The organism is [Flexibacter] sp. ATCC 35208, from assembly GCF_001975825.1.
Taxonomy (GTDB): Bacteria; Bacteroidota; Bacteroidia; order Chitinophagales; family Chitinophagaceae; genus Chitinophaga.
In genome coordinates this window covers 33,141-90,811 of sequence record NZ_MTKN01000021.1, presented here as the reverse complement: position 1 = coordinate 90,811, position 57,671 = coordinate 33,141, and the positions used below count along the sequence as shown (strand labels likewise).

Below are 57,671 nucleotides of genomic sequence, written 5' to 3'. Positions count from 1 at the left end.
AATTTCAATTAGGCCTAAATCTGGTGGTAAAAAAGATGTTTCGTGATATTCTATATGATAGCCCCAATCATACTTTTTGAACCATGTAGGAAGTTTCTCTTTAGTTCCTCCGAATAAGATGATTCGTTTTGTTGCCAATTCCAGATAATGGGCCTTCCCTAAAAGGGATAAGGCTGTTCGACCTCCGGGATGGATAGATGAATCGCCTTGAATTTGTAACGCATAGATAGCACCTTCATAGTTGGCTTGCTCGCCTGTACGGATAAAAGCTCCATTGCCGATGGGCAATAACCATCTGCTCTTTTTGTAACGCTGCTGCAAATCATGGCTATATCCCTTTTTAACAAGCCAGGCGGATTGAAGAATAACGCCTGATGGCTGCAAAGATGCTAGTTGGTTTATTTTTCTCTCTATTTCCGTACTCATAGTACTAATATAGCGTATTTTTTAAACTGAGGGTTTATTATTTATTAAATTTTAGTACTTATAGTACGATAATTCGTATTTTTTTAAACCAGCCCCCAAGGCCTCATTTTTTACCAGTTCCGAAATTTCCCCCTACATTTGTACCGTATGTTGAAGCGACTTATTTGTACTGCCATCTTCATATTATCAGTACAATTACTTTGGGGCCAGAACTATCAATACCATACATTCAGGAATATTGCTATCGGGCCTGAAGCTACCACTATTAACGCTTTCGCCCAGGATAGTCTCGGCCTCATGTGGCTGGGTACCAACAATGGCCTCTATAGCTATGACGGCTTTTCTGTACAATCTCACCTTGGTAAGGATACCTCCCATAAAACATTTGTCTACGACATCATCGTCGTCAATAAGGAATTGATGTGCCTGGCCATGGAAAATGGCATCTTCTTTTATAACTACCAAAAAGATGAATATGAACCAGTGCCCGTACAATTCCCAACCGATGTACGCACCCTGCTGCTTGAAAATGATAATCTGTGGATCGGCTCTTTCAAAGGACTGTTTAAATACAACTTCACCCATAAAAAACTGGAAAGTGTCGGCTATAAAGGGTTATCCAACCACACCATTTATTCACTGACCCGTACCAGTGACGGAGACATTTTGATCGGCACTTATAATGGCCTGTATTGCCTTTCGGCAGATAAATCACAGGTCCGCCAGATCCCCTTAGCCGACCTTCATAAACGCAGCAACCTTTTTGTCAACGCTTTATTTGAAGACACGGTGCGTAACCTGATCTGGGTAGGTACAGAAGGGGGCATCTATTATTACGATCTGATTAAAAACCTCGCCGTCAAACTACCCATCCTCCAGGACCATTCTGTAAAGTCATTGATGACTGACAACAGGAATAACCTGCTGATAGGTACCGACGCCGGGTTTTACATATACGACCCCGCCTCTGAGCAATTGGAGCATATTGTACATGACGCCCGCAACAAAGGCTCTATCGTCAATAACATTATCTGGAGCCTGTTTGCCGACAAAGAAGCCAACATTTGGCTGGGTACCGACTACGGCATCTCCCTGTTACAAAACCACAACAGCCTGCAGGTTATCCCCATCTTTGATATCACTCATGAAAAGGATGGGAACCGGTTTTATAATATCTATAAAGATCACTACGGCGATTACTGGCTGGGGGGTACAAATGGTATTATCCGTAGCACCTCTCCGGGAGGCCATGAGATATCATCTGCATGGTATAAGATGGGAGATAAGTCCCTGCCTATTTCGCACAACCGCATCAGGGATATCTTTGAAGATACAAACAACAACGTGTGGGTAGCTACAGATGGTGGTATCAATCGATACGATCGGCACACAAAAGCATTCGTCAATTATAATATTATCGATAGCTCTCAGTCACGTAATGCTAACTGGGCCTATAATATTCAGGAAGACGACCAGCAAAGGTTATGGATCGCCACCTACCTGGGAGGGATTTTTGTGGTGGATAGGTCCCTGCTCACTGCAGCTCCTATTATAGCCATGCACAACTTCGCTGCTCACAATGGACTGGCCGGCAACTCCGTGAACCAGCTTACAAAAGATCCGCAGGGAAATATCTGGGCATTAATTTATAACAGGGCCGTGCATAAGATTAACCCACACACCAATCAGGTAGAAACCCTGATGGATGGATCAAAACATCCCTCTTATATGTTCGCAGATGATGCGGGTGTAATCTGGATCGGTTGCCCCGGCAATATCGTCAGAATAAAAGATGGCCAGCAAAAGATTATCCCATTTAAAGCTGACCAGATATTAAGCATGGAACAGGTAGATGCCAATATCTGGATCTCCACCAGTGAAGGTATCTGGATGATGGACAGAAATACCACCACGGTACAGCGATTCAACAGTGGGCAATCTGCCTTTACTTCCATGTATTATGATAAGGACCAGCATGCCGTCTACCTGGGAGGAGCTGATGAATTAGGGATCGCGGCATCGGTTATACAACCTGCCACTGGTGCCGGCAATCAGCTGTATCTCACCGCCATGTATATCAATGGTAAACTATCCGGATCTATAAGATATAAGAACGATATCCGTCTGAGTCATGAGCAGAACAACCTTGCTTTCGCCGTTTCTGACCTCAGTTATTCAGATCCTGAAGGCACCCGGTATGTATACAGGATCACGCAAATAGATGATGACTGGAATACATTGCCACTCAATAATAACCTGATCACCTACACCAATCTCAGTTACGGGCATTATACCCTGCTGGTGAGTAAACTCGATGCATATGGAAAACCATTTGCCAATCCGTTAAAGCTATCGATCACCATTATTCCACCATGGTACTATACCAATCTGGCGAAAGCGATTTATTTTTTGATCGTGGTCGGACTCGTGCTCTGGGCAATCAACTTCTTCAGGGTAAGGCATAATCTCAAGATCGAGCGTATAGAAAAACAAAAAACGGTAGAGCTGACCAATCTGAAACTCAACTTTTTCACCGATATCTCTCATGAGCTAAAAACGCCCCTCAGTCTGATCCTTGCACCTGTAAGCCAGATGCTGGCAGAAAGCAGAAGTCCGCTGAAAAAGAAGCAACTCGAAGGGATACAGCAAAATGCGCTGAAGCTGAACGCTTTAATTCACAGGGTACTGAACTTCAACAGGGCTGATAGCAGTGCGCTTTCCGCCTTGGTATTGTCAAAGCTGGAACTGGTGACTTTCGCCAGAAAGCTGTATGACTCTTTTAGCAACCAGCAGATATCTTTTACTTTCACCTGCAACAGGGAAGAGATTTATATGGATACTGATGTGATCAGAACAGAGGCGATCATCACTAACCTGCTATCCAATGCCTGTCGGTATACGCCTGAAGGAGGGGCTATCCATCTGGATATCACCCGGCAAAACAATGTAGTGGCAATAAAAGTAACCGATACTGGCATTGGTATTCCAGTTGCTGATCTGCCATATGTATTTGAGCGATTTTTCAAATCTTCCATTACGGCGAGGAATAAGGAAGGTTCTGGTATAGGGCTTTACCTGGTGAGGAACTATGCGGAACAACTAGGCGGGTATGTCACGATAGCCTCTGTAGAAGGAGAAGGGACTACGGTGACAGTCAGTTTGCCTATTTCTGAAAGAGTGGCTGTTCCCATTATGGGGGAACATAAGAACCAGCACACCCCTTCAGGAGAACAGAGCAACCTTTCAGGGGAACATAACACCCATTCAAAAAACCAGCACACCCTTTCAGGAGAACAGGGCAACTTTTCAGGGGAACATAACACCCATTCAAAAAACCAGCACAACCCTTCAGGAGAACAGAGCAACTTTTCAGGGGAACATAACATCCATTCAAAAAACCAGCACCCCCTTTCAGGAGAACATAACAACCTTCCAGGGGAATATAACATCCATTCAAAAAACCAGCACACCCCTTCAGGAGAACAGAGCAACCTTTCAGGGGAACATAACATCCATTCAAAAAACCAGCACACCCCTTCAGGAGAACAGAGCGACCTTTCAGGTGAACATAACACCCATTCAAAAAACCAGCACACCCTTTCAGGAGAACAGCACACCCTGCCAGAACAACCAGGAAAGCATCCCTCCCCCCAAAAAAAGATCCTCATCGTAGACGACAACCATGAAATAACAGATTTCCTACACCATGCCCTCGCCCCCCAATACCAAATCAAAATCGCCCACGACGGCAAAAAAGGAGAATCCCTCAGCCTCGAATGGCAGCCAGACCTCATCATCGTTGATGTCATGATGCCTGTGATGGACGGCCTTGAAATGAGCAGACGACTCAAAAAACAAGTCATGACCGCCACCATACCTATTATATTATTAACTGCAAAAGACGACCGGCAAACCGAACTAAACAGCATCGACCTTGGCGCCGATGCCTTTATGTCCAAACCTTTTGATATATCTATCCTGCTCTCAAGAATGGAGCAACTACTCAAACGCCGGGAAGACATGGAGCACCAACTCCGTATTTCCTCCCTCACTGACCCAAAAGAAAACAAGACCCTATCCAGAGATGAGCAGTTCCTCTCCGATATCACCCAGATCATAGAGGAAAAAATGGACGATCCCCAGTTCAATGTTCAGGTACTCAGTGAACTGAGCTTTACCAGTTCTAAACAACTGTACCGCAAAATAAAGCAACTTACCAGCCTCACCCCGGTTGAATACATCCGCTCCATCAGGATGAAAAAAGCCGCCGTTCTCTTACAACAGAACAAATTCACCGTGGCAGAGGTCATGTATATGGTCGGATTTTCTGAAGCCTCCTATTTCTCCAAATGTTTCCAGTCAGAATTCGGAGTTACACCTTCTCAATATATTAAAAATAACATATAATCAATATATGTGTCCGTTGTCTAAATTTTATCCTATTATGTCCGATATCAGCCGCACTTAAAAACGAATCTTAAATAGTTTCGAACCGTACGAAAAACTGATACGGTTATTTATGTCCCTAAAGGCAATTCCACTCCTTTGCATGTGCTTGTATTTTACGGCCACGTTTGCTCAACAGACTATCTACGTTGATAAATCTGGTGTGATGCGCTGGTCGGATAGTAAAAAAGAGGCCTCCTTTTATGGAGTGAACTATACCCTCCCTTTTGCACATGCCTATCGCCAGGTCAAAGATCACAAAGCAGCTATTGACAAAGACGTATACCATTTTTCCCGCCTTGGATTCAATGCTTACAGAATACATATATGGGATGTAGAAATTACCGATTCCATCGGAAGGTTACAACAAAATGAACACCTTGATCTCCTCGATTACCTGATTTCCAGGGTACAGCAACGGGGAATCAGGGTGTTAATCACCTGTATGACCAATTTTGGGAATGGCTACCCGGAAAGGAATGAGCCAACAGGTGGGTTTTCCTATTTATATGACAAATGTGATGTGCATAAGAATCCCAAAGCTATTGCTGCCCAGGAAACCTATATCAAACAATTGCTCACACACGTCAATCCTTATACAGGAAAGGCTTACAAAGAGGATCCTGCCATCGTAGGCTTTGAAATCAATAATGAGCCTTGCCATGCAGGAGACCCTTTAGATACTAAAAAGTACATTGGCACTATGGTCGCGGCCATCAGATCGACAGGGAATAAGAAACCAATATTCTACAATGTAAGCCATAACCGGGAGCATGTTTCTGCTTACTATGATTCTGATATTCAAGGCACTACCTACCAGTGGTATCCTATTGGCCTGGTTGCCGGACATACGCGAAAGGGGAATTTTCTGCCTTATGTAGATCAGTACAACATCCCTTTCTCCAACGAAAAAGGATTTGCCACAAAAGCCAAAGCTATCTATGAATTCGATCCGGCAGATATCACCTATAGTTATATGTACCCGGCTATGACGCGGACATTCCGTTCACAGGGTTTTCAGTGGATCACCCAGTTTGCTTATGATCCCATCGATATCGCTGCTTATAATACAGAATACCAGACACATTATTTAAACCTGGCCTATACACCCCGGAAAGCGCTGAGTATGAAAATAGCAGCAGCAGTGGCGAAAGAGGTAAAACGGGGAGAACAATTTCCTGCCTATCCGGCAGATACTGTTTTCGGTAATTTCCGGGTCAGTTATCAGGAAGACCTTAGTCTGCTCAATAATCCACAACAATATTTTTATTCTAACAATACCACCGTTCAACCAATAGCACCTTCACAACTCACCACCATCGCAGGTTATGGCAACTCACCTGTAGTAAAGTATGAAGGCACGGGTGCTTATTTCCTGGATAAACTGGAAAACGGAGTATGGAGATTAGAGTTGATGCCTGATGCGATACAGGTGGCAGATCCCTTTGCACGCCCTGCACCCAATAAGGAGGTCGTAACCATTGCATGGAACAAATGGCCTATGCAATTGCAATTGCCTGATCTGGGTACCCATTTTATTGTCAGGAACCTCCACTCAGAAAGAGATACCATCGCCGAAAAAGGTGCTTTTAACATCACTCCTGGTGTTTATTTACTGATGAAGGAAGATACCCGGCGATGGTCTGCTGCCACTGAATGGGAGCATATTAAATTGGGTGAATTTGTAGCGCCACCAGCGCAGTTAAAACAGTTCGAAGTTGTCCATACACCTTTGGCTGCGGCGGATAGTGGGCAAAACATATCTATAACAGCAGATATAGCAGGACCTTCATTTCCCGACTCTGTGATATTGCAAACAGATCATGTTTCTTTCTGGTCTGATCACAATCCTTATATCCGTTTAGAAAGAAGACATGGATATACCTATCAGGGAACTATTCCTGCCACCATGGTAAGAAGTGAAAATTTAAAATACACCATCACTGTATATAGTAACGGTAATAGCTATACATTTCCTCAAAAAGAAGCGGGTGCTCCGCTTGACTGGAATTTTACTGTGACGCAGTATTTTGAAACAGCCATTACAGATGCGAACATCCTTGATGGAGAAATGGAATATTATTCCCTGTCTGAAAGATCCTTCATACAGGCTGCACCTTACAAAGAACAACCGTACGCCGCCACTGTACAGCAATATACAATGCATGTAAAAGATGACAATGCGCGCTTCTTTTGGAGAAAGAATATTAATAGCAACCAACAATTACAAGCTACAAAATTCTTGTGTTTATTCATTCCTGCAACTACATTAACAGCATTAAATATTGGCTTTATTACTACAGACGGGTACACCTATTCACAACAAATTTCATTAAACAATGACCAGCATATTTATAAGATACCTATTGCAGCTTTAGCACAGGATAGTACAGCTTTATTGCCTCGTCCATACCCGGCATTCATGAATCAGTATTTCATACCAAAAACCAACATTGACTTTAATATTTATAAAATTGAAACACTAAACATTTCCACATCAGACAAGGTGCCAGACAACGCTTCCATAGACATTGGAGCCATCTGGCTTGAATAAACAGATCGTATAAAATTTTTAATTCCACAATATGAAGAAATCAATTTTCCGCAAATTTCTATTCTGCCTGTGCATGGCGGTTAGCTTTCTGGGAGTGCATGCTCAGGGGCAAAGTCGTATCGTAAAAGGTACTGTGACCGATGAAGGCGGGAAAGCACTTGAAAGAGTGTCCGTACTTGTAAGCGGTACAACCACCAGCACCCTGACCGATGCTTCCGGAGCGTTTACCGTGCAACTGCCTTCAGGAAAAGATGTACTGGAATTTACCTATGTAGGTGCGGCTAAAAAAGTCGTAAAAGTGGCAGGTGACACCGTACAGGTTGTAATGTCTTTCGAAGACAAAAAACTGGAAGAAATAGTCGTGATCGGCTATGGCACCAAAACTAAAAAAGATATGACAGGTTCCGCTGTCAGCATCAGTACCAAAGACTTTAACCCGGGATTAGTCGGTTCTTCTGAACAGCTGATCAGTGGTAAAGCTTCAGGTGTGCAGATCATGACCAATAGTGGTTCTCCCACCGCTGGTAGTACCATCCGCATACGTGGTGGCGCCTCTTTAAGTGCCAGCAATGCACCGCTGATCGTATTGGATGGTGTGCCACTGGAAACAGGTGGTATCAGCGGGAATTCTGACAACTTTTTAAGTATGATCAACCCCAATGATATTGAAAGCATTACCGTACTAAAAGATGCTGCATCTACAGCCATCTACGGTTCCAGGGCTTCAAACGGGGTATTGATGATCACGACTAAAAAAGGCAAAGGCGATCAGCTGAAACTCAACTTCTCTTCTGTAGTTACCCTACAGCAAAGAAAGAATGTAGCTGATATGATGTCGCCATCACAGTTCAGAGATGTGATCAATACACAAGGTACCGATGCTCAAAAAGCCCTCTTAGGCAGTAGTAATACCGACTGGCAGAAAGAGGTTTTTAAGAATGCAATGGGTACGGACAATAACCTGGGTGTAACCGGAAAGATAGCGAAAGCAGTGCCTTTCCGTGCTTCTGTTGGCTACTACAACCAGAACGGTAACCTGCAGACGGATAATACACAACGTTTCACAGGTTCACTGGTCATCACACCCAGCCTCTTCGACAAACATTTAAACCTGACCTTCAACCTGAAAGGTGCTGCGAACAATAACAGGTTTGCCAATACAGATGCCATCTGGTCTTCTGTCGCATTCAATCCTACACAACCTGTATATTCCGGTAATTCTACTTTTGGTGGTTTTTATGAAAGCCTTGATAACAGCGGCGTACCTGCTACCGGTGCCAACAGGAACCCTGTAGGATTATTGGAACAGGAAAAACGCAAAAGTGATGTGTACAGAAGTATCGGCAACTTTGATGCGGATTATAGATTCCATTTCCTGCCTGATCTGAAAGCGCATGTCACCTTAGGTTACGACTATAGTAAGGGTGAAGGCTCTGTATATATACCAGCTGCTTCTGCAGATGGCTATAGCGTGGGGGGATCTAATAACACGTATTCCCAGACAATGAAGAACAAATTGTTCACAGGGTACCTGAATTACGCGAAGAACATTAATAACACGCACCGCTTTGATGCAACTGCCGGTTATGATTACCAGCATTGGAGCGCCAAAAGCCCTGCTATCACTTATTATAATGAAAAAGGTGAATTGCAGTCTACCGCCAAAGCATCCGATGAGCGACATGTACTGCTGTCTTATTATGGAAGAGTGAACTACACGTTATTATCCAAATATATGATCACAGGAACCGTCAGAAGAGATGGTACCTCCCGCTTCAGCCCTGAAAACAGATGGGGTACTTTCCCTTCTGTAGCAGTGGCCTGGAATGTAACAGACGAGAATTTTCTGAAATACAATAAGGTACTTAATAACTTAAAATTAAGGGCCAGTTATGGTGTAACAGGACAACAGGATGGCATCGGCAACTATAGCTACCTATCCGTGTATCAAAAGGGAAACAGTTACGCAAACTATCGCTTTGGGGATGAATATTTGTATGTATACAGACCATCTGTCTATGTATACGATCTGAAATGGGAAACAACAAAGGCATTCAACTATGGCCTGGACTTTGGTTTTTTAAACAACAGGATCTCCGGTTCAATTGAATATTACAACCGCAAAACCTACGATCTGTTGGCCGATGTATCTGTGGCAGCTGGTACCAACTTTGACCAGACAGCTACTACCAACGTGGGTAATATTGAAAGCCATGGTTTTGAATTTCAGCTGAATACTACGCCGATCAGTAAGCGTGATTTCAAACTGGATGTGAATTTCAATGCCACCAACCAGTACACAAAAGTGACCAATATTTCCCTGGTAAAGGGTTCAAATACAGTGGGCACTTATACTGGTACTGCTGTGGGTGGAAGAGGGATTCAGATACTTACAGCCGGTTACCAACCCAATATGTTCTATGTATACAAACAGGTATACGATGCATCAGGCAAACCGCTGGAAGGTGTATATGCTGATCTGAACAAAGATGGTGTGATCAACGAAAGTGACCTGTACCGCTATCATTCTCCTGCAGCCACCTGGTTGCTCGGCTTCAACACACAAGCTACTTATAAGAAATGGTCCGGTGGCTTTACCCTGCGCGCAAACATCGGCAACTATGTATACAACAATACGAAGATGAGTCTGAGCGCCTGGGAAACTGTACAGTATGTAGATGCGGCCCTGAACAACCTGCATAAAGATTATCTGAAAACAGGCTTCAAGACCCGCCAATATTACTCAGACTATTATGTAGAGAATGCCTCTTTCCTGAGAATGGATAATCTATCTGTCGCTTATAACTTTGGAAAAGTAGCAAAGCACGTGAATATGCGTATCGGCGCTATTGCGCAGAATGTATTCACCATCACCAAATACACCGGACAGGATCCTGAGGTGACCAATGGATTTGAAAGCGCATTCTATCCTCGTCCACGTACTTATTCCATCAACATTAACCTTGAGTTCTAAGTTTATGAAAAAGATATTATCCTGCATATTAATGATCACCATGCTGGCCGCCTGTACAAAGGATTTGAACCAGGTACCCAGTGTGGAAGAAACATCTGAATCTGTATACACTTCTCTTGCTAATTATAAATCCGTACTGGCCAAACTCTACTCAGCCTTTGCTGTAGCGGGTATTGAAAAAGGTGATGGCAATGCGGATATGGCAAGTAGCACTGCATCATGGGGATACCTGAGGGTATATTTCAACCTGCAGGAAGTACCCACTGACGAAGTGGTGTATACCTGGGCCGGTGGCGATAACCTCACGAATATACAATACATGACATGGGGCGCTTCTGACACCTGGGTGAGTGCGATGTATTATCGCATCTATTATACCGTTGCCCTCTGCAATGAGTTCCTGAGAAATGCGACAGATGCAAAGATCGCTTCCTTCTCCGAATCCGATCAGACCACGCTGAAAGTGTTCAGGGCCGAAGCCCGTTTTCTGCGTGCACTGGCCTATACTCATGCCATGGACCTGTACGGCAATGTGCCCTTTGTAACTGAAAATGATGAAGTAGGCGCTTTCACCCCGCCACGTATCAAAAGAGCAGACCTGTTTGATTATATCCAGTCTGAGTTGAAAGATATAGAAGAAGTATTGCCTGCTCCTTTGCAAAATGAATATGGCAGAGTAAGCAGAGCTGCTGCATGGACATTGCTGGCCAGGAACTACCTGAATGCCACTGTATACACAGGTACAGCTGATTATACCAACTGTGTGACTTATTGTAACAAGGTGATCACCGGTGGTTATTCTTTGGAGTCAACCTATAAAAAACTGTTCAATGGCGATAATGACAAACGTACAGCAAATGAGATCATCTTCCCTATAGAAGCAGATGCCACCAATACTACTACCTGGGGTTCCACTACCTACCTGGTGAATGGTCCTATCGTAGGCACCATGAAAGCCGCTGACTATGGCGTAGTGTCAGGATGGGCCAGCATTCGCACGCTCAGGGAGTTTGTAAACTCTTTCCCTGATACAACAGGCCAGACAGATATCCGTGGTGATTTCTGGACAGATGGACAAACCCTGAATGTAGATGATCCATCTTCTTCCAGCCAGGGACTCTCTATCGTTAAATTCACGAACCTGAATGATGATGGTAGTTATACCACAGATGGTGGATTGGTAAATACTGATTTCCCTATGTTCCGTTTGGCAGATGTATACCTGATGTATGCAGAAGCTGTACTGAGGGGAGGCACCGGTGGCTCTGTTGGCGAAGCAGTGAATTATGTGAACCAGATCCGCGAACGTGCTTACCTGAATACGTCAGGTGATATTAACGCGTCTACCTTAACGCTCGATTTCATTCTGGCAGAACGTGGCCGTGAACTTTTCTGGGAATGTAGCCGTCGTACAGACCTGATCCGCTATGGTAAGTTTACAGGTGGCGATTATTTATGGCAATGGAAAGGTGGTTCTGTGAACGGACAATCCGTAGATACAAAATATAACCTGTATCCGATTCCATCAACTGATCTGGCTTCAAATCCTAATCTGATCCAAAATTCAGGTTACTAATCTCAAATACACGTTCCATGAAAAAAATAATTTGCTATATACTAAGCATATTCCTTTTCGCCAGTTGTAAAAAGGAAGGAGCAGAGGCAGTATTAACGGGTTTTGAAGATGCGACCCTGACTGCTACGGCTACACAGTTAGCATTGTCACAGTCTGCAAAAGATAGTGTAGTGTTACAGCTGATGTGGGATGCCGGTACCTTAAGCGTCTCTAATGGCTATGCAGTAGAAGAATCATTGATCACAACGACTGTGCAGTATGCACTGGATGCCAATTTTAGCAGCATCAAAAAAGAAGTAGCAGTGACCAGTTCTTCTCTCTCTTACACCACAGCTACTTTGAATACTTTAGTACTTGGATTTGGCCTCACGGCTGGTGAAAGTGGTACAGTGTACGTGCGTGTAAAATCTACCCTCACTGCAAATACATCTTCCAATTACAGCAATGTAGTAACGCTCAGCATTACGCCTTACGAATCAGGGAACGATGCCGCTTATTTATACATGGCGAGCACCGATCTCACCTCTTTTCCCTGGAAACTCTGTGCCCGGAATAAAGACGGGAAATATGACGGCTTTGTAAAAGTAGACCAGTGGTACAATTTCCTGCTTACGAATGAAGAAAGCAACAGTGCTTCCGTGATATACGGTGGTTATCCTGCAAATGATAACCAGTATGTATTATATGCCGGCAGCGATCGTTGGAACTGCTGGACGGCAAATGGCGGATACCTTTATATCACAGCCAATACAAATGCACTTACGTGGAGTGAAACAGTGATCAACTCTCTCAGTGTAGTAGGCGACTTTAATAGTTGGAGTACCACTGCCACACCCATGACGTACGATGCTACCAACAAGATATGGACAGCCAGCATCACCACCACTGCTGCAGAACAATGGGGTATCAAAGTGCTGATCAATCAAAGCTGGAGCTGGTTCTTTGGTACCAGTGAGGAAGCAGGTGTATGTACATTATATACCGCAGATGCAAATGGATTTCCGTATACAAAAGTAGGTACCTACACATTGAAACTGGATCTGAGCGATCCAAAAAACTTTAAATATTCTGTAGAATGAGGAACTTCAAGATACTGGTAGCAATGTTGTTATTGTTCGCATGTGGTAAGGACAATGGTGCTACAACAACGACCACAGATACTTCGGGATTTGCCAAAGGCGCAGATATAAGCTGGCTTACAGAAATGGAAGCATCCGGCAAGAAATTCTACAATGCCGGGGGTACAGAAATGGATGGTATCAGATTATTGCAAACGCTGGGTGTAAATGCAGTACGGCTAAGGGTGTGGGTCAATCCTACAGATGGCTGGTGTAATAAGAATGATCTGCTGGTAAAAGCATATCGTGCACATAGCCTGGGTCTGCGTATCCTGATCGATTTTCACTATAGTGACAGCTGGGCGGACCCCAGTCAGCAAACCAAACCTGCAGCATGGTCCGGCATGAGTGTTGATGAACTGAAAACAGCCGTGGCTGATCATACTACAGAAGTGCTGACCCTGTTAAAAGAAAAAGGGATCACACCTGAATGGGTACAGGTAGGTAATGAAACAGGCAATGGCATGCTGTGGGAAGAGGGAAAAGCATCCACGAATATGGCCAATTATGCTGCCTTGACCAATGCAGGATATGATGCTGTCAAAGCAGTGTTTCCTGCTGCCAAAGTAATTGTACACCTACAAAATGGCAATGATAATTCTTTGTTCAGATGGCTGTTTGACGGATTGAAATCGAACGGTGCAAAATGGGATGTGATCGGTATGTCATTGTATCCCACCAAAGATAATTGGGAAGCATTGAACACCGCTTGTTATGCGAACATGCAGGATATGATATCCCGATATGGTTCTGATGTAATGATCTGCGAAGTGGGCATGGATCAGGAACAGGCAGCCACCGCCAAAAGTTTCCTGACTGATCTGATTGCAAAATCAAAGTCTATTTCCAATAACAAAGTTTTGGGTGTATTTTACTGGGAACCTGAGGCGTATGGCGCCTGGAAGAACTACACAATGGGCGCATTCGACGACTCAGGGAAACCCACTGAAGCACTGGATGCATTTAAATAAACAGACGATATGATGATGATAAGATGGTGCCTGCTATTTGTGCTGATCTCAAATTGCTTACAGGCACAGGACCGGCAGGAATATTTGCTGCAAAAGAACTGGCAGTTTATCCAAAGCGATCCATCGGGCGCAATGGAACCAAACTTCAATGATAAAGACTGGAAAACTGTTTCCGTACCACATGACTGGGCAATATATGGTCCTTTTGATCGTAATAATGACCTGCAGAAGGTAGCGGTGAAACAGAATGGTGAAACCGTTGCCAGCACGAAAACTGGTAGAACAGGGGGCCTGCCTTATACAGGTATTGGTTGGTATCGTAACCATTTTGATGTACCTGCAGGAGCAACCGTATCGCTGTTATTTGATGGTGCAATGAGCGAAGCAAAAGTATACGTGAACGGTAAAGAAGCTTGTTTCTGGCCCAATGGATACAACTCATTTTCAGTAGATGTGACCCCTTATTTAACAGCTGATGGTCAGCATAACCTGTTAGCCGTTCGTTTAGAAAATAAGCCACAATCTTCCAGGTGGTATCCTGGTGCAGGGTTGTATAGGAATGTACATGTGATAGTTACACAAAAAGCACATGTACCTGTATGGGGTACGTATGTGACTACTCCTTATGTATCCGATGCATATGCTGCTGTGAATCTAAAAACAAACATCGATAATACAGGAGATGCAGATATCAAAGTCATCACAGAAATACTGAATGCAAAAGGAGAGAAGGTTGCAGTAAAAGAGAACATACAAAAGGTCACGCATGGCAAACCGTTTGAACAGAATTTCATCGTGAATCAGCCGGCATTATGGTCTCCCGAAACACCTAATCTGTATACGGCAAAGTCTGTGATCTATATGAACGGCGTGCAGATAGATACTTACACCACCCGCTTTGGTATACGTGATATCCGCTTTGTAGCAGATAAAGGATTCTATTTAAACGGCAAGCTGCGCAAGTTTCAGGGAGTATGTAATCACCATGATCTTGGGCCACTGGGTGCTGCAATCAATGTAGCTGCATTGCGTTATCAACTGACGCTTTTAAAAGAAATGGGTTGTGATGCTATCCGGACTTCGCACAATATGCCTGCACCTGAACTGGTTGACTTGTGTAATGAAATGGGTTTTATGATGATGATAGAACCATTTGACGAATGGGATATTGCTAAATGTGAAAACGGGTATCATCGCTTTTTTGCAGAATGGGCAGAGAAAGACATGGTGAATATGTTACGCCATTATCGCAATGATCCTTGTGTGGTCATGTGGAGTATCGGTAACGAAGTACCTACGCAATGTAGCCCTGATGGATACAAAGTAGCTTCTTTCCTGCAGGACATCTGTCACCGTGAAGACCCTACCAGACCTGTTACCTGTGGTATGGATCAGGTAAGCTGTGTGTTAAGCAATGGTTTTGCATCTATGATCGATATTCCGGGATTCAATTACAGGGTGAACAGGTATAAAGAAGCTTATGGTAAGCTGCCACAAAATCTGGTGTTAGGTACAGAGACTTCTTCTACGGTAAGTTCGAGGGGAGTATACCAGTTCCCTGTAGTAAGAAAGGGCGATGCGGTGTATAAAGATCACCAGTCATCATCTTACGACTTTGAGTATTGCTCCTGGTCCAATTTGCCTGATGAAGATCTGGCGATGGCGGAAGATAATGAGTGGTCTATTGGCCAGTTTGTATGGACGGGTTTTGACTATTTAGGGGAGCCTTCACCTTACGATGTGGATGGCTGGCCAAATCATAGTTCCATGTTCGGCATCATCGATCTGGCAGGTATTCCCAAAGATCGTTATTACCTGTACAGGAGTGTCTGGAATAAAAAAGCGGCTACATTACATGTACTTCCGCATTGGACCTGGCCGGGTCGGGAAGGGCAGGTAACGCCTGTATTTGCTTATACTAATTACCCTTCAGCCGAGTTATTCATCAATGGCACCAGCTATGGCAAACGGTTCAAAAATGATTCTACTAAACAAAACCGTTACCGCTTAATGTGGATGAATGCAGTGTACGAAAAGGGTGAAATAAAGGTAGTGGCCTATGATGAAAATGGAAAAGCTGCGGAAGAAAAGATCGTCCGTACTGCGGGTAAGCCACATCATATAGTACTGGAAGCCAATAGAGATACAATAGCTGCCGATGGGAACGACCTGGCTTATATACGTGTAAAAATAGTAGATAAGGATGGAAACCTTTGTCCGGCAGATCAGCGGTTGATCACCTTCACCGTTTCTGGTGCAGGTAGTTATAAAGCAGCTGCCAATGGAGATCCTACTTCGCTTGACTTATTTCATCTTCCTCAGATGCATGCATTTAACGGAGAGTTGACCACCATTGTTCAGTCAAAAGAACAGGCAGGAGAGATCATTGTGCAAGCAAAAGCTAAAGGGCTAAGTCCAGGAAAGATATTGCTCAAAAGCGGTTTTTGATCAATCATACAGAAAGGCGCTGGTATTACCGGCGCCTTTCTGTATTTATTTTAATATGTAAATCGTTTGTTTTAATCCCATTTATCCCCCGTTTGCTCCTTGTATAAAAACTTCATCAAATATTTAACCTCCAAATTGACGGAACCCGGAAAATCTCGTTATTTTTAAAATATTGACCGAGGGACAAAAGCTTTATAGACCCAAAACCAGGCATTGATTGAATAGTAATCAACTTATGGAACTTTAAAAGTTTGTTAAACGAATGACATTCACCTATTCATTACATAAAATACACCATCCGGACAGCTTCGGTTTTTCACCGGATGCCTATAGCCGCTTTAAATTTGGAGATGATGTAGTAGCAAGGGATTTTGGTATAGCCCTCGCCGAAGGGTATATCAGGAATCACCTGCATTATGTGCCGCCGGAAAAACAACTGGTTGTTATTTCCAGTCCATATGCATTCATTCCTACGGCTACATTTGCGATGAAGAACCACTTCGTATTCCGCCTGAACCGGTGGCTGGCCGAAGAAGGTTATCCCGTAGTACAGGAGGCCAAGGTGCACCGCACCATCACCTACAAGGAAGATTACGGAGAGCTGAATGCCTCAGAAAGGCTTAAACTGATTGGCAACGATTCTTTTCATGTCGATAAGGCGTTCCTGGAAGGAAAAACCGTAATTTTCCTGGATGATATCCGAATCACAGGCAGTCATGAAAGGATGATCCTGCGTATGGTGGACGAATATGAGCTGAAGAACGATATTTGCATGCTATACTTTGCAGAGCTGGCCAATCATTCAATTCATCCGAATATCGAAAATTATTTAAATTATCACTGTGTGAAGTCTATCTTCGATCTTGAAAAGATTATACAAGGGGATAGTTTCCAGATCAATACGAGGATTGTAAAGTATATCCTGAATTACGATTACGATTCATTTTGTATCTTTTTACAGAATCAAACGGAAAACTTTGTCAATTTGCTATATAACATGGCCCTGGGCAACGGGTATCACACCATCGACGCTTACGCCCGTAACCTCGGCTTCATCAATACATACATATATCCGACAAATAATATAAAAGCTTAGAAAAATGGCAATTAACCTTCAAAAAGGACAGAGAGAGGCAATCAATGCGCCTAAGTTCACAATCGGGCTTGGTTGGGATACCAATAGCTCTTCCACGGGCTCCGGTTTCGACCTGGATGCATCAGTTTTCATTCTCGGAGATAATAAAAAGATCTTATCAGATGCGCATTTTGTATTCTATAACAACAAAAAATCACCAGATAATGCTGTAGAACATTCCGGCGATAACCTGACTGGTGAAGGTGCTGGCGATGATGAGCAGATCCATGTAGACCTGTCTAAAATCGATCCGAATGTATCCGAACTTTGTGTGGTAGTGACCATTCATGAAGCAGAGCAAAGGCGCCAGAACTTTGGCCAGGTAAGAAACAGCTATGTTCGCATCGTTGATTCTTCCACCAATCAGGTACTGCTCAAGTACGAGCTGGAAGAAGACTTCTCTATCGAAACTGCCGTTGAGTTTGGCCGTATCTACAAGAGAAACAACGAATGGAAATTTGAAGCTGTAGGTGCCGGTATGAAAGGCGGTTTACAGGATTATCTAAATAAATACAACTAATCGACATGGCTATCAACTTACAGAAAGGACAACGCATCTCCCTCGAAAAGAGCAATGGCACCAAACTGGAAAAAGTATGTGTGGGTATCAACTGGGGCGCTATTGAAAAGAAAGGATTATTCGGACTCGGCAAAACCAAAGAGGCCGTGGACCTGGATGGTAGCTGCGTATTATATAACGAAAACAAACAAGCCCTGGAAGTTGTCTATTTTGGTAACTTGCAATCCAAGGATAGGGCGGTAAGACATAGCGGTGACGACCTCACCGGCGATGTAAATGGTAACGACGGACTGGATAACGAAGTGATCACACTGGATTTCTCCATCCTCAATCCTAACGTCACCTATGTAGCTTTTGTACTCAACAGCTTCAGAGGGCAGGATTTCGGTACCATTCCATTTGCATCCATCCGCATTTACGAAGGTACTCCAAGCAGAGTTACTGAAGTATTTGCCAAGTACGACATTGCACACGATGCCGCCTTTGCCGGACACGTATCCATGGTCATGGGAGTATTCTACAAGAAGAATGGTGAATGGAAATTCAATGCCATCGGAGAAGCTACCAAAGACAGAAAACTGCAGGAAACTGTTGATACAGTAACCCGCCAATACTTATAAGACTAAAAAATTTGCTAATGGATATCAATGCAAATACAACAACTGATGTAGTCATTGCCAGCCCTCACATAGACAGGGAAGGCAATGTAGACCTCACCGTCGTTTCTTCAGACGAAAGTAAGAAGTACGATGAAGTCAGCAAATCCCTTGTACCCGGTGATGTAAACGCCATCCTGAACTATGGTGCCGAAGTGGAGAAATCCATGGACAAGTATAGCAACGACTTCCTGACCTCCGTACGTACCTTCAACTCCGGAGAAGTAGGTGGTCACATCAACGACCTGCTGACAGAACTGAACTATATAGATGTAGATGAACTGGAACAGGGCGGATTCAAATCATTCATGTCCAAAATACCTTTCTTCAAGAAGCTGGTAGTGGATGTGAAAGCAATGTTCCAGAAGTACGATACCGTGATCGCGAATGTAGACAAGATCACCAACAAGATCAAAGCGGGTCGTATCAACTCTCTGAAGGACAATACTGCCCTGCAGACGATGTTCGACAACAATGTGAACTACATCAAGCAGATGGAAGAACTGATCATCTCCGGTCAGTACAAATACAATCAGCTGAGCATAAAGCTGGCAGAAATGGAAGGCAACCCGACTGCATACCAGGATTACGAAATCTCTGATATGCGCGAGTTCCTGCACCGTCTGGACAAGCGCCTGGCCGATATGAAGATCGTACGCTTCATCATGATGCAGTCCCTGGCACAGATCAGAGTGGTGCAGAACAACAATACTGCTATCGCCGAAAAAGCGCAATCCATCGTATCTACCACCATTCCGGTGTGGAAGAACCAGCTGACCATCGCCGTTGCCCTGCAAAGACAAAAGGCGAATGTGGAAATGCAGAAGAAAGTAGCAGATACGACCAATACCATCCTGCAGAAGAATGCTGACATGCTGAAACAAAACAGTATTGAAGTAGCGAAGCAGAATGAAAGTACAGTCGTATCTATCGAAACACTGAAACGTACTACTTCTTCCCTGATCGAAACACTGGCCGAAGTGAAACGTATTCATGATCAGGGTACTGAAAACAGAAAACAACTGAATACAGAATTGCAGTCACTTGAAACAGAACTGAGAAAGAATGTAACCAACGTATAAGGAATGCTAGAAAATGGAGGAGAACCGGGCTATCATATTAAGTGAGTCACAAAGAACGATCAGCAAACTACAACTGCTGTCAGTCTTTTTTGAAGATGAAATAATCTATAAGATCTACCTACGTACACAGGTGATCCATAAATTATTTGAGAACAATACAGACCTGGATGTGAATAAACTGGAACTCTTTCATGTTCAATATTCGTTGACCATTATCGAACTGCTCAGGAAAATCAAAATTGCCAACGAGCGGAATGTACTCATTCTCCATGATGAGATACAGCTGAACACAGACCTTATTGACAAGCTGAATAGCAACGTATTCACAGAACAAAGTTATAACCTGGAAAAGCAGCGGCAGGCACTGAAAGTAAACCAGTCCCTGCGTCGGCTTTTCCAGTTATTATCAGAAGAGAAAGATGAGTCGCCTTTCTCGAAAAATATCAATGCTTTTAGCGCCCGCTTCGCGGCTGATTTCTTCTTCGATATTCCATTCAGTCTCGTAGAAAAACTCACCGACTATAATCCTGCAGAAGTATACCGGAATGCTTACGCCACTATACACAGAAGGCTCCTGGGCATTCTGAACAAGGTAGAATTCAGGAGTGAATTCTATTGTGGATTGACAGCAGGTAGCCTGATACTGGAAGTATATAGTATTACAGGTCTGGACAGGTATTTTGTGTTTGTGCCCTCCCGCAATTTATTTCTCTTCCTTGATATGGCAGAGCTGTCAGGCATAGACCTGCATAACAATATCTCCAAAAAAGCGAAGATCGTACAGGAAATAGCAGATAAGAACGATCAGTTGCAAAGCACTGCCAGCGTGGTAAAGACGCAGATACCACCTGATATAAAAAGGTTGATATCGGATTATCATAATAAGATTGATGATGTGAATTTCCTGCAGAACCTCAGTGATGTGGATATAGAAGCCAATATTCTGAAAGCCATGTTGAATACAGATAGTCTTTAACCATGCAGTTATCCGAAGCCATCCAGTTTATACAATGTGATATATTGCAGCATGCTCCCGTTAGCAAATGGGCAGATCTGGGTTGCGGTAGTGGTTTGTTTTCTATGGCACTGGCGCATTACCTGCCTGAAGGAAGTACTATTTATGCAGTGGATCATAAACCGGCTACGCGGATTCCCGGGCATGGGATAGAGATATTTGAGCTGGATTTTGTGTTTGATCCATTTCCGTTTGGTGCTGTGGATGGTATATTGATGGCCAATTCATTGCATTATGTGAAGGATAAACCTGCATTTTTACAAAAGCTGAAAAGATATTGTTCAACATTGTTAGTTATCGAGTACGATATAGAAAAACCAGTGCCAACATGGGTGCCATATCCGGTTAGTTATAGCAAACTGACGACCTGTTTTCCTGACAAGCAGATTAAAAAATTGAGAGAACGACCCTCTGCTTATGGTCAGGGAAATATGTATGCAGCATTGATTAGTTCGTAATTTTTAAATTTAAATTATACCATGAAAAGAATTTTCCTGGCAGCAATAGCCTGCTTTGTTGTTGTTACTCTGACCCAGGGGCAGACCCTTCAAACTGTTACTACCTCAGGTGACACGACTACAAATTTAATCCGTATTACAGGTGCTAACATGCCAATCACCCTTACTGGTCCCGGCCTGGAATTGGGCTACCAGAGTGCTACCGGATTTTTGCAATCATACAACAGAAGTAGTAGTGTTTACCTGCCACTGAGCCTTAGAGGTACTACTATTACAACTACTGGCCGTACTCTTATTAATGGGGCTACAGATGATGCCAGCACTGCACTTCAGGTAAGTGGAGGGGCTTCCCTTACAAAAAAACTCTACATTGATGTTGCTGTTGAAGGGAATAATGTTTTCACGTATGGTAGTCATCTGGAACTTCACAACTCCCGTTTTACAGGTGGTTTGGCCATGAGTATCGGGCAGAATAACAGTGGTTTGATTCAGGCATATTCCTCTTCTGCTATGAATGGTAGTTTGTTGTTAAATCCCAATGGCGGTAAAGTAGGTATTGGAACTGCAAGCCCTGATCAGGTATTGACTATCAAAGGTGGAGGTATTGGTTTTGATGGGACTTCTTCTGATAAAAAATTATAGGATTACCCATTTAAAGCTCATAGCCCTTAATTGACCATCACTTGTTTTTTATGCGATTTTCCTATGAAATGCAGAGCCATAAAAGGTTTTGTGTATTTTAAACGACCCTTAAATGGGTAATCCTAAAAAATTATATTCCCCGGCAGATGGTACATTGGAATGGTACACAAACAATAATGCCGGGGAACATGGCTTTGCAATCAGCCACCAGGGTACAAAACAGGTATACCTAAACTCTTATGGAGATAGTTACCTGATGGGAGGTAATGTGGGTATTGGTACTAAGACACCTCAGTCTCAACTCGCTGTAAATGGTACAATCACTGCTACAAAAATAAAAGTAACTACTACCGGATGGCCTGATTTTGTATTCGATGAACAATACCAGCTGCCTACTCTACAGGAAGTAGAAAGCTATATCAAAGCCAATAAGCACCTGCCAGCGATACCTGGCGCAGCAGAAGTAGGAAAAGAAGGACAAGATCTGGGAGCCATCAACAAAGCCCTGTTGCAAAAGGTAGAAGAACTCACACTTTATATTATTCAGCAGCAAAAGCAGATGGATGCGATGGATGCGAGATTAAAAGCTGTAGAAAAGCAATAATAGTAAAGATACTAATATGTGCAAAAGGCATATATTAGTATCTTTATACTTTATGACCATAGCCGAAAAACTACGCCTCGCCAGCACTTCTCTATTCGGTCTCTCAATCGGAGACGCCTTTGGAGAAACCTTCTTTGGCAATGAGGACCTCATCACCAAAAGACTAATTTACAAGGAATTAAAACCAGGCAACTGGAATGTCACTGACGATACGGTCATGGCAATAGGTATTCACAACATACTTGCAAAGGAGGGAAAGATTGACCAGCAAAAGCTCGCCACTGAATTTGCCAGAAACTACAAATTAGACGATTACCGTGGTTACGGTGGCACCGCTCACACTATTCTGCGTGCAATAGGTGAGGGCGAAGACTGGAAAACAGTGAGTAGCTGTGTGTTTGATGGCATGGGCTCTATGGGCAATGGTGCCGCTATGCGTGCCGCCCCGATCGGAGCTTACTTTCATGATGATGTGGAAACACTTGTGACACAGGCCCGCCTTTCAGCAGAAGTGACACACTATAACGAAGAAGCCATTGCCGGCGCTATCGCCGTAGCCCTGGCCGCCAGCATCGTGATCCGTCAACCAGCTCTTACTGCTAAGGAATTCTTTGATTTTATCATACAGCATACACCTGACAGCGATACCCGATCCAAAATTCAAAAAGCAGCCACATTACCAGCCCATTACGACATCCGTACCATCGTTTCGATACTTGGTAGCGGGGTGAAAATGCTGGCGCAGGATACGGTGCCTTTTGCCCTCTGGTGTGCAGCCCACCATCTGGATAGTTTTGAGGATGCTATCTGGACTACCGTAAATGGCCTTGGCGACCGGGACACCACCTGTGCCATAGTAGGGAGCATCGTTGTCTTATCTGCTGGTACTGAACATATTCCACAGGAATGGATCGACCAGACAGAGGATTACAGGTCCACTCTTTTTTTCAACATCTAATGGGGGAAACTCCTTCTTTGTTCGAACCTTTTTTTTCTACAATTTGCACCCTCTATGAACAAAGACGATTTATTCTGGCTCATTTCCTCTTCACCTGCTATCCAGATGCTGCGCCTGCGCAACACTCATTGGATACTTCCATTCCTGTACAGCGTGTTCAAGGAAGAGAACCGTTTCTCTATTCCTGAGTCACAACTGGTACAAATGCTGGCCGAAGCGCTCAGCCTACAGGAAGACGGCGTGGAAGACCTGGAAGAAGCAAGGATCAACTTTGGTGAAGACGAAGAAACACGTAGCAGAAAATATATACTTAACTGGGTACAAAAACGCATTCTGCAGGATCTGCCGGATGCCGAAGGCAATACCCGCTATCAGCTCAGTGCTTATACTGAAAAAGTATTCCAGTGGATGCAGACCCTGCAGTTGCGGCAACACGTAGGTACAGAAAGCCGCTTCAAACTCCTCTTCAACTCCCTCCGCGATATCGTAGAGAACACAGAAGATGACAGAGGTAAGAAACTGGAAATACTCAGGAATAAGCGCGCCGAAATTGATAAAGAGATCAAAGCATTGGAACTGGGTATTACCCCAGACAGGTATAACAATGCCCAGGTAGAGGAACGACTGGAACTCTTTACCCGTCTCTGCTACGAACTGATCAGCGATTTCCGTGAGGTAGAAGATAACTTCAAGCAGATACACCGTACGATCGTGGAACAGCACACCCGCGCTGAACAAAGCAAAGGCGCCATCATCGGTTTTGCATTCGAAGCCTACGACTCCCTTCGCAACAGTAACCAGGGGAAGAGCTTTTATGCTTTCTGGGACTTCCTCATCTCCCGTGCCGGTCAGGAAGAATGGCGGGAACTCACCGAACAGCTCATGCACCTGGTAGACGAAAGAGGTATACAGGCAGATGAGTCTTTCCTTACAAACATCAAATCCCTGCTGCTGGAGCAAGGGAAAAACGTATACGATGCCAATGATAAGATGGCGGAAAAACTAAGCCGTATTATCTCCGAAAAAGAGATTGCACGTCACCGCCGCCTGCGCAAGCAGATCAACAGCATCAAGGAACTGGTATTCGGTTTCAAGGAAGAAGAAGACGATGTGGAAGCCGGTATCAGCATTGACGACAGTGCTGAAATCAGGATGATCCTGGAACGTAAGCTTACCCTGGAACAGAAAAAAACTATTACAGAGGTAAAACAACCGGGTACCGCCACCGAAAAAATAGAGGATATGACACGCTTCAGCCGCCTGCTCAATACCTCTCACATCAACAAAAAATACCTGTGGACAAAAGTAGAAGGGGTGCTGAAAGACAAGCAGACCGCTACGCTCAAAGAAGTACTGGAAGCCTCGCCGCTGGAATATGGCCTTGCTGAAATTATCAGCTATTACGACTTCGTAAGGGAAAAAGGTGGCAAAGCATACACCGTACAGAATACCACAGAACTGATACCTCTCAATGCGGAGCAAACCCGCTTTTTGGAAGTACCTTATCTTTTATTCGGAAAATAAACAAGTATGAGTACACCTGTCAAAATATTACCCTACGCTTCCTTAGTGGTCAAGTTACTCAAAGGACCCGTAGAATATGTAGAAAAAAGTGCCTGGGAGAAACTGTTGCAATACAAGGTGGAACTGATCATCTTTCTTCAGCAACTAGGCCTCACTCTGGTACTGGATGAACAGGATGGCTATGCATTTGTAAAGCATGCCATGTCAGAAGACGAAGAAGCCTATGTAAGCTGGGTACAACGCCGCTCTTTCTCTTACGAGGAAAGCATCATGCTGGTGTTGCTGCGCGAGATGATGGCAGAATTCGAAATCAGTGATTCCTCTTCCCGTGAGCTGATCAAGAAGAGAAGAGAGATCAAGGAATATGCAGAACTGTTCTTCAAGGAAGGCGCCAGCCGTATCCGCTTTCTGAAAGATATAGACAGGCTGATCGACAAAGTGGAAGAAAACGGCTTCCTGCAAAAAACAGAAAACAACGACCTGATCGATGAACAGAAGTTCCGCATCAGGAAGATCATCAAAGCTAAAGTAGACGGCGAAGCGCTGGAACAATTCCAGCAACAACTGCTCGCTCACCAGGAAACCCCTGTGGAGGCAGAGTAAGCAAAACCAACTCATCCAATGCAATTAAACGTATTCAGTACAGATAGTCAAAAGACCGGCTTCCGCCTGCAATATATGGAAGTGTTCAACTGGGGAACCTTTGATGAACATATTCATACAATTAAGCCAGAAGGGGAGACCAGTCTGCTCACCGGCGCTAATGGCAGTGGCAAGACCACCTTCATCGATGCCCTGCTCACCCTGATGGTGCCGGAAAAGAAATATCGCTTTTATAACCAGAGTAGTGGCAGTGAAAAGAAAGGTGACCGTACCGAAGATTCCTATGTAATGGGAGGTTATGGTATGGTGAACAACGAAGCCACCGGTGTGACCAAAACCCTGTATCTGCGCGAGAACAAAGAAGAAGCCTACAGCATTCTGCTGGCCAGCTTTGCCAACGAAGCAGAGCAATTTGTGACCATCTTCCAGGTGCGTTACTTCGTGAATGGCGACATGCGCAAGATCTTCGGTGTCGCACACAGAGCTATGCACATTGCAGACGATTTCCGTCCATTCGATCTGGGTGGTCAGTGGAAAAAACGTATCGATCAGCTCTTTAATAAAGGAGCGCGTAAACAGGTAGAATGGTTTGACGCCGCCAGCAAATATGCACAGCGACTGGTAGATGCCCTGGGTATGCAGAGCATACAGGCATTACAGCTCTTTAACCAGACGGTAGGTATCAAGGTGTTGGGTAACCTGGATGATTTTATCCGTACCAACATGTTGGAACCACGCAATATGGAAGAGCAGTTTCAGGAATTGAAAAAACACCTGACCACTTTGCTGGATGCGCAACGCAATATCGAAAAGGCAGAAGAACAGATCCGCATGCTGGAACCTATCAGGGAGCACCATGCAAACTTTGCCAACCTTTCTGCAAAGATCTCCGGTTACAAGCAGGACCTGAATACGGCTACCATCTGGAATAGCTTTACCCGTAGCCAGTTGTTGGGACAGGCTTTGCTGGAGAAACGTCTGGAAGTGACCACCCTGCTCCGCAAGATAGAAGAGTCTAAAACACAGATAAATGAACTGCTGGAACAGGAGCGTACGACCCGCAATATGCTGGAACAGAACAAAGCAGGTCAGCGCCTGCAACAACTGGAAAAGACCATCGAAGAACTGCGCCAGAAGAAAGTAGCGGCCGAAGCAAACCTGCAGGAGTTTGTGAACTGGTGCGAAGCACTGCACATAAAGGATAACGAAATCAACGACGAAGCTACCTATACACGTCTCCTGAAAGAAGCCGGCCGTGCCGCGCTGAAACTGGAAACAGAACAGCGCCTCAATGAAGAAGATGAGTACAGCGCCAAGCGTGTAAAGGAAAAAGCGGATGGTGAAAAAGATAGCCTTGAAAAGGAAATTGAACTCCTGCACCAGTCAAAGAACAACATCCCTTCTCACCTGATCCAGTTGCGCAAAGACATGTGCAATTACCTGAAAATAGATGAAGGTGAGATCCTCTTTGCAGGTGAGCTGATACAGGTGAAACCAGAAGAACTGCACTGGCAGCCTGCTATCGAAAAACTGCTGCATTCCTTTGCACTACGCCTGCTGGTGCCGGATAAGCACTACAAAAAGGTGACCAGTTATGTGAACAACAATAACATGCGTACCCGTCTGGTCTACTACCAGATCAAGGAATCTGCACTCACCCTGTATCCGGATGAAAACACCGTCTATGAAAAACTGGATTTCCATCCTGATCACAAACTCACAGAGTGGGTAGAGCAACAGATCATCCAGAACTTTAACTACACCTGTGTAGAAAACGAAAAGTCCCTGCATCGTTATGATATGGCCATTACCATCGAAGGGCTGATCAAGAACAGGGATCGTCATGAAAAGGATGACCGCTCCGGCAGGAATGACGAAGCCCGTTATGTAATGGGGTGGAACAACGACAGGAAAAAAGAAGCATTGATTGCTAAACGTAATAAGCTGAATGAAGCCATTATGTCCAGCACCGAAATATTACAAACCTGCAAAACCCGTTCTGCACGGCTGCAAAAGCAATTCTATGCTGCCGGCCGCTTAAAGGAACACAAGGGGTTTGAAGAGCTGAACATCCCTAAGCTCCAAAAGAACATTCACAAAGCAGAAGAGCAGATCGCTTCCATGCGTGACGAGAATATGGAGCTGGATGCACTGACAGAACAGTTGCAGGATGTAGAAAAACAAAAGCAGCACGTACAGGAATCACAGGCGACCCTGATCAGGAACGAAGCGTTGGCACAACGTACCATCTCTGATATGGAAACAGAGCAGGAAAACCTGCAGGCCCTGTTACAGCACATTACAGATACAGACAAAGACCAGCTGTTGCAATTCCAGCAGCAGCATAGCCAGGAGCTGAGTGAGGTGACGCTGGATAATATCGGTAGCGTGTACAAATCGCTGCGTGATAGTAAAGAACAAAACCTGAAGCAGGCAGAAGATGCCAGCCATAAGGAAGAAGTCTTGCTGAACCGCAGTATCAATCGTCTTAAAAACCCCTCTCCTGAGTTATTAGCGCGTTTTCCCGATTGGAGTGCAGATGTACATGCCATGTCAGAAGAGGCGAAAAATGCGGGCGAATACATCGAATGGCTGGATAAACTGAGCAATGATAACCTGCCCCGTTTCAAAAAGGATTTCGAAAGCTATATCAACGTCACCATCACTTACAAGATCGGTGGGCTGAATGAGGAGATGGAAAAGTGGGAGCGTGATATCACCAACACGATCCATAAGCTGAATCAATCCCTGAGTGGTATCAACTTCAACCGTTTGCCGGATACTTATATCCAGCTGGTGAAGCGACCAGTGCCTACCGGTACAGAAGTAAGGGAATTCAAAAGCCGCTTACTCGATGCCCTGCCACAGGCGGCTAACTGGCAACAGAGCACCTTCGAAGAAAAGGCCACGCACTTCCGTGAAAGGGTGATGCCATTGATCACCGCACTGGATGAAAGTGAAACTTACCGTAACAGGGTGATGGATGCACGTAACTGGTTTGAATTCTGGGCAGATGAAAGGTATCGCAATACCAATGAATCCAAGAAGATCTACCGCCAGATGGGACAATTGTCCGGTGGTGAAAAAGCACAGTTGACTTACACCATTCTTTGTAGTGCCATTGCATACCAGTTTGGTATTACGAGAGAAGGTAAAAATACCCGCAGTCTCCGCTTCATTGCGGTGGATGAGAGCTTCAGTAACCAGGATGAGGAAAAGGCAACTTACCTCATGGAACTCTGTAAGCAGCTGCACTTACAATTGCTGGTGGTAACGCCAAGTGATAAGATTGCCGTGGTACAACAGTTCATTGCCCATGTGCACCTGGTACAAAGAGTGAATAACAGGCACAGTGTGCTCTACAATATGACGGTAAAAGAATTGCAGGATAAGATATCCGATGTAGAAGTTGCCTGATTAATACAAAAATTAGACCTTTTCAGAATTACTTAAAGGGTTACCTACCTCCATCAGGGACCCGAATAAAATATTCATGAAAGAGGGGAATTCTCCAACGGGGAATGAAAACCATTTTCAGAAAAAGAGGCCGTAATCTTAACTCATGATACGGCCTCTTTTTTTATATATTGCAGAAAAATCGAAGAATAGTGATCATATCCGTCGGCATCTGCACCTACAACAGTGAAAAATACCTTCCGGAACAACTGGAAACCATCATTCACCAAACGCTTCGTGTGAATGAGATCGTAGTGATCGACGACGCTTCTACAGATCAGACTACCCGGATATTACATGATTATGCCAGCCGCTATCCGGATCTTTTCCGCATTATCCACAATGAAAAGAACAAAGGTGCGCGTAAGAATTTCGAACGTGCATTGGCAGAGAGCAGGGGAGACATCATCTTTCTGAGTGATCATGATGATTGCTGGTTGCCTGAGAAGGTGGCAAAGGTAGTTGCGCATTTTGCTGCGCATCCGCAGGACAAAGTAGTGTTTACCAATGGAGTGTTCATGGATGAAAACAGTGCCGCATTACCTTCTACCTTGTGGGATGTAGTGGGCTTTACTGCCGAAGTAAGAGCATATGCACAAACAAAAGATGACCTGCTCCGCTACCTGTTGAAACACGGTCGTATTGTAACCGGGGCTACGCTGGCGCTCAAAAAGGAGAGCCTGTCACAGATCCTGCCTTTTCGCCTGATGCACAAGATCTGGCATGATGCGTGGATCGCGCTGGTGGCTGCAAATGCAAAGATGCTGGGATATATAGAAGAGCCATTGATCCGTTACCGTGTGCATAGTAAACAACAGGTAGGGTATGGGTATATGGAAAAAATAGAAAACAATCATCCTGTACCTGTGTTGCAATTGAAAGAGTTAAAAGGAGAGATTGGTGATGAAGAACTGATACAGCTTATACATGTAAGGAGAAAAAGAGTTAGATTAGTCAGGCGTCTTTCGCGCTATATAAAAGTAGATCCTGTGATCAGTACAGAAATACTACAGGAACGTAAGGCATCGGAACAGGCTTTCTCCCGTGCAAAGTCACTGCCGGTGAGATTGCTGGAATCATTCAGGAAAATGTTTAAATAGTTATGATCAGGGCGTACAAGTTATACACAGGCAATGACGGCCATTCTTATGTACAGGTAGGTACAATATCGAATTTGCAGGTAAATCCTGCAGCATCAATTATGTTCAACGAAACACCGGCGCATAGTTTTTATGACTGGCATCCGGCACCCACTACACAGTATGTGATCACGCTTTCAGGGACCTTGTTGTTTGAAACCGGTCCGGGCGAAACCTTCACCCTTCAACCCGGCGATATACTGATAGCTATGGATACGACTGGCAGTGGCCACAAGTGGCAACTGATAGATGATCAGCCATGGAAAAGAGTGTATGTTGCATTTAAAGACGAGGCTGAGATCAACTTCGTGCCGGACGTAGTATAAAAAGAAAAGCAACCCATTACAGGTTGCCTTCTTCTCCACGTACATCTATATAGGATTTAATAACTATCGGCTCATATTATTAGGTCTGGTATACACCAGCTGCATTACATTGATATTCCGCATAGCAAATGCTGCCTCACAATAGCACAGGTAGTAATTCCACTTGCGGATAAATGCAGCACTCATATCAGGCAGCAGGTTTTCATTGAAGGCATCAAACCATGCCTTCAATGTTCTTGCATAGTCAGGACCTAAATCTTTTAGGTCTACCATTGTCATATCTCCGGTTCTGTTCACTGCATTGTTGATAGCTGCTACTGATGGTAACAATGACCCCGGGAAGATATGTTTCTGAATCCAATCCACACCTTTTCTTAAACTATCATACCTTGAATCAGGAGCAGTGATCACCTGTATGGCCAGTATGCCATCTTTCTTCAACAGCTCATGGCATTTTGTAAAGTACATCGGCAGATAATCATGCCCTACAGCTTCCAGCATTTCGATAGATACAATCTTATCAAAGCTGCCTTCCATCATCCTGTAATCTCTTAGCTGGATGTTCACCTTGTCTTGCAGGCCTGCAGCTGAAACTCGCTCTACAGCCAGTTTATACTGCTCCTGGGAAATAGTCAGTGACGTTACTTTACAACCATACGTCTTTGCCATATAAATGGCATTTCCACCCCAGCCACTGCCTATTTCCAGCACATGATCATCCGTTTTTAAATGTAGTTGCTGACACAACCGCTCATACTTTGCCAGCTGTGCTTCTGCCAGCGTCAGATCTTCTTTATAATAATAAGCACTTGAATATGTCATAGTCGGATCCAGGAAGCTGGCAAAGAAATCATTGTCCAGATCATAATGGGCAGAGATATTCTTCCGTGACCCTTTCAGGGTATTCGCTCTCCTGTTATGGTACAATCTATTGAACCAGCTAAACAGGTTAAAAGCAAATTGTTTTGTTTTACTACCTGATAATCCCGGTGTGTTCTCTACATTATGTAACGCCCACTTTATCACGTTCGTGATATTGTCTGTATCCCACAGTCCATCTACATATGCTTCTCCAAATCCTACATCTCCATACAACAGTATCCTGCTGTAAAACGCTGCATCATTGATACGGATATTCGCCCTGATATTACCTTCTCCATTTCCGATAGTGAGCTGTTCACCATCCTGCAAAGTCAGGTGTAGCAATCCCCGGTTCATACCAGCCATCACTTTCAGTACAATATCCTGATAGATACTTTTACTCTTTTTCGCATATGGAAGGGTGGATGTTTGCATGTCAAGTATAAATATGGGAATGCCGTTACCATTAACTGATGTTAATAGTTTTCCCTGTGAGAAAATATAATTATGATTTGTAAGGTCGATAAAGATCACGCTGCAGGTGCTTGTTTGCTGCTTTTGCGTGAAAGGGCAACTTCTTCAACCATAAGCGAAGTGCCTGCCAGTGAATCATCCAGATCACTTTGAACGTAATCAACGGAAAGCTTAAAAAGTAATAGAGCAGCATTCCATCCGTCAGTGGTTTTCTTTCTCCTTTTAGTGTACTGATTAAAAATCGTTCGCCACTCTTATGACAATCATCGATGCGTATATCCAACCGTGCTCCCGGTATACTCAGATCAAAATCAAATTGTGTATCCATGTCGGAGAAAGGAGACACATAAAAGTATTTACCTGTATACAGTCTGAATCCTTTCTGGTTGCGTGTTGTATCGTTCAGTAAATAAGGTTTCAATTCCCCGAATGTATTGCATACTTCTACTACAGAACAAACAGGATGTCCCTGCATATTATAACAGTAATAGAATGAAACAGGATTGAACTGATACCCTAACGTACATAAATTAGTCAGTAGCATGACGCGCCCGATAGGCGTTGTAATGCCCTGCTGTTGCAGGTAAGCAAGGATCTGTTCACGGGTGTTTTGACTATCTGTTATCTGCAAATGATCTTTATCGCGAAAATTAAACAGGTTAAAACGATTCCTGCTCATAAAGCGCAGGTGCCTTGACAGATAATCAACTTCATCCAGATCGATGTAAAACATAAACACCTGGTAATTGAACTGGTGCCGCTTTGGCGACAGCCTGTGGTGCATTACCTGTGCCCTGTATAAACATGAATGAATAGAGGTTCCGCTCATGAAAATATCTACGGAATAAATCGTTATATGGATTAAATGACGCGTCTCTTTAACAAATGAGAACAGAGATTCACCGCGCTGGTAAATGCATCTTCGTGGAATCCATATTTAAAGTAACTACCACAATAGTAAACAGGACCATCGGCATTCAATTGGGGTAAAGCAGACTGGGCTTCAATAGCAGCCAGATCAAATAGCGGATGCTCGTAGTCTATCTCTTTGATGATCTTACTGGCATCCAGCTGTGCATGGGGATTGATAGATACGAAATAGTTTTTCTTGTCGGATACGCCTTGTAGCTTATTCATCCAGTAAATGGTGCTGGGTTGCTCGTTGTCTATACGATAGTTCCAGCTGCTCCACGCCAGCTTTTTAAGTGGCATGGTCTTCTCATCTGTATGTAATACTGCTTTGTTGTATTGATATTTGAAAGCAGAAAGTAGTTGCTGTTCTTTATTAGTTGGTGTGTCCAGCAATGCCAGTGCCTGGTCGCCATGGCAGGCCAGTATCACTCTGTCGTACTCCTTTGCTGTGCCATCTGCAGTATGCACGGTAGCTTTTCCGTCAGGCGTGCGTGTTACTTTTACTGCTTTTCTGTTGGTGTGAATGCGGTTTCTGAAAGGCGCAATTAAGATCTCTCTGTATGACTGACTCCCTTTGTCCAGTGTATACCACTGGTGTTGTGTATGCAGGCCGAGAAAACCATGGTTGTAAAAGAAACGGATGAGTGTCACCGCAGGGAAGTCCAGCATCTGCTGCATAGGGGTAGACCACACAGCGGAGCTCATGGGTACGAGGTATTTCCACAACATGTCTTCACCATAACCACCTTCGCGTATAAATTGGCCGATAGTATGATTCGCATATTTAGGATCATCCAGAATACGTACGCTCTCTTTATTGAAGCGGCCAATCTGCATGAGCATCCTGATGTATGGAGGATTGAAAATGTTTTTGCGCTGTGCAAAGAGATGATTGATACTGGAACCGCTATATTCAAGGCCAGAGGGAACGTGTTGCACACTGAAAGACATGTCAGTCTTTTTCACAGGTGCTTTAATCTGTTCAAACAGTTTACAAAGGTTGGGATACGTCTGGTAATTAAAAACCATAAACCCGGTATCAATGTACACCGGTTTTCCATCTTCATCTACAGTCACAGTGTTTGTATGACCACCTACATAATCGAGTTGTTCATAAAACGTGATGTCGTCAGTAGGGTGTAGAAAATGTCCGCATCCCATGCCGGCTATGCCGGTGCCTATGATTGCTGTTCGTAACATATATTTTGTAAAAATCTTAATACCGAGTAGGTGGATAATTGTCCGCCCGGGCCTTTCAGGTTGTAATCAAACCCGTGTGTGGCCCATGGCAGTGAGAGAAAGAAATGTTTAATACCGTTGTCCTGTAGTTTCTTTTCCAGTCTGATGCTATGTTCATACGCTACGAGTACATCATGTTCACCATGAATGATTAACGTAGGCACTGTGCTTTTATTCACGAATTCAACGGGGGAACTGGCTGCATAATTATTCGGAACAGCGCTGTAAGTGCCACCCAGGTAGTTTTCCATGACCTTTCTGGAATCCATCACCAACGGACTTGCAGGTAGTGAATATCCCCATACCATATCAGCAGGACCATAGAAATCTACTACACCTTTTAAACCCTGCACATGCTGTTTGTAGGCTGCCAGTAGTGCAATCTGTGCACCTGCAGAACGTCCCACCAGTACGAAATTGTTCGTATCAATTCCTAATTCTTCCGCATGTGCGCGCAGGTATTCCATGGCCTGATACACATCTTCTACCGGTGCAGGGCAGATGTTTTGCGGTGCGAGTCTGTAATTGATAGCAGCTACATGATAGCCATGATTCGCCAGATATATATTCAGTTCAGGCAGATCCTGGCTATTCCCACTGCTCCATGATCCGCCATGCACCATTATTATACAAGGATGATTGCCCGGATGTATAGCAGGGTAGAAGTCCAGATGCAGATTGCCACAATAAGGCAGACTTTTATAAGCAACAGGCGCTTCTTTGTAACCGGAGAATATGACAGACAGGTTCAAAGGCGTGGCGTCCGATTGATCGCCAAGGGCCTTGTCCATTGCTTTTGGCAGGTGACTGGCTACATCATATGCTCTAAAGAGCGGCGATAGAAAAAGTACGATGGCAATCAAGCCTAATACTGTTCCAGTTGTAGTGTAGCGTTGCGCCAGGAAACCACTCAATAAAACCACTATCGTAATAGCAATAAAAACCCACGCGAATTCAGCTGCTGCAATAGCGAGCTTCCACAGGTTGTAAGTTGGTGCTTTGATAACTGTGAGTAAAGATGTCAGCAGTAAAAGGATAATTAAAATAAGACGGATCATACAGTGTTTTTTCGAAACAGGTAATGACTGACTATCCATTCATTCCCGTTGTTATAATTCCATAGTTCAGCGCAGGCCATATAGAACAGGCGCCAGTATACCCACCATTTCAGTGCCTGATCCTTTCCGTAGGTAGTTTCGAACAGTGGCATTATTTCCGCTTTATGATCATCCATATTGCGCAACCATGCTTCTGCTGTCTTGCCGTAATGTGTACCTGTTACATGCCAGTGTTTACTGACAGATAGATGTTCGTTAAAGTAGAACATGAGGTCATCGCCCGGCATTATTCCCCCCGTAAAGAAATATTGGCTCATCCAATCGCTTTCATCTTTCACTTCAAACAGGTAAGTATACTCTTTGTGTGTAAAGATATGAATGAACAGCTTTCCGTCTGCTTTTAAAAATAAAGCTACCTTTTTCAGCAATTTTTCATAGTTGCGCATATGTTCAAACATCTCTACAGATACGACTCTGTCGAACTGCTGATCTGTATGAAATACATTCATGTCTGCTGTAATCACCGTGAGGCTGGTGATGCCGCGCGCCGCGGCTTGTGCATCGATGTATTCTTTTTGCGTACGTGAGTTAGATACCACCGTAAACCGGCTCCCGGGAAATTTTGCGGACATAAAGAGAGACAGTGATCCCCATCCGCAACCAAGTTCCAGTACGTTCATATCATTGGTCAGTTCCGCTCTCTGACAGGTTAGTTCCAGCATATCTCTTTCTGCTGTATCCAGCTCCTGCACACCTGGCTGCCAGTATCCGCAGGAATATTTCAGGTGTTTACCTAAGCAATATTGATAAAATGGAGTGGGTACTTCATAGTGTTGTGTATTGGCTTCAGCAGTATTGACGGCAATAGGAGACGCTTTTAGCTGATCGATCAGCGACATGAGGTGTGCCTGTTGTGCTTCTGCATCACCTTTGTTCTCATCGTCCAGTCTTTGCTTCAGCAGTTTTCTGATGCCTTTGCGCAACAATATATCAGGAACAGAATTTTTTTCAATGAGGGTATCGTACCACATGTTGAATATGATTGAAAATGATAAACACAATATGTAAGAACGGAATTTTATTGTCTGGCAGGGAACCAGGGAATGAAGGCGCTGGTGCTGCGCTGATAGGCTTTATAGGCTTCTCCTTTGGAACGCAATGATTGCTCTTCTGTAGCTGGAATGCCTGTCACTTTCAGTAGCAGGTACAGTATGATCAGGGGACTGATCACGCCGAGATATCCATAAGGAGAACCAAGTGCAAAGATGCTGTAAGATACCCACATCATCCATTCGAAAAAGTAATTAGGATGTCTTGAATATCGCCATAGTCCTGTATTGCATACTAATCCTTTATTTTTAATTTTGAATGTATGTAATTGCCTGTCTGCAATAGCTTCGCCTGCTACGCTCATGAACCAGAGTATGATACCCGTATATTCTGCAATGCCTAATGCGCTTTCTTTATTCAGGGCACAGATGATAAATGGTATGGACAACAATACATTTGACAATCCCTGAAACTGGAAGAACCAGAAGAATTTCCTGTCGGCATGTGGCGCCCATTCCTTTCGCAGTTGCTGATAGCGGCCATCTTCGATAGCTAAATGATGAGAGATCCTGATCAGTAAATGTGTGCCGAGTCTGATGCCGGCAATGATCACCATGCCGCAGATCATATACTTACGCAGGGTATAACCATCTGCCAGTAATAGCAATAATATGCCGATGACCGGAAAGTTGTAAGACCAGAATATATCTACTACGCTGGCATTATTGATAGCACGCGCCCATCCCCATACCATGGCCATGATCATTGCACATACCATGATAAGCAGTAAGACGATAGTAAGGTTATCCATGTTGTTTCCCGAATAATTCTTTAAGGCCTTCTCCAGGCGAGAGACGGAAAAGCTGCACAAGCATATATATACAACTGGCAATGCTACCCAGTGTAACTAATAATACAAGCCAGGTTCCTTTGCTGAAGATCGTTTTTTCCTTGTAACAGATCCATACAAAAATGACCAGCACATTGGTATAAAAATCCCAGAGCGTGGCGCGCATCCAGGGTATACCGCCTAAGAAATCCCATTCTTTGAACAGGTTGCTTGCTATACTGGTCGTGATCACCACATAACACATCCAGATCAATAATGCGCTGAATAGTAGTTTTAAAAAAGTGATCATGTGCTGCCGACAGATTTGCTAATGACGGTATGATAACATACGTAAGAATAAATACCTTTGGTTTCACACTACAGGGAATAGTCTGGTTCAGGCTGCTGCCACTCATCAATTAACGATAATTTAGTTTGCCTAATTTCCATAATAGCAGTATCTTTTCTATACCTGTCACTTTTTACAAGGACGAACCCGATCGTAAACTTTGAATTTTAGAGCACTATGGCAGAAAGAAAGACTAATTCGTCTAATTATCAGAATCAATCGTTCCTGGAGAGCAAGTGTCCGTTGAATGAGTTGTTGTTTTCTATGAGCCGTCGCTGGACGACAGATATCTTATTCTGTATAGAAGCAGGCAATAATAGATTTTCAGGAATCAGGGAAGAGCTGACCTACATTACAGATCATATCCTGTCAGACCGGCTAAAAACGCTGGAAAAGACAGGGCTGATCACCCGTCAGCAGTTTCCCGGCATGCCGCCTAAAGTTGTTTACTCACTCACGGAAAATGGAGTAGAACTTTGTGGCTTACTGGAAAAATTGTGTGAATTTTCCAGTATTATCTACGACGAGAAAGCTGTCGCAGTATAGTATTGCCTTGAGCATTTCACGTTGTGAAAAACTCTATATTTTGAGTATCTTACCTGGATACTACCCACACCATGAAGAAACTGACCCAATGGTTTTGCATGTCTGCACTGGTTTTCTCTCAGGCACATGCCCAAACCCCTACTAAAGAAGATCCCCGGTTTGCCGGATTAGACAAAGAATTTAATAGTATCCTTCATACCTGGCATGTAGCCGGTTTCGCTGTAGCCGTAGTAGAGAAGGATAAAATTGTGTATGCCAAAGGCTTTGGTTACCGGGATTATGAGCATAAGTTGCCCGTAACCCCGAATACGCTGTTTGCCATAGGCTCCAACACGAAAGCCTTTACAGCAGGATTGTTGGGCATACTCAGGGGAGAGGGGAAAGTGGACTTTGAACAGCCGGTTCGCCGTTTCCTGCCAGAGCTGGAGTTTGCCACACCTGAACTGAATGAGCAGGTGACTCTCAGAGATATGATGACGCATCGTACCGGCGTGCAACGCTACGACTATTCCTGGTTCGTCTTTCCACCCACAAGCAGGGACTCTCTCTTGTGGCGTATACGTTATTTTCAACCACACACACCTTTGCGCTCCCGGTGGGAGTACAATAACTTTATGTACCTGGCACAGGGCAAAGTGGCAGAGAAGCTGACCGGTAAAAGTTGGGAAGACAATATCCGGCACTACTTTTTTGAGCCACTGGAAATGTCGCATTCCGATTGCTCCGTCACAGAAATGGTGAAGCAGGAGAACGTAGCCTTGCCATATAGCGTAGCCCAGGATAGCATTATCAAAAAACTGAATTACCACAATATCGATGTAATCGCCCCGGCAGGCAGTATCAACAGCAGTGTGCTGGATATGGCGCACTGGGCAAGTATGTGGATCAATGGTGGGAAATACAAAGGGAAAGCCGTGCTGCCTGAACCCTATGTGCGCGAAGCTACAGGTTTGCAGATGGCTATCTGGTACGATCAGCCAGACAAATTACATCCTGACCTGCACTTCAACGGCTATGGGCTGGGGTGGTTTTTACGCTCTTACAGAGGCCACTATCAGGCGGAGCATGGGGGGAATATAGATGGCTTTTCTGCCCTTACCTGTATATTCCCTACAGATAGTATAAGTATCATTGTATTGAGCAATCAGTCGGGTTCTAAAGTACCTGATATCGTGCATAATATCCTTGCAGACAGGGTGCTGAAACTAAGTAAAATAGACTGGAACGGAGAGGCTGATAAGGCAATACATACAAAGAAACCTGTAGCCGATAAAAAGGAGGATACCGTTATTATAAAAGGTACTACCATTATCCGTCCACTCGCGGAGTTGACTGGCACCTATGGCAATAACCTGTATGGTAATTTTGAAGTATTTCAGCAAAATGATTCACTGTTTGCGCGGTTCCCTGTGGAAACGGTGTATTTAAAACATCGTGGGTATGATATATTCGATGCAAACAGTACTACTGATCCCACAGCAGGTAGTATGACTACAATCCATTTCCTCATGGATGATAATGGAGACATCAATAGTCTGAACATGAGACTGGATGATGATACCCCGGCGGTGTTTGCAAAACGTAAATAAATTAAAATAGGATGAATTAAAAATAAATGAAACTTCTTAGAGCTGCATAAATGGAAACCTGGATCCATCAGGTATCCAAATTAAAGGAGCGTGTATCTTTTGTTGATACACGCTCTTTTCTATTGTTTCGCGACGAGTTTAAACTGGATATTCACCTGCGAATTAATCAACTTATCCTGCATGGACTTATCTGCTCTATATGTCATGCCCCACAGTGTTCTGTCAATATTAAAATTCGCTTCCGCCCTGATCACACCTTTTTCTCTTGTAATAAAAGCGGGAAATGAAATGTTCTTTGTTGAATCCTTGATTGTCAGATTTCCCTGCACAGTATAGTTCGCATCTTTCATCAATACCTCATTCCCTACAGAAGGTTTAAAATTGCTCACACCTGTAATCTCAAAAGTTGCCACCGGGTATTTCTCAATATCAAAGAACATAGGTCCTTTCAGCTCTGCTTCCAGCTTATGTTGCAGCATGGAATCAGTAGGTGCCAGATCTTTATCTTCCAGTGTACTCATATTGATTTTAATACTACCACCGGTAACCAGTGTATCCTGTACGTACAATTTGCTTTCCAGCAGTCTGAAAATGCCGGTATGCTTACCCGTAGGCTTTGTACCGATAAATTGCACCACACTTACTGTAGTATCTACATGATATGACCTCCCTTCTCCTTCCTTTACGGACTGGGCATCTTGTATCGTTGCTTTGTCGGCCTTTGGCGCCTGCTCACAGGCTGCCATGAACGTCAGCAAAATGATTGGAACTATATATTTCATAAACTACATTATTCTCATCTCAGCTGCCAGCTATTTCCCGGTTGCCCACCCAGACAAATCGTCTGAGAATAAATTCCGGGTTTGTAAAGCTTGCATTTCCGGCAGGGTTGCCTCCGGTCACATGAAAATCAGAGAAAGCTGCGTGTTGGTTCACCCAGATAAAGCCGGTTAAATTGAAAGAAACCGGGGTGAATACGCTGTTCATCGCTTCCGTGATCTTTTCCTTTGTGTCCGGGTTTATAGCATATGCTGCACAGGTAATTGCCCCATGTTGTTCTGCCATCTGACGGGCCAGTTGAATAGACTCGTCCGTATCTTTTGTTTTTACCAATAACAAAACCGGGCCAAATAATTCCTGTTCAAAAATGTGTTTGTCGGTGCTTGCCACCTGCAGGATGGCTGGCGTAAAGCCTCTGGCGTGTGCAAACTCCTCATTTACCAGTGGCTGGCCTTCCAGTACCACCTTCGCACCCAGTTTACCGGCGTTGTGTGCCCGCTGCAGGGTCGTATCGTTCTGGAGTGCACCCAGTGTACCGGCACCCATTTTAGGATTGCTGACAAGGGCGGTTACCGCATTTTTGAATTTTTCTACTACTTCGTCAAAAGAAAGTGTGCCGTTAGGGGTTTGTACGCCTCCCGCAGGTATAAAGAAGTTCTGTGGCGCGGTACACATCTGTCCGGAGTACAGGGATACGGAGAATGCCAGATTCTGCATCACCGCATCTATATCAGCTACGCTATCCAGGATCACAGAGTTGACGCCCGCTTTTTCAGTAAAAACAGTTTTACCAGACAGGGATTCTACATAATTTCCAAACTGGCTGCCCCCTGTATAATCAATCAATTTAATACCGGGATGTTCGCACAAAGTTTTGGTGATCGGCGCTGCGGTGGTATCGGTGGCCAGCTGGCACAGGTTAGGGCTAAAGCCTTTCTCCTGCAACACCTGTTGGATAGCACTTACCGCAATCGCGATAGGCAGAATGGCCCTGGGGTGAGGTTTCACGATCACAGGGTTGCCTGTTACCAGGTCTGCATATATTCCAGGTAGCGAATTCCATACCGGGAATGTAGAGCAACCGATTACAAGCCCCGGCCCTTTGGGCATAGCCCTGAAATTCTTTTTGAGTTGGAGGGCGAATTTACCCATAGGTTTTTCCCACAACTGTTCGGCAGGGTAGCGGTTCAGTTCATGGTAGCCCATGGCAATTGCTTCCAGTGCGCGGTCATTTGCATGTGGTCCGGATGCCTGAAAGCTCATCATAAAGCTCTGCCCGGTGGTATGCTGGGTAGCGTAGGCGATGTCAAAAAAATACGTCTGTATACGCTCCAGGGTTTCTACCAGGATATCAGCCCGGATGTCCACAGTTGTATTGCGCCATTGGGGAGCCGCGGCAACAGCTTTTTCTACAAGATCGTCCGCAGTGAAGAGGGGATAGGTAATGCCAAGTGGTTCCATGGTGTATGGAGATACTTCCTCACCGGCCCACCCGGATTCACCGGTTTGTAAAAGTTGTGAAAAAGGGGTGTTGAGTTGTGCTTTGTACCTATTCTGGCCTTCTTCGGGGGCTTGCTCGCCATAAGCTTTGGGGTGCTCAGGGTATTGCGAGTAGAATGCGCGCTCGTGATTAGCCTTCACGGCTTTGTCAATCGTGTTTTGGTGTTTGATGGTAAGCATATGTGGAATTTGAATAATTAGCTTTTCATGCCGGGGCTTGCGTCGGCACAAGCCCCGGTTGATCTCTTTACCATCCTTCAGTCATTATCTTGCCAATGAGAAACGGTTATCGTTATAGTACTCATCAGCTCTCACCTTCAGGGGATGGCTGCGCTGGTATTGTAAAAACGCGTCGTATTCAGCTTTATGCATATTTGTCCAGGCTTTGAAAGCAGATTGGTTGCTTACTGGGCCAAAGATCCACTGGGTGTAAGCGTCGAATAAACCTTCTTTCAGCAGGCTGCGCTGGTAGTCAAATAATGCGTAGGGGAACTTTACACCTGAGAAGTTGAACCAGTCCAGCAGGAAACGGGTCCTTACCATCACCAGGCTCTCAGGGTCAATACCTGTCATTACTACTGATGTCTGTTTGCCCATGGAGGCTTTATAGCTGTCAGCAAATTCGGAGGCTGAGCGCTTTTTGCTCTTCCGCTCATTTTCCATATCCTCGAGGGCCTGGGTCATGAGCGTTGGATCGTTGTATAATTTTTTATACGCATCTATCAGCATGGTACGTACCTCTGCGGTACGGTCTGTATAGCTCTCCAGGTTGACGAAGATCTCACCGTAAATGATGATCCAGGAAGGATCTTTTACGTAAGAATACGCCCTGCAGGCATTGTAGTAGTTGCCAGGGAAAGTAGGATCTTTTTCAATCCCTTTCAGCCAGTTGGCCATCCCACCTTCATACACTTTCAGGAACATCAGCAGTTGTCCGTTGTCATTATACAGCTCGCCGCTTTCAGGGAAGCGCTTCAGGCCTTTTTCGTACAATTTCTGGGCTGTTTTCCATTCCTGGTTTGCCTGGTAAATATTACCGGCTATCTGGTAGAGTTGTGGATCAGCGTCCTTTTTACTCAGTAGTGGTTCGATAGTGCTTTTGGCTTTGCTCATATTGCCCTGAAGGAAATAGGCAAATCCCAGCTGCTTCTTATATTGGGTATTGTCAGGATCCATGGTAATGGCCTGGTTCAGTACCAATATGGCATTGGAATAATCTCCGCTGCGGAGAAAGCCGGTGGCGGTGTTAAATAATTCGTTGGCATCCTGTGCGAAAACCGGTACGGTCGCGCAAAAGAAGCCAATACATATAGCTATTTTCAATAAAGAAGCCCTCATGTACATCCTTGATCTTTCGTTTGATGTAAAAATAGGTAAAAAATATGCCAAACCTGCTTATAGCACATGGGATACGAGTCCGTCTCTTAATTTGGGTTCGAACCAGGTACTTTTAGGAGGCATCACATTACCACTATCTGCAATGTCAAATAATTGTTGAATGGTGACCGGGTACAATGCAAAAGCGACTTTGTATTCTCCGCTATCTACGCGTTTCACCAGTTCCTGTAATCCCCGGATACCGCCTACGAAGTCGATACGTTTGTCAGTGCGTTGGTCTTTGATACCGAGCAGTTTATCCAGCACGTTGTTGGAGAGGATGGTGACATCCAATATTCCAATGGGATCATAGCTAAAGGTGCCATCCTGTGCCACCAGGCGATACCAGCTGCCATCCAGGTACATACTGAATTCATGGAGCATAGAAGGGGCTTGTGGCAGGTGACCGATGGGTTCTATTACAAAGTCGTATTCCAGTTTGGAGAGCAGATCTTCTTTGCTCAGGCCATTCAGGTCTTTGACCACTCTGTTGTAATCAAGGATCACCAGCTGGCTGGCGGGGAAGATGGTGGTCAGGAAATAATTGGCCGGATCATCGAGGCCAATGCGTTGTTGTTCTTCCAATTCCTTTTGTACCAGGGAGGCGGATGCGGCACGATGATGCCCATCTGCGATATATGTATATGGTACTTTGGTTTCGAAGAGCGCAGTGATCTCGTCGTTGGTGGCTTTGTCATCCACCACCCAGATGGTGTGCTGAATGCCGTCGGCAGCTGTGAAGTCGTACGCAGGAGCATGATGCGCTGTCCATTGATCAATGAGAGAATTGATGGCAGGAACATCATTGTAGGCAAGGAATACATTGCCTGTTTGTGCGTTGGTAGTTTTGATATTGTTGATCCTGTCCTTCTCTTTGTCAGGACGGGTGAATTCGTGCTTTTTGATAATCCCGCTATTGTAATCGGAGATGGACGAAATACAAACAAGACCTGTCTGGCTGCGGCCATTCATGATCAGGCGGTAGATGTAATAGGCGGGGGCGTCGTCCTGGAAGAGGGTCCCATCTTTGATAAATCGTTGCAAATTTTCTGCGGCTTTATCGTATACAGACTGGCTATACACGTCGGTACCATCTGGCAGGTCGATTTCTGATTTTGAAACGTGGTAAAAAGAGTAGGGGTTGCCGGCTGCTTCTAATTTAGCTTCTGGAGCGCTTAAAACATCGTATGGTCTGGCTGCAACTTTCTCAGCCAGTGCCGGTGTGGGTCTTAATCCTTTGAACGGTCTGATGATTGCCATATTGAAAGGTAATTGTTAGTCAGGTAAATGTAACTGCAAATAGGCAGATGAGCAAATACAAGGCCACAATGGTGTTTGCATTAAAAATGACTGCCGCAGGGGTTGGCCCAAAAGCAAAAAGCTCCCACCTGCGGTGGGAGCTTTTTGCTTTTATAGTAAGTAAGATTATGCTTTCTTCAGGCTAAAATATTTCATTGCCTCTACCAGTACTTCCACACTTTCATATGGCAATGCATTGTAAAGAGAAGCACGGAAACCACCTACACTGCGATGCCCCTTGATACCTACAATGTCTTCCTTCTTTGTAAATTTCAGGAACTCATCTTCCAGTTCAGGTTTATCCATGATAAAGCAAACGTTCATGCGGCTACGGTCTTCCTTCGCCACAGTACCACGGAATAACGGGTTGTGATCGATTTCATCATACAGGAACGCTGCTTTCTTCTCATTTAATTTTTCAATTCCTGCAGCACCGCCCTGGTCTCTCAACCAGCGTAGCGTGAGCATGGAAATGTAAATTGAAAATACGGGAGGGGTATTCAACATTGATCCATTCTCAATGTGATTACGATAATCCAATATTGTTGGAATCTTGCGGGTTACCTTGCCAAGAATACTTTTGCGTACAGCTACCATAGTAACGCCAGCAGCGCCCATGTTTTTCTGTACACCGGCATAGATGAGCGAGAACTTGTTGAAGTCCATTTGTCTGCTCAGGATATCACTGCTCATATCACCAATCAGGGGTACATCTACGGTTGGAATGTTCTGCCATTGTGTACCATAGATGGTATTGTTGGTTGTGATATGCAGGTAAGTTGATTTGGCGGAAACATTAAATTGTTTGGGGATGTAATTGTAGTTACTTTCTTTTGAACTACCAGCTACGTCTACGAAACCAAACTGCTTTGCTTCTTTAATCGCCTTATTGCTCCATACACCGGTATCTATGTAAGATGCCGTTCCATCATTTTCAAGTAAGTTCATCGGAACCTGCAGGAATTGCTGCGTAGCACCACCATGAAGGTAGAGTACTTCGAAATCATCTTCCAGTTGCATCAGTTCGCGTACGAGATTACGTGCCTCATCAATTACAGCCTGAAACAGTGGAGTCCTGTGCCCTATTTCCAATATGGACATTCCTGACCCCTCAAAGTCAATCAAAGCCTTACTAGCCTTATACAGAACCTCATTTGGTAATACGGAAGGTCCCGCGTTAAAATTGTGCACCTTCATAGGTCGATCTAAATTAAATAAATTGTTAGCTTGTTCCACTTTGCTTCTTGGTTTTGTCAGAGGAATGGATTAAAAAATAGATAATGGCATTTCAAATCAGATGCTGATGTTGTGTAGGATAAGGCTAAAAAGATAGTAGTAACAAAGATAATTTATATTTTTTTAAAATCGAAATTAATTGAAAAGCCCTTGGGTACTCAGTTTTCTCTTTTGCACAAAGCTTGTGCCAGCTATTCCTCCACACGACCGATCATTTTGCCTGTGTCTGGCAGGGGCGTATTCTCTTTCAGTTTTTTGTTAATATTATTAAGTGGTGGCTGGCCAGCATCGACCCAGGCAGTATACCAGCAACTGGCTACTGCATGAATGGCTGCCCGCATACGCCGTTCTACCATATCGCCCAGCAATTGCTGATACGCTTTCGTATAGGAAGTAGCGTAAGTACGTACCAGTTTTCCTTTCCTGTTTTCATAAGCATATTTTGTGTCTGGCGGCGTACGTTGACTCAGGGCTTTCTCCTGTTTTAATACGGTGTCTGCTGCGCCGGCACTACTACTCACTACCTGCCATATAAAAGTTGGAACATCCCTGATATAAACGGCCTTTCCACACCAGTAGTTGAAACTGCCATCCGCCAGCAGTTCGGGAATGCGGGATTCCCATAAACCATGAATACCTTCCTGCCCGGTGAACTGTCCGTTGTGATTAGAACAGGCATGCAGGGGCACATGTGCATCTGCCACATAATGGCCCAGGTCAGCGCTGAACCGGAGTATTTTGTCAGGATCTTTTTCCTGGAAGGCTTTGGATAGGCGCGCCATCATGAGCGGAATGTACCAGGGTACAATTCCATATTGTAGCAGGCTATCTTCCCCAAACTGTAGCAGGGCTGCCGGCCAGCTACGGGGTATCCAATCGTAAGGTGGTGAGCCATAGTGATCGATGTCTATGTAATGACGGGGGCCTTCGGCAGCTACGATATATCTTCTTTTATCAGCATCTGTAGCATGCGCTTTCAGGTAGGCCTGCTGCGGCTTGTAGAGTGCGAGCATAGCGGGTGGCAGAGAGAATACCGCCAGCTCATTGATCCGCTGATGGGCAAAAAATCCCCAGCCCACAGTTTTGAATGGGAGGAGGATGCAAACAACAATGGAAAACAATCTTTTAAAAAACATGATTATTTATGGTGGTGTTCCAGGGAGGTCACCCCACCACTCACGGCAAACTTCATCGCTTCCCCTGCAGAAATATTCGTAAGGGGTTTTACCTTTTCAGCAGGCACCATGAATACTTTACCCGTGATGGCGTAAGCATGTGGCACGTATACCGCCATGTAGCCTTCCAGGCCCAGGATGGTTACGTCCGGCTGGGTGATGAAGCCCATTTCCCATACGTCCACACCATAGATCTGGACAAGTACAGGGTGATCGAACTTCTTCTTTTCCCCTACAAAGGCGTCGAAAACGTCTTTGACAGATGAGTAAATATATTTGATGAAAGGTGTCTTTTCCAGGATGCCGTCAAATAGGGCAAAGATCCTTCCCAGAATAAAAGAAGAACTCAGGTAACCTACTGTCACAACCAGGAGTAATACCAACGCAAAGCCCACCCCCTTGAACCGGAGGTAGCTAAAAGGAGCCTCCTGAGAGATAAGGTCCTTCGGGAAGATGTTGTCGATGGTTACAAACAGGTAATACAAAGTAAAGGCGGTCACACCGATAGGTGCCAGGATCAGCAGACCCTGGAAGAAATACCTTAATATCTTCGAAGCCAAAACTTTAAGACGGGTTTTTGGAGACATAATTTGTTATAATAACTGGGCAAAGGTACTATATAATGAGGCAATGTGTTTTTTAACTTCAACTTATCTACATTAAATAAAATCATTCTGGAAACTTTCAAAGTCTAAAAAGTTTCCATAGTTTTAGGATAACCTAATTCTGGCTCCAAATACACTATCCAATGGAAATACAATCACGTATTCTGGATACTGCCTTCAATCTGTTCAGCCAATGTGGCACCAGATCCATTACCATGGACGACATTGCCCATAAAATGGGTGTCTCCAAAAAGACCCTCTATGCCCATTTCGCCGACAAAGACGAATTGGTCACCCATGCGATTATGCGTTACCTCCACGCGGTAGACGCCGACTGCAAAGCAAATCAAACCCAGGCCGTCAATGCCATCGATGAGCTCTTCCTCGTCATGGAAATGCTGGACAAACAGTTCAGAAACATGAAGCCACTTGTGCTCCTCGACCTGCAAAGATATCACTCCACCGCCTACCAGGCCTTCCTCTCTTACAGAGATACCAGCCTGCAAAGCACCATCCGCGAAAACCTGCAGAGAGGCATCCGGGAAGGACTCTATCGCTCCGACCTGGATGTGGATGTACTCACCCAATATCGCCTGGCTACAGCCATGCTCTGTTTTCAACCAGATGTATTCGCACCCGGGTTGTATGAAATGAGTAAAGTACAACGCATTTTATTGGAACATTTTCTCTATGGACTTGTTTCCAGTGAGGGATTTGAAAGGATTGAAGCCTACAAACAACAACTATCGTAAAACCAAATGACCTTTATGCAAGCGAACAAAAAGCGGACAGGATGGATAGGAACCTTGCTGCTACTGATCTTTCACACGGGAATGGCCCAGTCTCCCACCAATACGCCGTTAGCGCCGATGTCGCTCACTGCGAAAGAAGCGGTTGACTATGCCCTGGCTAACCAGGCCACCGTGCGAAACGCTAAACTGGATGAACTGATCCAGCTGGCAAAAAACAAAGAAGTCAGCGGAATGGCCCTGCCACAATTGAGCGGCGCAGGTTCCTTCCAGCACAATCCAATCGTCCAGAAACAACTGATCGATGCTTCCAACTTCTCTGACACTGTGCCCAAAGGTACCCTCGTGCCCTTCGCCTTTGGCCTTAAATTCAATGTGCTCGGCGAAGTGAAATTCAGCCAGGTACTCTTCGATCCTAGTGTACTCGTCGCCCTACAGGCCCGCAAAACACTGGAAGAACTTTCCCACAGAGGCGTACAGAAAGCAGAGATCGATGTCAAAGTGAATGTTTACAAATCTTATTACAACGTGCTTTCCGCACGTAAAGCCCTGACCATACTCAGGGGCAACCTCACCACACTTGAAAAACTGCTTGGAGAAACAAGAGAAACCTACAAGAACGGTCTCGTAGAAAAACTGGATGTAGACAGGCTCGTCGTACAGTTAACCAACCTCCGCACGGAAGAAATCAAATTACAGAACCTCTCCGAAGTAGGATTGGCAGCCCTCAAATACTCTATGGGCATGCCCATGAAGCAGGAGCTGACACTCACCGACACGCTCTCTCTGGCAGAAATAAAATCAGCAGTAGCCGTAGAAAAGTTCGACTACTCCCAGCGTATAGAATACCAGTTACTGGAATCACAAAAGAAAGCATACGAATACGATCTCAAGCGCTATAAATACAATGCCCTGCCAATACTCTCTCTCTTTGGTACAGGTGGTGTGAGCCGCGCGAGCGATGTGTTCAACTACTTTGATAATCAAACGTGGTACGGCTATGTAGGCTATGGGGTGAACCTGAGCTTCAATATCTTCACCGGATTCCAGCGCAAACGAAAGGTAGACCAGGCTTTCCTGCAGGTAAAGAAAACAGAAGTGAGCATAGAGGATGCAAAACTAGGTATCGATCTGGAACAAACACAATCTACTTCCAACCTGCGCAACAACATCGTGGCGCTCGAAGCCCAGGAAAGCAATATGCAACTGGCACAGGAAGTATACAATACTACACAGATCAAATACAAGGAAGGAGTTGGTTCCAGCGTGGAAATGAGTAATGCGGAGAATGACCTGCTCACTGCCCAGAACAATTATTTCACAGCACTATACAACGCCAGTGTGTCCAGGATCGACTACCTGAAAGCGTATGGCAAGTTGTAGTGGCTGCATTATTTCTCATTCTAATTCATTCTATATGTCTTACAAACATCACTCCGCATTACTGTTCCTGCTCGTCTTCATGGCATGCGGTCAACCTACAGCTGAAGAAAAACTCAAAAAGCTGAAACAACAGGAAGCGGACCTGAAAAAGGAGATTGCAAAGCTGGAAAAACAAGTGAATAAAACGGATACTGCCGACAAAAAGATGAAGTCAGTGATCGTCACTGCTGTAAAAGATTCCCTATTCGAACACTATATAGATATACAGGGCGCTGTAGATGCACGTGAAAATGTGAACGTCAGTTCCAAAGTACCGGGTGTGATCACCGCCATTTATGTAAAAGAAGGACAGAACGTATCCAAAGGTCAGACACTGGCACAGGTCGACGATCAGATCCTGAGAGCCAATGTGGCGGAACTCCGCACCCAGCTGGAACTGGCCACTACACTCTACGAAAAACAACAGAACCTCTGGAAACAGCAGATTGGCTCTGAAGTACAATATCTCAATGCCAAAAACCAGAAAGAATCACTGGAACGGAAAATGGCTACCCTGAATGATCAACTCTCTCAGGCTAAGATCATATCACCTATCAATGGTTCTATCGATGCGGTGGTTTCTAAACTGGGCGACAATGCAGCACCGGGTTCCACTTCATTCAGAGTGGTGAACAATGTGAACTTACGTGTGCTGGCCAATGTTGCAGAAGCCTACGCCGGCGTGGTAAAAACAGGTGATCAGGTAGTAGTAAGATTCCCGGATATAGACAAACAGATCCGTACTAAAATCGGATTTGCAGCCAGAACTATCGATCCTGTAAGCCGTACTATCAAAGTAGAAGTACCGCTAACCAGCGATCCTGCATTGAGACCAAACATGATTGCACAGATCAAGATCATAGACTATGCTACACCTCATGCACTGGTGATACCTGTTAATATCATCCAGTATGCATTGGGTAGATCCTATGTAATCGTCGCTGAGAAATCCAAAGATGGATTGATTGCAAAAAGAAGGGAAGTGGAAGTAGGGCGCACCTACAATGACAAAGCTGAAATCAAAGGCGGATTACAGGCAGGAGATAATGTAGTAACAACAGGTTATCAGGGATTGAATGACAATGACCTGATCCAGTTATGATCTTAAAAATACTGTTGTATGCAAGATAATCTGAACAAAGAATTTAAGCCTACCAGCTGGGCCATTGATAATAAAGTGAGCGTGTATGTCGCTACTATTATCATAGCCATAGCAGGTATACTATCCTATCAAAACCTGCCGAAGGAGCAATATCCGGAGGTTGTGTTTCCGCAGTTCTATATCAGTACTATCAATAGTGGTACATCTCCTGAAGATATGGAAACACTGGTGACCAAGCCCATTGAAAAGCAGCTGGGTGGTTTGTCTGGTGTCAAATCTATCAAGAGTACAAGTATGCAGGATTATTCTGCTATCACCATTGAGTTCGAAGCTGGTGAGAACATGGAATCGGCACGTCAGGAAGTGAGAGAAAAAGTAGACGATGCGAAGAAAGACCTGCCGAATAATCTTACACAGGAACCGCAGATCATCAAGATCGATGTATCGCAGATCCCTATTATGAACATCAACCTGTCTGGTGATTTCGATCTGCAATCACTGAAGAAGTATGCAGATGAAATGCAGGATAGGATCGAAGCGCTGAACGAGATCACCCGTGTAGATATCGTCGGTGCACTTGATCGTGAAATCCAGATCAATGTAGATAAATACAAGATGGATGCAGCGCAGGTGAGCTTCGATGATATTGCTAATGCGGTGGCTGCTGAAAACAGAACCATCTCTGGTGGTCAGGTGTCCATGGATGGACAAAAGCGTACACTGAGTGTAAAGGGTGAATATAAAGATCCCACTAAATTGCGCAATATCGTAATCCGCAGTGCATCTGGCTCAACCGTATACCTGCGTGATATTGCCGATGTAGTAGATGGATTTGAGGAGCAGGAAAGCTATGCGCGTCTGGGCGGTAAGAATGTGATCACGCTGAACGTGATCAAGCAGAGCGGCAAGAACCTGATCGATGCTTCTGACAAGATCAGGGTGATCATCGGGGACATGAAAAAAGATTATCTCCCTAAAGGATTGAATGTAGTGGTCACGGGCGATCAGTCAAACGCTACGCGTGTTACACTACATGACCTGATCAATACCATCATCATCGGCTTCCTGCTGGTGACGCTGATTCTCATGTTCTTCATGGGAGCGGTGAATGCGATCTTCGTGGCCATGTCTGTACCGATTTCAATGTTCATCGCCTTCCTGATACTGCCAGCCTATCATTTTACATTAAATATGATGGTGCTGTTCTCGTTCCTGCTGGCATTGGGGATTGTGGTAGACGATGCGATCGTGGTGATAGAAAACGTGCATCGTATTTTCTATGAACGCAAGGACCTCGGCATTGTGAAGGCGGCTAAGATAGCGGCAGGGGAGGTGTTTCTACCGGTGTTTTCGGGTACACTGACGGTGTTGGCGCCATTCGTGCCCTTGCTGTTCTGGCCGGGTATCATCGGTAAGTTTATGTTCTTTCTGCCATTGACGTTGATTACGACACTCGGTGCATCGCTGGTAGTAGCTTATATTATCAATCCTGTGTTTGCCGTGGATTTTATGGACAGGCATGAAGGAGAAAACCATCCAAAGCCGGCATGGAATAGAAAGTTCACTTACATGGCGATCGTGTTTGGTGTAATAGCGCTGATAGGATATGCAAATGGTAGTGTGGGACTGGGCAACTTTGTCATCTTTTTATTCCTGCTGATACTGCTGGAAAAATTTTATTTAGGAGGTGTGGCACGCCGCTTCCAGAGCAACTTCTGGCCAAAGGTACAGGAGCGTTACAAGCGTATATTACAATGGTGCCTTGTTGGATGGAGACCTATATGGATATTGATCGGCACATTTGGTTTGCTAATATTCAGCATTATGCTCACGGCCATCAGGAATCCGAAAGTAGTATTCTTCCCGCAGGCAGATCCTAACTTCATCTATGCATATATAGAGTTGCCAATGGGTACAGATCAGAAGTACACTGATAGTATCACACACATTGTAGAGGAAAGGATCACAAAAGTAGTGGGTGCGAATAATCCGATAGTAGAATCTATTATCTCCAACGTAGCAGTGGGGGCGGGTGATCCATCGCAGACGGATATGAGTACGCAGCCTCATAAAGGTAAAGTGACCGTTGCATTTGTGGAGTTTGGAAAACGTGATGGTCATGATACCAAACAATATCTTGATAAGATCAGGCAGGCGGTAAAAGGTATACCGGGTACAGATATAACAGTAGAGCAGGAGCAGGGCGGACCGCCAACAGGTAAGCCCATCAATATTGAAATAACGGGTGATGAATTTGAAGAACTGACATCTACAGCCACTAAACTGAAACGTTATCTTGATTCACTGGAGATCGGTGGTGTAGAGGAATTGCGTTCAGACTTTCAGAGCAACAAACCTGAAATTGTGGTGGATATAGATCGTGAGCGTGCAAACAGGGAAGGTATTTCTACCACAACTATTGGTATGGCATTGCGCACTGCTTTGTATGGATATGAAGCCTCTAAGTTCAGAGATCCGGAAGACGATTATCCGATCATGGTCCGGTTCCAGGAAACCCAGCGTAACAATATCAACACACTCATGAACCTGAACTTAGTATACAGAGATATGAATATGGGAGGTATGATCAGACAGGTGCCGCTGAGTGCAGTGGCAAATGTTCATTACTCCAATACTTATGCAAGTATCAGGCGTATAGATCAGAAGCGCGTGGTGACATTGTATTCAAATGTACTCAACGGTTATAATGCGAACGAAGTAGTACAGCAAATACAAACAGCCGTGAGTGATTTTGCAAAGCCTGCTGGTATCCAGGTAAAGATGACGGGTGAGCAGGAAGATCAGGCAGAGACAATGAACTTCCTGATGGTTGCGATGGTTGGTGCATTTGGATTGATCCTGATGATCATGGTAACGCAGTTTAATTCCGTTGGTCGTCCGCTGATCATCTTTATGGAAATTCTTTTTAGTATCATAGGGGTATTCCTTGGTTTCTCCGTTTTTGGAATGGATATCTCGATCGTAATGACGGGGGTAGGTATCATGGCGCTGGCGGGTATCGTAGTGCGTAATGGTATCGTACTGGTAGAGTTTACAGATCTGTTGGTGCAACAAAATATGCCAGTGTATGAAGCGGTGGTTGAAGCGGGCAGAACCCGTATGACGCCGGTATTACTTACGGCAATAGCTGCGATCCTTGGTTTGATTCCGCTGGCAGTGGGATTCAATATCGACTTCGAAACCTTGTTCTCTCATTTCCAGCCACATATCTTCTTTGGTGGAGACAATGTGGCGTTCTGGGGGCCATTGGCGTGGACCATGGTGTATGGGTTAGTCTTTGCTACATTCCTGACCCTGGTCCTTGTACCGGTGATGTATGCGATGAATAAGCGGTCGATAGACGTGCTGGATTATAAAGGATGGCCGAGGGGATTGAAGTATATTCCATTCTTCGTAGTGATTGTGAAGCTGTTTATGAAGAAGGAGACGGTGCGAAAACTGCATGCGCCGGATTATGTATCAGACAAGCCGTATAAGTTTTTCAATGGTAAAGAGGAAGAGGAGGCACCACATGGAAATGGGGTAGCAGTGAAGGAAGTGAAGAGCTTGTAATAGATAATTTTAAGTAAGTGTACACAATTACAGTGTAACAGTTGTAGGTTTAACAGCATACCGTCCCGTTTCGTCCGGGACGGTTTTTTTGTATTAAACTCAGCCATATTCCCACTTTTTTATGTATCTTAACAAACTTTAACAAATAACTACAGTAGCAAATCATTATTTTTGGACCTTAAGCGCCATTTTTGTTAATCCGGGTAACAACAACGCTATGCGACGCAACCATGAAATAGATTACCGTATCTATGGTGAAGAAATACAGATTGTCGAAATAGAACTCGATCCACAGGAGACTGCCGTGGCCGAGAGTGGTAGTTTCATGATGATGGACCAGGAGATACAGATGCAAACCATGTTTGGTGACGGTTCACAGTCTAATCAAGGTATTTTAGGAAAATTGATGTCTGCCGGTAAGCGTATGCTGACCGGGGAGAGTCTTTTTATGACTGCATTTACGAATATGGGGAATGGAAAGAAACGTGTAAGTTTTGCGGCACCTTACCCGGGTAAGATAATCCCCATGGATTTGTCCCTGATGGGTGGCAAGGTGATTTGTCAGAAGGATGCGTTCCTATGTGCGGCGAAGGGGGTAAGTATCGGAATAGAGTGGCAGCGTAAGCTGGGAACTGGGATCTTTGGAGGTGAGGGTTTCATCATGGAAAAGCTGGAAGGTGATGGTATGGCTTTTGTGCACGCAGGGGGGTTGGTATTAGAGAAAGAATTACTGCCCGGACAGGTATTAAAAATAGATACAGGATGTCTGGTTGCATATACTTCAGGAGTAGATTTTGACGTTGAATTTGTACGTGGAATAAAGAATATGGTATTTGGTGGCGAGGGTTTATTTTTCGCTACATTAAGAGGACCCGGAAAGGTATGGGTACAGTCGTTGCCTATTAGCCGATTAGCAAGCAGGATCGTATCATATGGAACAGTTCGCCGAAAAGAAGAAGGTAGTATACTGGGCGGATTGGGAAATATACTGGATGGAGATTGATAAATAATTAAACTGAAACAGAAATAAACTGTTATAACTGGAAATAATCAGACGTATTAAAAACTGGTATCGTTAACAACCGCCTTATTGAATAACCGTTATTAGCAGGTATTTTTATAGAATTGACATCATTAAACAGACAAAGAGTCAAATAACTGTTGTAACTGGCAGAGGAAAAATTGATAAACCGGTCATTACTGATTGACAGTGAAACAACGTGGTACCTTCCTAAGGAAGAAGGCCTATGATCATGAGATTTATTTATTGAAAACAAGATTATCAAACGGAATACTATATAGAAAGAAAGGAATATTGACTAACCAGTAATTTTTAAACAAACTGATATTATTAATAAGCAGCATTAGCAATTAACAGAAGGAAAATTTAGCAAACTATACATACTAGAATAACTGGCGCTATTGCATGGCGGTATTGAGTCCTGCATGATAGTGACGGGCATTATGGACCATAAAAATAATTGTACACGTTAAGGATTCTGTAATACACCAAAAGGGCCATTGAATACTCAATTTTTTTAAGTAGAGTCTTCGTTAAAAGCAGAATCTGCCCGGAAACAATGGAAATTGAATTATGTTTGATCTATCATGGGCATTTGCCGAAGAGCAGGACCGGAAAGACACATTGAAAAACTATAGGAATCAGTTTTATTTCCCACAGCGGAATGGAAAGGATGCGATATATTTTTGTGGTAATTCGTTAGGTCTGCAACCGAAGAATGTACAACCAGCAGTAATGCAGGAGCTAGAGGACTGGCAGCAATGTGCGGTAGAAGGGTATTGGGGAGCCAGGAATCCGTGGTTGTATTATCAGCAATATTGCAGCCGGCCGATGGTGGAAATAGTAGGTGCCAGCCAGGAGGAACTGACAGTAATGAATACACTGACTGTCAATCTTCACTTGATGATGATGACATTTTACAAACCGACAAAGGAAAAATTCAAGATATTAATGGAAGCAGGTGCGTTTCCCAGCGATCAATACGCTGTGGAGACCCAGGTGAAACTGCATGGCCTGGATCCGGCGACGGCAATAATAGAAGTAGCGCCCCGTGAAGGAGAATTTTTAATAAGCGAGGAAGATATTTTTCAGATAATTGATCAGGAAAGTAGTAGCTTAGCGCTTATATTGTTGGGGGGAATAAACTATTATACCGGCCAATTGTTTAATATGCAGTCCATTACGAAAGCAGCTCACAAAGTAGGGGCTGTAGTCGGGTTCGACCTGGCACACGTAGTAGGAAACGTACCTGTGAAGTTACACGACTGGGAAGTAGATTTTGCCGTGTGGTGCTCATATAAGTATCTAAATGGAGGCCCCGGCGCAGTTGGAGGAGCATTTATACATGAAAGACATGCCCGAGACAGGAACCAGCCAAGGTTAGGCGGCTGGTGGGGCAACGAAGAAACCATCCGTTTTAAAATGGAAAAAGGCTTTGAGCCTAAAAACCGTGCAGAAGGCTGGCAAATAAGCACAGGACAGGTATTTAACATGGTAGCATTGAAAGCCTCGCTGGAACTGTTTGAATCAGCTGGTATGGCAGCTTTGAGAGATAAAAGTATACAACTTACCAATTATCTTGAATTCCTGTTAAAACATATAGAAAACATAAAATTTGAAATAATTACGCCTAAAAATTGTAATGAACGCGGCGCCCAATTATCTTTGCTTTTCCATGACAGAGGTAAAGAAATCCAACAAAAGATGACGGAAGCCGGTATCATTGTGGACTGGCGAGAGCCCGGAGTCATTCGGATTTCACCGGCGCCCTTATATAACTCTTATGGAGACGTATTTCATTTTTATGAAATCATAGCAAATATTGCTTAAAACGCTTAATTAAGTACGATGAATTTTGAGAGAAACGAACGCCCCCGCAGGCCCTACTCTCCTCCTGGTGCAGACAAAGACCAAGATCCCAATAAGGAGAGACCAGGCGGTTACTTCAAACCCGATTTTAACAATGAAAGGGAGGGCAAACCTGGTGGTTACAACCAGGACAATGACAGACCTAATTTTAACCGTGACCGCGGCGAAAGCGGCGGTGGCTATAATCGCGGTGATCGCGATGGTGGCAGCGGTGGATATCGTCCACGCGACAACGGTGGCTATGGCGGCGGCGGCGGCTACGATCGCGGCGGCAGTGGTGGCTACGGTGGCGGCGGAGACCGTGACTTCAACCGTGAAGGCGGTGGTGGTGGCTATAACCGCGAAGGCGGTGGTGGCGGCTACAATCGTGGCGGCGGCGGTGGTTATGATCGCGGCGGCAGCGGTGGCGGTGGTTACGATCGCGG

At 44.5% G+C, this 57,671-nt stretch carries 45 protein-coding genes (1 of these 45 only partly in view); 30 read left to right on the top strand and 15 right to left on the bottom strand.

Annotation, left to right across the window (positions count from 1 at the left end; genetic code table 11):
- Nucleotides 1–426, bottom strand: the 5' portion of a protein-coding gene (locus BW716_RS15240; RefSeq protein ID WP_083723471.1) for a type IV toxin-antitoxin system AbiEi family antitoxin. 354 nt of this gene lie to the left of the window's left edge; the window shows 426 of its 780 coding nt (coding positions 1–426); it begins with the start codon at nt 424–426; its stop codon lies off the left edge, out of view.
- Between the two features lie 147 nt (nt 427–573).
- Between BW716_RS15240 and BW716_RS15235 the strand changes: the two genes are divergently transcribed.
- The 21 genes from BW716_RS15235 to BW716_RS15135 all read left to right on the top strand — a co-directional run bounded on the left by BW716_RS15235 (nt 574) and on the right by BW716_RS15135 (nt 30,631).
- Nucleotides 574–4,833, top strand: a complete 4,260-nt coding sequence (locus BW716_RS15235; RefSeq protein ID WP_083723469.1) for a two-component regulator propeller domain-containing protein — start codon at nt 574–576, stop codon at nt 4,831–4,833.
- A 142-nt stretch (nt 4,834–4,975) separates the two neighbouring features.
- Nucleotides 4,976–7,426, top strand: coding sequence for a cellulase family glycosylhydrolase (locus tag BW716_RS15230; protein WP_220388766.1), 2,451 nt, complete (start codon nt 4,976–4,978; stop codon nt 7,424–7,426).
- 31 nt (nt 7,427–7,457) lie between these two features.
- Nucleotides 7,458–10,400: a SusC/RagA family TonB-linked outer membrane protein gene (locus tag BW716_RS15225; RefSeq protein ID WP_083723465.1), complete on the top strand. Its 2,943-nt coding sequence runs from the start codon at nt 7,458–7,460 to the stop codon at nt 10,398–10,400.
- 4 nt (nt 10,401–10,404) lie between these two features.
- The gene (locus BW716_RS15220) at nt 10,405–11,976 is read left to right on the top strand and encodes a RagB/SusD family nutrient uptake outer membrane protein (protein ID WP_083723463.1); all 1,572 of its coding nucleotides are present in this window, start codon (nt 10,405–10,407) and stop codon (nt 11,974–11,976) included.
- A gap of 17 nt (nt 11,977–11,993) precedes the next feature.
- Nucleotides 11,994–13,055 (top strand): DUF5111 domain-containing protein, encoded by a 1,062-nt coding sequence (locus BW716_RS15215; protein ID WP_083723461.1) that lies wholly within the window; start codon nt 11,994–11,996, stop codon nt 13,053–13,055.
- The gene (locus tag BW716_RS15210; protein ID WP_083723459.1) at nt 13,052–14,065 is read left to right on the top strand and encodes a glycosyl hydrolase 53 family protein; all 1,014 of its coding nucleotides are present in this window, start codon (nt 13,052–13,054) and stop codon (nt 14,063–14,065) included. Before BW716_RS15215 ends, BW716_RS15210 begins: the two co-directional genes overlap by 4 nt.
- Before the next feature lie 9 nt (nt 14,066–14,074).
- Nucleotides 14,075–16,513, top strand: coding sequence for a DUF4982 domain-containing protein (locus tag BW716_RS15205; protein WP_220388765.1), 2,439 nt, complete (start codon nt 14,075–14,077; stop codon nt 16,511–16,513).
- Nucleotides 16,514–16,775: 262 nt separating this feature from the next.
- Nucleotides 16,776–17,609 (top strand): phosphoribosyltransferase family protein, encoded by an 834-nt coding sequence (locus BW716_RS15200; protein ID WP_083723457.1) that lies wholly within the window; start codon nt 16,776–16,778, stop codon nt 17,607–17,609.
- Between the two features lie 4 nt (nt 17,610–17,613).
- Nucleotides 17,614–18,168: a TerD family protein gene (locus BW716_RS15195; protein ID WP_083723455.1), complete on the top strand. Its 555-nt coding sequence runs from the start codon at nt 17,614–17,616 to the stop codon at nt 18,166–18,168.
- Nucleotides 18,169–18,173: 5 nt separating this feature from the next.
- Entirely contained in the window at nt 18,174–18,788 is a 615-nt protein-coding gene (locus tag BW716_RS15190) for a TerD family protein (protein ID WP_083723453.1), read from the top strand.
- Nucleotides 18,789–18,805: 17 nt separating this feature from the next.
- Nucleotides 18,806–19,906 (top strand): toxic anion resistance protein, encoded by a 1,101-nt coding sequence (locus tag BW716_RS15185; protein ID WP_083723451.1) that lies wholly within the window; start codon nt 18,806–18,808, stop codon nt 19,904–19,906.
- 13 nt (nt 19,907–19,919) lie between these two features.
- Nucleotides 19,920–20,882 carry a hypothetical protein gene (locus BW716_RS15180; RefSeq protein WP_083723449.1) on the top strand — a complete coding sequence of 321 codons (963 nt, stop codon included), beginning with the start codon at nt 19,920–19,922 and terminating at the stop codon, nt 20,880–20,882.
- A 2-nt stretch (nt 20,883–20,884) separates the two neighbouring features.
- A complete protein-coding gene (locus tag BW716_RS15175; protein ID WP_083723447.1) occupies nt 20,885–21,379 on the top strand; it encodes a class I SAM-dependent methyltransferase in 495 nt (164 codons plus the stop codon).
- Between the two features lie 21 nt (nt 21,380–21,400).
- The gene (locus BW716_RS15170; protein ID WP_083723445.1) at nt 21,401–22,021 is read left to right on the top strand and encodes a hypothetical protein; all 621 of its coding nucleotides are present in this window, start codon (nt 21,401–21,403) and stop codon (nt 22,019–22,021) included.
- Nucleotides 22,022–22,133: 112 nt separating this feature from the next.
- Nucleotides 22,134–22,625 (top strand): hypothetical protein, encoded by a 492-nt coding sequence (locus BW716_RS15165; protein WP_083723443.1) that lies wholly within the window; start codon nt 22,134–22,136, stop codon nt 22,623–22,625.
- Nucleotides 22,626–22,677: 52 nt separating this feature from the next.
- Complete coding sequence (locus BW716_RS15160; RefSeq protein ID WP_083723441.1) at nt 22,678–23,583, top strand: ADP-ribosylglycohydrolase family protein; 906 nt, start codon at nt 22,678–22,680, stop codon at nt 23,581–23,583.
- A gap of 54 nt (nt 23,584–23,637) precedes the next feature.
- Nucleotides 23,638–25,107 (top strand): DUF3375 domain-containing protein, encoded by a 1,470-nt coding sequence (locus BW716_RS15155; protein WP_083723439.1) that lies wholly within the window; start codon nt 23,638–23,640, stop codon nt 25,105–25,107.
- A gap of 6 nt (nt 25,108–25,113) precedes the next feature.
- On the top strand, nt 25,114–25,710 hold the full coding sequence (locus BW716_RS15150; RefSeq protein ID WP_083723438.1) for a DUF4194 domain-containing protein: 597 nt from the start codon (nt 25,114–25,116) through the stop codon (nt 25,708–25,710).
- Between the two features lie 18 nt (nt 25,711–25,728).
- On the top strand, nt 25,729–29,127 hold the full coding sequence (locus BW716_RS15145; protein ID WP_083723436.1) for an ATP-binding protein: 3,399 nt from the start codon (nt 25,729–25,731) through the stop codon (nt 29,125–29,127).
- A gap of 191 nt (nt 29,128–29,318) precedes the next feature.
- On the top strand, nt 29,319–30,266 hold the full coding sequence (locus tag BW716_RS15140) for a glycosyltransferase (protein ID WP_179091146.1): 948 nt from the start codon (nt 29,319–29,321) through the stop codon (nt 30,264–30,266).
- Nucleotides 30,267–30,268: 2 nt separating this feature from the next.
- Nucleotides 30,269–30,631: a hypothetical protein gene (locus tag BW716_RS15135; RefSeq protein WP_083723432.1), complete on the top strand. Its 363-nt coding sequence runs from the start codon at nt 30,269–30,271 to the stop codon at nt 30,629–30,631.
- A 63-nt stretch (nt 30,632–30,694) separates the two neighbouring features.
- Here the strand turns inward: BW716_RS15135 and BW716_RS15130 are convergent, their stop codons facing one another.
- From BW716_RS15130 to BW716_RS15100, 7 genes are all read right to left on the bottom strand, one after another.
- Nucleotides 30,695–31,927, bottom strand: coding sequence for a cyclopropane-fatty-acyl-phospholipid synthase family protein (locus BW716_RS15130; protein WP_220388764.1), 1,233 nt, complete (start codon nt 31,925–31,927; stop codon nt 30,695–30,697).
- 70 nt (nt 31,928–31,997) lie between these two features.
- Nucleotides 31,998–32,795 carry a DUF1365 domain-containing protein gene (locus BW716_RS15125; protein ID WP_220388763.1) on the bottom strand — a complete coding sequence of 266 codons (798 nt, stop codon included), beginning with the start codon at nt 32,793–32,795 and terminating at the stop codon, nt 31,998–32,000.
- Between the two features lie 32 nt (nt 32,796–32,827).
- The gene (locus BW716_RS15120) at nt 32,828–34,078 is read right to left on the bottom strand and encodes an NAD(P)/FAD-dependent oxidoreductase (protein WP_083723430.1); all 1,251 of its coding nucleotides are present in this window, start codon (nt 34,076–34,078) and stop codon (nt 32,828–32,830) included.
- Nucleotides 34,057–35,175 carry an alpha/beta hydrolase gene (locus BW716_RS15115; protein ID WP_083723428.1) on the bottom strand — a complete coding sequence of 373 codons (1,119 nt, stop codon included), beginning with the start codon at nt 35,173–35,175 and terminating at the stop codon, nt 34,057–34,059. Before BW716_RS15115 ends, BW716_RS15120 begins: the two co-directional genes overlap by 22 nt.
- The gene (locus BW716_RS15110) at nt 35,172–36,206 is read right to left on the bottom strand and encodes a cyclopropane-fatty-acyl-phospholipid synthase family protein (RefSeq protein ID WP_083723426.1); all 1,035 of its coding nucleotides are present in this window, start codon (nt 36,204–36,206) and stop codon (nt 35,172–35,174) included. Before BW716_RS15110 ends, BW716_RS15115 begins: the two co-directional genes overlap by 4 nt.
- A gap of 47 nt (nt 36,207–36,253) precedes the next feature.
- Nucleotides 36,254–37,036, bottom strand: coding sequence for a DUF1295 domain-containing protein (locus tag BW716_RS15105; protein ID WP_083723424.1), 783 nt, complete (start codon nt 37,034–37,036; stop codon nt 36,254–36,256).
- Nucleotides 37,029–37,364 (bottom strand): DUF1475 family protein, encoded by a 336-nt coding sequence (locus tag BW716_RS15100; protein ID WP_083723422.1) that lies wholly within the window; start codon nt 37,362–37,364, stop codon nt 37,029–37,031. The genes BW716_RS15105 and BW716_RS15100 overlap by 8 nt, the downstream gene beginning before the upstream one ends.
- A gap of 216 nt (nt 37,365–37,580) precedes the next feature.
- On the opposite strand from BW716_RS15100, the gene BW716_RS15095 reads away from it, so the two are divergent.
- A complete protein-coding gene (locus BW716_RS15095) occupies nt 37,581–37,949 on the top strand; it encodes a helix-turn-helix domain-containing protein (protein WP_083723420.1) in 369 nt (122 codons plus the stop codon).
- Nucleotides 37,950–38,020: 71 nt separating this feature from the next.
- Entirely contained in the window at nt 38,021–39,538 is a 1,518-nt protein-coding gene (locus BW716_RS15090) for a serine hydrolase (RefSeq protein WP_083723418.1), read from the top strand.
- Between the two features lie 119 nt (nt 39,539–39,657).
- Here the strand turns inward: BW716_RS15090 and BW716_RS15085 are convergent, their stop codons facing one another.
- The 7 genes from BW716_RS15085 to BW716_RS15055 form a co-directional block, all read right to left on the bottom strand.
- Nucleotides 39,658–40,320, bottom strand: coding sequence for a YceI family protein (locus BW716_RS15085; RefSeq protein WP_083723416.1), 663 nt, complete (start codon nt 40,318–40,320; stop codon nt 39,658–39,660).
- 19 nt (nt 40,321–40,339) lie between these two features.
- Nucleotides 40,340–41,998, bottom strand: a complete 1,659-nt coding sequence (gene paaN / locus BW716_RS15080; protein ID WP_083723414.1) for a phenylacetic acid degradation protein PaaN — start codon at nt 41,996–41,998, stop codon at nt 40,340–40,342.
- A gap of 84 nt (nt 41,999–42,082) precedes the next feature.
- Complete coding sequence (locus BW716_RS15075; protein ID WP_179091145.1) at nt 42,083–43,156, bottom strand: lipopolysaccharide assembly protein LapB; 1,074 nt, start codon at nt 43,154–43,156, stop codon at nt 42,083–42,085.
- Nucleotides 43,157–43,213: 57 nt separating this feature from the next.
- Nucleotides 43,214–44,455, bottom strand: a complete 1,242-nt coding sequence (locus BW716_RS15070) for a DUF1015 domain-containing protein (protein WP_083723410.1) — start codon at nt 44,453–44,455, stop codon at nt 43,214–43,216.
- A gap of 165 nt (nt 44,456–44,620) precedes the next feature.
- Nucleotides 44,621–45,691, bottom strand: a complete 1,071-nt coding sequence (gene serC, locus BW716_RS15065) for a 3-phosphoserine/phosphohydroxythreonine transaminase (RefSeq protein WP_083723408.1) — start codon at nt 45,689–45,691, stop codon at nt 44,621–44,623.
- 230 nt (nt 45,692–45,921) lie between these two features.
- Nucleotides 45,922–46,866: a zinc dependent phospholipase C family protein gene (locus tag BW716_RS15060; protein ID WP_083723406.1), complete on the bottom strand. Its 945-nt coding sequence runs from the start codon at nt 46,864–46,866 to the stop codon at nt 45,922–45,924.
- A 2-nt stretch (nt 46,867–46,868) separates the two neighbouring features.
- Complete coding sequence (locus tag BW716_RS15055; protein ID WP_083723404.1) at nt 46,869–47,492, bottom strand: DUF502 domain-containing protein; 624 nt, start codon at nt 47,490–47,492, stop codon at nt 46,869–46,871.
- A 161-nt stretch (nt 47,493–47,653) separates the two neighbouring features.
- On the opposite strand from BW716_RS15055, the gene BW716_RS15050 reads away from it, so the two are divergent.
- The 7 genes from BW716_RS15050 to BW716_RS36770 all read left to right on the top strand — a co-directional run.
- Nucleotides 47,654–48,262, top strand: a complete 609-nt coding sequence (locus BW716_RS15050) for a TetR/AcrR family transcriptional regulator (RefSeq protein WP_083723402.1) — start codon at nt 47,654–47,656, stop codon at nt 48,260–48,262.
- Nucleotides 48,263–48,277: 15 nt separating this feature from the next.
- On the top strand, nt 48,278–49,642 hold the full coding sequence (locus BW716_RS15045) for a TolC family protein (protein ID WP_179091144.1): 1,365 nt from the start codon (nt 48,278–48,280) through the stop codon (nt 49,640–49,642).
- Nucleotides 49,643–49,676: 34 nt separating this feature from the next.
- On the top strand, nt 49,677–50,783 hold the full coding sequence (locus tag BW716_RS15040; protein WP_083723398.1) for an efflux RND transporter periplasmic adaptor subunit: 1,107 nt from the start codon (nt 49,677–49,679) through the stop codon (nt 50,781–50,783).
- Between the two features lie 18 nt (nt 50,784–50,801).
- A complete protein-coding gene (locus tag BW716_RS15035) occupies nt 50,802–54,356 on the top strand; it encodes an efflux RND transporter permease subunit (RefSeq protein ID WP_083723396.1) in 3,555 nt (1,184 codons plus the stop codon).
- Between the two features lie 217 nt (nt 54,357–54,573).
- Nucleotides 54,574–55,359, top strand: a complete 786-nt coding sequence (locus BW716_RS15030; protein ID WP_083723394.1) for a TIGR00266 family protein — start codon at nt 54,574–54,576, stop codon at nt 55,357–55,359.
- Nucleotides 55,360–55,950: 591 nt separating this feature from the next.
- A complete protein-coding gene (gene kynU / locus BW716_RS15025; RefSeq protein WP_083723392.1) occupies nt 55,951–57,207 on the top strand; it encodes a kynureninase in 1,257 nt (418 codons plus the stop codon).
- A gap of 25 nt (nt 57,208–57,232) precedes the next feature.
- The coding region (locus BW716_RS36770) for a hypothetical protein (protein WP_179091143.1) at nt 57,233–57,671 on the top strand (439 nt) is incomplete at its 3' end.

What these genes read in the sequence shown, in the direction of transcription:
- BW716_RS15235 (WP_083723469.1), top strand. Translation starts at nt 574, where the DNA reads ATGTTGAAGCGACTTATTTGTACTGCCATCTTCATATTATCAGTACAA.
- BW716_RS15230 (WP_220388766.1), top strand. Translation starts at nt 4,976, where the DNA reads ATGTGCTTGTATTTTACGGCCACGTTTGCTCAACAGACTATCTACGTT.
- BW716_RS15225 (WP_083723465.1), top strand. Translation starts at nt 7,458, where the DNA reads ATGAAGAAATCAATTTTCCGCAAATTTCTATTCTGCCTGTGCATGGCG.
- BW716_RS15220 (WP_083723463.1), top strand. Translation starts at nt 10,405, where the DNA reads ATGAAAAAGATATTATCCTGCATATTAATGATCACCATGCTGGCCGCC.
- BW716_RS15215 (WP_083723461.1), top strand. Translation starts at nt 11,994, where the DNA reads ATGAAAAAAATAATTTGCTATATACTAAGCATATTCCTTTTCGCCAGT.
- BW716_RS15210 (WP_083723459.1), top strand. Translation starts at nt 13,052, where the DNA reads ATGAGGAACTTCAAGATACTGGTAGCAATGTTGTTATTGTTCGCATGT.
- BW716_RS15205 (WP_220388765.1), top strand. Translation starts at nt 14,075, where the DNA reads ATGATGATGATAAGATGGTGCCTGCTATTTGTGCTGATCTCAAATTGC.
- BW716_RS15200 (WP_083723457.1), top strand. Translation starts at nt 16,776, where the DNA reads ATGACATTCACCTATTCATTACATAAAATACACCATCCGGACAGCTTC.
- BW716_RS15195 (WP_083723455.1), top strand. Translation starts at nt 17,614, where the DNA reads ATGGCAATTAACCTTCAAAAAGGACAGAGAGAGGCAATCAATGCGCCT.
- BW716_RS15190 (WP_083723453.1), top strand. Translation starts at nt 18,174, where the DNA reads ATGGCTATCAACTTACAGAAAGGACAACGCATCTCCCTCGAAAAGAGC.
- BW716_RS15185 (WP_083723451.1), top strand. Translation starts at nt 18,806, where the DNA reads ATGGATATCAATGCAAATACAACAACTGATGTAGTCATTGCCAGCCCT.
- BW716_RS15180 (WP_083723449.1), top strand. Translation starts at nt 19,920, where the DNA reads ATGGAGGAGAACCGGGCTATCATATTAAGTGAGTCACAAAGAACGATC.
- BW716_RS15175 (WP_083723447.1), top strand. Translation starts at nt 20,885, where the DNA reads ATGCAGTTATCCGAAGCCATCCAGTTTATACAATGTGATATATTGCAG.
- BW716_RS15170 (WP_083723445.1), top strand. Translation starts at nt 21,401, where the DNA reads ATGAAAAGAATTTTCCTGGCAGCAATAGCCTGCTTTGTTGTTGTTACT.
- BW716_RS15165 (WP_083723443.1), top strand. Translation starts at nt 22,134, where the DNA reads ATGGGTAATCCTAAAAAATTATATTCCCCGGCAGATGGTACATTGGAA.
- BW716_RS15160 (WP_083723441.1), top strand. Translation starts at nt 22,678, where the DNA reads ATGACCATAGCCGAAAAACTACGCCTCGCCAGCACTTCTCTATTCGGT.
- BW716_RS15155 (WP_083723439.1), top strand. Translation starts at nt 23,638, where the DNA reads ATGAACAAAGACGATTTATTCTGGCTCATTTCCTCTTCACCTGCTATC.
- BW716_RS15150 (WP_083723438.1), top strand. Translation starts at nt 25,114, where the DNA reads ATGAGTACACCTGTCAAAATATTACCCTACGCTTCCTTAGTGGTCAAG.
- BW716_RS15145 (WP_083723436.1), top strand. Translation starts at nt 25,729, where the DNA reads ATGCAATTAAACGTATTCAGTACAGATAGTCAAAAGACCGGCTTCCGC.
- BW716_RS15135 (WP_083723432.1), top strand. Translation starts at nt 30,269, where the DNA reads ATGATCAGGGCGTACAAGTTATACACAGGCAATGACGGCCATTCTTAT.
- BW716_RS15130 (WP_220388764.1), bottom strand. Translation starts at nt 31,927, where the DNA reads ATGCAAACATCCACCCTTCCATATGCGAAAAAGAGTAAAAGTATCTAT.
- BW716_RS15125 (WP_220388763.1), bottom strand. Translation starts at nt 32,795, where the DNA reads ATGAGCGGAACCTCTATTCATTCATGTTTATACAGGGCACAGGTAATG.
- BW716_RS15120 (WP_083723430.1), bottom strand. Translation starts at nt 34,078, where the DNA reads ATGTTACGAACAGCAATCATAGGCACCGGCATAGCCGGCATGGGATGC.
- BW716_RS15115 (WP_083723428.1), bottom strand. Translation starts at nt 35,175, where the DNA reads ATGATCCGTCTTATTTTAATTATCCTTTTACTGCTGACATCTTTACTC.
- BW716_RS15110 (WP_083723426.1), bottom strand. Translation starts at nt 36,206, where the DNA reads ATGTGGTACGATACCCTCATTGAAAAAAATTCTGTTCCTGATATATTG.
- BW716_RS15105 (WP_083723424.1), bottom strand. Translation starts at nt 37,036, where the DNA reads ATGGATAACCTTACTATCGTCTTACTGCTTATCATGGTATGTGCAATG.
- BW716_RS15100 (WP_083723422.1), bottom strand. Translation starts at nt 37,364, where the DNA reads ATGATCACTTTTTTAAAACTACTATTCAGCGCATTATTGATCTGGATG.
- BW716_RS15095 (WP_083723420.1), top strand. Translation starts at nt 37,581, where the DNA reads ATGGCAGAAAGAAAGACTAATTCGTCTAATTATCAGAATCAATCGTTC.
- BW716_RS15090 (WP_083723418.1), top strand. Translation starts at nt 38,021, where the DNA reads ATGAAGAAACTGACCCAATGGTTTTGCATGTCTGCACTGGTTTTCTCT.
- BW716_RS15085 (WP_083723416.1), bottom strand. Translation starts at nt 40,320, where the DNA reads ATGAAATATATAGTTCCAATCATTTTGCTGACGTTCATGGCAGCCTGT.
- paaN (WP_083723414.1), bottom strand. Translation starts at nt 41,998, where the DNA reads ATGCTTACCATCAAACACCAAAACACGATTGACAAAGCCGTGAAGGCT.
- BW716_RS15075 (WP_179091145.1), bottom strand. Translation starts at nt 43,156, where the DNA reads ATGAGGGCTTCTTTATTGAAAATAGCTATATGTATTGGCTTCTTTTGC.
- BW716_RS15070 (WP_083723410.1), bottom strand. Translation starts at nt 44,455, where the DNA reads ATGGCAATCATCAGACCGTTCAAAGGATTAAGACCCACACCGGCACTG.
- serC (WP_083723408.1), bottom strand. Translation starts at nt 45,691, where the DNA reads ATGAAGGTGCACAATTTTAACGCGGGACCTTCCGTATTACCAAATGAG.
- BW716_RS15060 (WP_083723406.1), bottom strand. Translation starts at nt 46,866, where the DNA reads ATGTTTTTTAAAAGATTGTTTTCCATTGTTGTTTGCATCCTCCTCCCA.
- BW716_RS15055 (WP_083723404.1), bottom strand. Translation starts at nt 47,492, where the DNA reads ATGTCTCCAAAAACCCGTCTTAAAGTTTTGGCTTCGAAGATATTAAGG.
- BW716_RS15050 (WP_083723402.1), top strand. Translation starts at nt 47,654, where the DNA reads ATGGAAATACAATCACGTATTCTGGATACTGCCTTCAATCTGTTCAGC.
- BW716_RS15045 (WP_179091144.1), top strand. Translation starts at nt 48,278, where the DNA reads ATGCAAGCGAACAAAAAGCGGACAGGATGGATAGGAACCTTGCTGCTA.
- BW716_RS15040 (WP_083723398.1), top strand. Translation starts at nt 49,677, where the DNA reads ATGTCTTACAAACATCACTCCGCATTACTGTTCCTGCTCGTCTTCATG.
- BW716_RS15035 (WP_083723396.1), top strand. Translation starts at nt 50,802, where the DNA reads ATGCAAGATAATCTGAACAAAGAATTTAAGCCTACCAGCTGGGCCATT.
- BW716_RS15030 (WP_083723394.1), top strand. Translation starts at nt 54,574, where the DNA reads ATGCGACGCAACCATGAAATAGATTACCGTATCTATGGTGAAGAAATA.
- kynU (WP_083723392.1), top strand. Translation starts at nt 55,951, where the DNA reads ATGTTTGATCTATCATGGGCATTTGCCGAAGAGCAGGACCGGAAAGAC.